The sequence below is a fragment of the Citrobacter freundii complex sp. CFNIH2 genome (genome assembly GCF_002880615.1).
GTDB lineage: Bacteria > Pseudomonadota > Gammaproteobacteria > Enterobacterales > Enterobacteriaceae > Citrobacter_A > Citrobacter_A amalonaticus_F.
The window spans coordinates 5,002,056-5,059,726 of sequence record NZ_CP025757.1; the positions used below are offsets into that span (position 1 = coordinate 5,002,056).

Annotated in this window: 56 protein-coding genes (1 of these 56 only partly in view); 26 read left to right on the forward strand and 30 right to left on the reverse strand. The window is 51.8% G+C overall.

The features are described from left to right. Together WM46_RS24530 and WM46_RS24535 are read left to right on the forward strand one after the other, a co-directional pair. A protein-coding gene (locus WM46_RS24530; RefSeq protein WP_102603892.1) for a fimbria/pilus outer membrane usher protein crosses the window boundary here: on the forward strand, positions 1-1,131 show its 3' end. It extends 1,371 nt beyond the left edge of the window; the window shows 1,131 of its 2,502 coding nt (coding positions 1,372-2,502); its start codon lies beyond the left edge, outside the window; the stop codon is at positions 1,129-1,131. 12 nt (positions 1,132-1,143) lie between these two features. Next, the gene (locus WM46_RS24535) at positions 1,144-2,157 is read left to right on the forward strand and encodes a fimbrial protein (RefSeq protein ID WP_102603618.1); all 1,014 of its coding nucleotides are present in this window, start codon (positions 1,144-1,146) and stop codon (positions 2,155-2,157) included. 151 nt (positions 2,158-2,308) lie between these two features. Here WM46_RS24535 and WM46_RS24540 read toward each other — a convergent pair whose 3' ends face one another. Both WM46_RS24540 and WM46_RS24545 read right to left on the reverse strand, forming a co-directional pair. Next, on the reverse strand, positions 2,309-3,607 hold the full coding sequence (locus WM46_RS24540; RefSeq protein WP_061075229.1) for an anaerobic C4-dicarboxylate transporter: 1,299 nt from the start codon (positions 3,605-3,607) through the stop codon (positions 2,309-2,311). 111 nt (positions 3,608-3,718) lie between these two features. Beyond that, the gene (locus WM46_RS24545) at positions 3,719-5,149 is read right to left on the reverse strand and encodes an aspartate ammonia-lyase (protein WP_102603619.1); all 1,431 of its coding nucleotides are present in this window, start codon (positions 5,147-5,149) and stop codon (positions 3,719-3,721) included. Positions 5,150-5,287: 138 nt separating this feature from the next. Here WM46_RS24545 and WM46_RS24550 point away from each other — a divergent pair, with 138 nt between their 5' ends. The 3 genes from WM46_RS24550 (at position 5,288) to WM46_RS24560 (ending at position 7,742) form a co-directional block, all read left to right on the forward strand. Next, on the forward strand, positions 5,288-6,223 hold the full coding sequence (locus WM46_RS24550) for a LysR family transcriptional regulator (RefSeq protein WP_102603620.1): 936 nt from the start codon (positions 5,288-5,290) through the stop codon (positions 6,221-6,223). Positions 6,224-6,311: 88 nt separating this feature from the next. Continuing rightward, a complete protein-coding gene (locus WM46_RS24555; protein WP_061075226.1) occupies positions 6,312-6,617 on the forward strand; it encodes an antibiotic biosynthesis monooxygenase family protein in 306 nt (101 codons plus the stop codon). Between the two features lie 489 nt (positions 6,618-7,106). Then, complete coding sequence (locus WM46_RS24560) at positions 7,107-7,742, forward strand: acyl-homoserine-lactone synthase (protein ID WP_061075225.1); 636 nt, start codon at positions 7,107-7,109, stop codon at positions 7,740-7,742. A 13-nt stretch (positions 7,743-7,755) separates the two neighbouring features. Here WM46_RS24560 and WM46_RS24565 read toward each other — a convergent pair whose 3' ends face one another. Continuing rightward, the gene (locus WM46_RS24565; protein WP_071887587.1) at positions 7,756-8,439 is read right to left on the reverse strand and encodes a helix-turn-helix transcriptional regulator; all 684 of its coding nucleotides are present in this window, start codon (positions 8,437-8,439) and stop codon (positions 7,756-7,758) included. Positions 8,440-8,958: 519 nt separating this feature from the next. Here WM46_RS24565 and WM46_RS24570 point away from each other — a divergent pair. From WM46_RS24570 to WM46_RS24580, 3 genes are all read left to right on the forward strand, one after another. Beyond that, complete coding sequence (locus WM46_RS24570; protein WP_102603621.1) at positions 8,959-10,377, forward strand: MFS transporter; 1,419 nt, start codon at positions 8,959-8,961, stop codon at positions 10,375-10,377. Between the two features lies 1 nt (position 10,378). Next, positions 10,379-12,142, forward strand: coding sequence for a sulfatase (locus tag WM46_RS24575; RefSeq protein WP_102603622.1), 1,764 nt, complete (start codon positions 10,379-10,381; stop codon positions 12,140-12,142). Positions 12,143-12,252: 110 nt separating this feature from the next. Then, complete coding sequence (locus tag WM46_RS24580) at positions 12,253-13,164, forward strand: LysR family transcriptional regulator (RefSeq protein WP_102603623.1); 912 nt, start codon at positions 12,253-12,255, stop codon at positions 13,162-13,164. On the opposite strand, the gene WM46_RS24585 is transcribed toward WM46_RS24580, so the two are convergent. The 10 genes from WM46_RS24585 to WM46_RS24630 form a co-directional block, all read right to left on the reverse strand. After that, positions 13,149-14,570, reverse strand: coding sequence for an EAL domain-containing protein (locus WM46_RS24585; protein ID WP_102603624.1), 1,422 nt, complete (start codon positions 14,568-14,570; stop codon positions 13,149-13,151). The two genes, WM46_RS24580 and WM46_RS24585, sit on opposite strands and share 16 nt — an antisense overlap. A 16-nt stretch (positions 14,571-14,586) precedes the next feature. Beyond that, the gene (locus tag WM46_RS24590) at positions 14,587-15,492 is read right to left on the reverse strand and encodes a fimbrial protein (protein ID WP_061077927.1); all 906 of its coding nucleotides are present in this window, start codon (positions 15,490-15,492) and stop codon (positions 14,587-14,589) included. Positions 15,493-15,508: 16 nt separating this feature from the next. Further along, on the reverse strand, positions 15,509-16,009 hold the full coding sequence (locus WM46_RS24595; protein WP_061075223.1) for a fimbrial protein: 501 nt from the start codon (positions 16,007-16,009) through the stop codon (positions 15,509-15,511). 12 nt (positions 16,010-16,021) lie between these two features. Continuing rightward, positions 16,022-16,549 carry a fimbrial protein gene (locus tag WM46_RS24600; protein WP_316245633.1) on the reverse strand — a complete coding sequence of 176 codons (528 nt, stop codon included), beginning with the start codon at positions 16,547-16,549 and terminating at the stop codon, positions 16,022-16,024. A 10-nt stretch (positions 16,550-16,559) separates the two neighbouring features. Further along, a complete protein-coding gene (locus tag WM46_RS24605) occupies positions 16,560-19,181 on the reverse strand; it encodes a fimbrial biogenesis usher protein (RefSeq protein WP_102603626.1) in 2,622 nt (873 codons plus the stop codon). Positions 19,182-19,253: 72 nt separating this feature from the next. After that, positions 19,254-19,958, reverse strand: coding sequence for a fimbria/pilus periplasmic chaperone (locus tag WM46_RS24610; RefSeq protein WP_410374618.1), 705 nt, complete (start codon positions 19,956-19,958; stop codon positions 19,254-19,256). Between the two features lie 56 nt (positions 19,959-20,014). Then, on the reverse strand, positions 20,015-20,554 hold the full coding sequence (locus WM46_RS24615; RefSeq protein ID WP_102603628.1) for a fimbrial protein: 540 nt from the start codon (positions 20,552-20,554) through the stop codon (positions 20,015-20,017). 68 nt (positions 20,555-20,622) lie between these two features. Next, positions 20,623-21,171 carry a type 1 fimbrial major subunit FimA gene (gene fimA, locus WM46_RS24620; RefSeq protein WP_042999433.1) on the reverse strand — a complete coding sequence of 183 codons (549 nt, stop codon included), beginning with the start codon at positions 21,169-21,171 and terminating at the stop codon, positions 20,623-20,625. Positions 21,172-21,665: 494 nt separating this feature from the next. Continuing rightward, positions 21,666-22,262: a tyrosine-type DNA invertase gene (locus WM46_RS24625; RefSeq protein ID WP_061075218.1), complete on the reverse strand. Its 597-nt coding sequence runs from the start codon at positions 22,260-22,262 to the stop codon at positions 21,666-21,668. 460 nt (positions 22,263-22,722) lie between these two features. After that, positions 22,723-23,328, reverse strand: a complete 606-nt coding sequence (locus WM46_RS24630) for a tyrosine-type DNA invertase (protein WP_102603893.1) — start codon at positions 23,326-23,328, stop codon at positions 22,723-22,725. Positions 23,329-24,172: 844 nt separating this feature from the next. On the opposite strand from WM46_RS24630, the gene WM46_RS24635 reads away from it, so the two are divergent. From WM46_RS24635 to WM46_RS24660, 6 genes are all read left to right on the forward strand, one after another. Beyond that, entirely contained in the window at positions 24,173-24,748 is a 576-nt protein-coding gene (locus WM46_RS24635) for a TIGR00730 family Rossman fold protein (protein ID WP_102603629.1), read from the forward strand. A 551-nt stretch (positions 24,749-25,299) separates the two neighbouring features. Further along, positions 25,300-25,842, forward strand: coding sequence for a fimbrial protein (locus tag WM46_RS24640; RefSeq protein ID WP_061075215.1), 543 nt, complete (start codon positions 25,300-25,302; stop codon positions 25,840-25,842). Positions 25,843-25,909: 67 nt separating this feature from the next. Continuing rightward, positions 25,910-26,575, forward strand: a complete 666-nt coding sequence (locus tag WM46_RS24645) for a molecular chaperone (protein ID WP_102603630.1) — start codon at positions 25,910-25,912, stop codon at positions 26,573-26,575. A 17-nt stretch (positions 26,576-26,592) separates the two neighbouring features. Further along, complete coding sequence (locus tag WM46_RS24650; protein WP_410374619.1) at positions 26,593-29,094, forward strand: fimbria/pilus outer membrane usher protein; 2,502 nt, start codon at positions 26,593-26,595, stop codon at positions 29,092-29,094. Positions 29,095-29,111: 17 nt separating this feature from the next. Further along, the gene (locus WM46_RS24655; RefSeq protein WP_102603894.1) at positions 29,112-30,203 is read left to right on the forward strand and encodes a fimbrial protein; all 1,092 of its coding nucleotides are present in this window, start codon (positions 29,112-29,114) and stop codon (positions 30,201-30,203) included. A gap of 139 nt (positions 30,204-30,342) precedes the next feature. Continuing rightward, positions 30,343-30,867 carry a hypothetical protein gene (locus tag WM46_RS24660; protein ID WP_061075212.1) on the forward strand — a complete coding sequence of 175 codons (525 nt, stop codon included), beginning with the start codon at positions 30,343-30,345 and terminating at the stop codon, positions 30,865-30,867. Here the strand turns inward: WM46_RS24660 and WM46_RS24665 are convergent. Continuing rightward, a complete protein-coding gene (locus tag WM46_RS24665; RefSeq protein ID WP_102603632.1) occupies positions 30,864-31,487 on the reverse strand; it encodes a DNA-binding protein in 624 nt (207 codons plus the stop codon). The genes WM46_RS24660 and WM46_RS24665 overlap by 4 nt on opposite strands. A gap of 277 nt (positions 31,488-31,764) precedes the next feature. On the opposite strand from WM46_RS24665, the gene WM46_RS24670 reads away from it, so the two are divergent. After that, a complete protein-coding gene (locus WM46_RS24670; RefSeq protein WP_102603633.1) occupies positions 31,765-32,316 on the forward strand; it encodes a hypothetical protein in 552 nt (183 codons plus the stop codon). Positions 32,317-32,360: 44 nt separating this feature from the next. On the opposite strand, the gene WM46_RS24675 is transcribed toward WM46_RS24670, so the two are convergent. Together WM46_RS24675 and WM46_RS24680 are read right to left on the reverse strand one after the other, a co-directional pair. Further along, positions 32,361-32,843, reverse strand: a complete 483-nt coding sequence (locus WM46_RS24675; protein ID WP_102603634.1) for a hypothetical protein — start codon at positions 32,841-32,843, stop codon at positions 32,361-32,363. Beyond that, complete coding sequence (locus WM46_RS24680; protein ID WP_102603635.1) at positions 32,836-33,684, reverse strand: transcriptional regulator; 849 nt, start codon at positions 33,682-33,684, stop codon at positions 32,836-32,838. Before WM46_RS24680 ends, WM46_RS24675 begins: the two co-directional genes overlap by 8 nt. 615 nt (positions 33,685-34,299) lie before the next feature. Here WM46_RS24680 and yjdI point away from each other — a divergent pair. Together yjdI and WM46_RS24690 are read left to right on the forward strand one after the other, a co-directional pair. Next, a complete protein-coding gene (gene yjdI / locus WM46_RS24685) occupies positions 34,300-34,530 on the forward strand; it encodes a 4Fe-4S mono-cluster protein YjdI (RefSeq protein ID WP_042999445.1) in 231 nt (76 codons plus the stop codon). An 11-nt stretch (positions 34,531-34,541) separates the two neighbouring features. Next, positions 34,542-34,814, forward strand: coding sequence for a GNAT family N-acetyltransferase (locus tag WM46_RS24690; RefSeq protein WP_061075207.1), 273 nt, complete (start codon positions 34,542-34,544; stop codon positions 34,812-34,814). Between the two features lie 32 nt (positions 34,815-34,846). Here WM46_RS24690 and WM46_RS24695 read toward each other — a convergent pair whose 3' ends face one another. From WM46_RS24695 to WM46_RS24720, 6 genes are all read right to left on the reverse strand, one after another. Beyond that, positions 34,847-35,572 carry a fimbria/pilus periplasmic chaperone gene (locus WM46_RS24695; protein ID WP_102603636.1) on the reverse strand — a complete coding sequence of 242 codons (726 nt, stop codon included), beginning with the start codon at positions 35,570-35,572 and terminating at the stop codon, positions 34,847-34,849. Then, positions 35,538-36,878 carry a fimbrial usher protein StbD gene (stbD, locus tag WM46_RS24700; protein WP_061075205.1) on the reverse strand — a complete coding sequence of 447 codons (1,341 nt, stop codon included), beginning with the start codon at positions 36,876-36,878 and terminating at the stop codon, positions 35,538-35,540. Before stbD ends, WM46_RS24695 begins: the two co-directional genes overlap by 35 nt. 6 nt (positions 36,879-36,884) lie before the next feature. Beyond that, the gene (locus tag WM46_RS24705; RefSeq protein WP_102603637.1) at positions 36,885-39,440 is read right to left on the reverse strand and encodes a fimbrial outer membrane usher protein; all 2,556 of its coding nucleotides are present in this window, start codon (positions 39,438-39,440) and stop codon (positions 36,885-36,887) included. Next, positions 39,421-40,173 (reverse strand): fimbria/pilus periplasmic chaperone, encoded by a 753-nt coding sequence (locus WM46_RS24710; protein WP_102603638.1) that lies wholly within the window; start codon positions 40,171-40,173, stop codon positions 39,421-39,423. The genes WM46_RS24705 and WM46_RS24710 overlap by 20 nt, the downstream gene beginning before the upstream one ends. A gap of 52 nt (positions 40,174-40,225) precedes the next feature. Beyond that, positions 40,226-40,759 carry a fimbrial protein gene (locus tag WM46_RS24715; RefSeq protein WP_061077924.1) on the reverse strand — a complete coding sequence of 178 codons (534 nt, stop codon included), beginning with the start codon at positions 40,757-40,759 and terminating at the stop codon, positions 40,226-40,228. Positions 40,760-41,595: 836 nt separating this feature from the next. Next, positions 41,596-42,501, reverse strand: coding sequence for a nickel/cobalt efflux protein RcnA (locus tag WM46_RS24720; RefSeq protein WP_102603639.1), 906 nt, complete (start codon positions 42,499-42,501; stop codon positions 41,596-41,598). A 120-nt stretch (positions 42,502-42,621) separates the two neighbouring features. Between WM46_RS24720 and rcnR the strand changes: the two genes are divergently transcribed. Beyond that, the gene (gene rcnR, locus WM46_RS24725) at positions 42,622-42,894 is read left to right on the forward strand and encodes a Ni(II)/Co(II)-binding transcriptional repressor RcnR (RefSeq protein ID WP_042999451.1); all 273 of its coding nucleotides are present in this window, start codon (positions 42,622-42,624) and stop codon (positions 42,892-42,894) included. Between the two features lie 27 nt (positions 42,895-42,921). Here rcnR and WM46_RS24730 read toward each other — a convergent pair whose 3' ends face one another. Both WM46_RS24730 and WM46_RS24735 read right to left on the reverse strand, forming a co-directional pair. Further along, on the reverse strand, positions 42,922-43,233 hold the full coding sequence (locus tag WM46_RS24730) for a hypothetical protein (protein WP_061075202.1): 312 nt from the start codon (positions 43,231-43,233) through the stop codon (positions 42,922-42,924). 20 nt (positions 43,234-43,253) lie between these two features. Next, complete coding sequence (locus WM46_RS24735) at positions 43,254-43,955, reverse strand: helix-turn-helix transcriptional regulator (protein ID WP_102603640.1); 702 nt, start codon at positions 43,953-43,955, stop codon at positions 43,254-43,256. 677 nt (positions 43,956-44,632) lie between these two features. Here WM46_RS24735 and WM46_RS24740 point away from each other — a divergent pair. Both WM46_RS24740 and WM46_RS24745 read left to right on the forward strand, forming a co-directional pair. Then, entirely contained in the window at positions 44,633-45,352 is a 720-nt protein-coding gene (locus WM46_RS24740) for a transcriptional regulator (RefSeq protein ID WP_187394427.1), read from the forward strand. Then, positions 45,339-45,809 carry a hypothetical protein gene (locus WM46_RS24745; RefSeq protein ID WP_102603642.1) on the forward strand — a complete coding sequence of 157 codons (471 nt, stop codon included), beginning with the start codon at positions 45,339-45,341 and terminating at the stop codon, positions 45,807-45,809. The genes WM46_RS24740 and WM46_RS24745 overlap by 14 nt, the downstream gene beginning before the upstream one ends. Positions 45,810-45,837: 28 nt before the next feature. Here WM46_RS24745 and WM46_RS24750 read toward each other — a convergent pair whose 3' ends face one another. Both WM46_RS24750 and WM46_RS24755 read right to left on the reverse strand, forming a co-directional pair. Further along, positions 45,838-47,067, reverse strand: a complete 1,230-nt coding sequence (locus tag WM46_RS24750) for an amino acid permease (RefSeq protein ID WP_061075198.1) — start codon at positions 47,065-47,067, stop codon at positions 45,838-45,840. A gap of 142 nt (positions 47,068-47,209) precedes the next feature. After that, complete coding sequence (locus WM46_RS24755) at positions 47,210-47,665, reverse strand: multidrug/biocide efflux PACE transporter (protein WP_102603643.1); 456 nt, start codon at positions 47,663-47,665, stop codon at positions 47,210-47,212. A gap of 101 nt (positions 47,666-47,766) precedes the next feature. On the opposite strand from WM46_RS24755, the gene WM46_RS24760 reads away from it, so the two are divergent. The 4 genes from WM46_RS24760 (at position 47,767) to kduD (ending at position 51,975) form a co-directional block, all read left to right on the forward strand. Continuing rightward, positions 47,767-48,642 carry a LysR family transcriptional regulator gene (locus WM46_RS24760; protein WP_061075196.1) on the forward strand — a complete coding sequence of 292 codons (876 nt, stop codon included), beginning with the start codon at positions 47,767-47,769 and terminating at the stop codon, positions 48,640-48,642. 111 nt (positions 48,643-48,753) lie between these two features. Then, positions 48,754-49,932, forward strand: coding sequence for an acetyl-CoA C-acetyltransferase (locus WM46_RS24765; protein ID WP_102603644.1), 1,179 nt, complete (start codon positions 48,754-48,756; stop codon positions 49,930-49,932). A 389-nt stretch (positions 49,933-50,321) separates the two neighbouring features. Further along, complete coding sequence (kduI, locus tag WM46_RS24770; protein ID WP_042288966.1) at positions 50,322-51,158, forward strand: 5-dehydro-4-deoxy-D-glucuronate isomerase; 837 nt, start codon at positions 50,322-50,324, stop codon at positions 51,156-51,158. Between the two features lie 55 nt (positions 51,159-51,213). Then, on the forward strand, positions 51,214-51,975 hold the full coding sequence (gene kduD / locus WM46_RS24775; protein ID WP_102603645.1) for a 2-dehydro-3-deoxy-D-gluconate 5-dehydrogenase KduD: 762 nt from the start codon (positions 51,214-51,216) through the stop codon (positions 51,973-51,975). Positions 51,976-52,031: 56 nt separating this feature from the next. Here the strand turns inward: kduD and WM46_RS24780 are convergent, their stop codons facing one another. Further along, entirely contained in the window at positions 52,032-52,358 is a 327-nt protein-coding gene (locus tag WM46_RS24780) for a cupin domain-containing protein (protein WP_061075194.1), read from the reverse strand. Positions 52,359-52,496: 138 nt separating this feature from the next. On the opposite strand from WM46_RS24780, the gene WM46_RS24785 reads away from it, so the two are divergent. Further along, a complete protein-coding gene (locus tag WM46_RS24785; RefSeq protein ID WP_102603646.1) occupies positions 52,497-53,189 on the forward strand; it encodes an aspartate/glutamate racemase in 693 nt (230 codons plus the stop codon). Here WM46_RS24785 and WM46_RS24790 read toward each other — a convergent pair. Further along, positions 53,176-54,111, reverse strand: coding sequence for a LysR family transcriptional regulator (locus WM46_RS24790; RefSeq protein WP_102603895.1), 936 nt, complete (start codon positions 54,109-54,111; stop codon positions 53,176-53,178). The two genes, WM46_RS24785 and WM46_RS24790, sit on opposite strands and share 14 nt — an antisense overlap. A 117-nt stretch (positions 54,112-54,228) precedes the next feature. Between WM46_RS24790 and lysA the strand changes: the two genes are divergently transcribed. Continuing rightward, positions 54,229-55,491, forward strand: coding sequence for a diaminopimelate decarboxylase (gene lysA / locus WM46_RS24795; protein ID WP_102603647.1), 1,263 nt, complete (start codon positions 54,229-54,231; stop codon positions 55,489-55,491). A 105-nt stretch (positions 55,492-55,596) separates the two neighbouring features. Here lysA and WM46_RS24800 read toward each other — a convergent pair whose 3' ends face one another. Beyond that, positions 55,597-56,610 (reverse strand): LacI family DNA-binding transcriptional regulator, encoded by a 1,014-nt coding sequence (locus WM46_RS24800; protein WP_061075191.1) that lies wholly within the window; start codon positions 56,608-56,610, stop codon positions 55,597-55,599. A gap of 13 nt (positions 56,611-56,623) precedes the next feature. Next, complete coding sequence (gene galR / locus WM46_RS24805; RefSeq protein ID WP_102603648.1) at positions 56,624-57,652, reverse strand: HTH-type transcriptional regulator GalR; 1,029 nt, start codon at positions 57,650-57,652, stop codon at positions 56,624-56,626. Positions 57,653-57,671 lie beyond the last annotated feature (19 nt).

Below are 57,671 nucleotides of genomic sequence, written 5' to 3' on the forward strand. Positions count from 1 at the left end.
TATCGGTATTCCTCTTCCGGCTTTCATGATTTTCAGGAAGCGAATGGTGATGTCAATAAATACCGGATGGCGAGCGATAACGTTCTGGAAGGCAATGACTGGCGTTATCAGCGTAACAAACGCAGTAAGGCACAGGTGACATTGAACCAGCAGCTTGGCGATTTCGGGAATATCAACCTTTCGGCCTGGCACCAGGACTATTGGGGCGGTGATACCGAGCGTAACGTCAGCCTGGGTTACAACACCAGTATTAACAATATTAATTATGGCCTGAACTATAGCTATTCCCGTGGTCCCTGGCACAACGACAACGATCATATCGTCTCTTTTACGATGCAGATTCCATTCTCACGTTTCTTGCCAAATAGCTGGATGACGCTATCGGCAAACGCGAATAAAAAAGGCGACGCCACTTCACAGGTTGGGCTGTCCGGTTCCGCGCTGGAAGACAGAAATCTGAGCTGGAACGTACAGCAGGGATACAACAGTAAGGGGTCAGATGTGACGGGCAGTGCGTCGGCGAATTATAAGGGCCGTCATGGTGAATATCAGCTTGGTTATAACTACTCTCGCGATAATCGTCAGGTCTCGGTTGGCGCAATGGGGGGACTGGTGGTTCATCCGTATGGCGTCTCCGCGACTCAACCTCTTGGCGAGACAATGGCGTTGGTGAAGGCCGAGAATGCCGCTGATGTGAAAGTGGCGAATAACAGCGGCATTTACACAGACAGTAAAGGTTTTGCCGTTGTGCCGTACGTTGCGCCATATCGACAGAACAGTCTGACGCTAAATACCGACAGGTTGAACAACAATACGGATGTGTTGAATGACACGCAGACCGTCGTACCAACAAAAGGCGCGCTGACGTTGGCCGATTTCCCGACCGTTACCGGCTACCGAATCCTGCTGCAATTGACGGGCAAAACGATTCCGTTTGGGGCGACGGCAACAATTAACCATCGCGACAATACGCCAGAAGGGATTGTTGACGATCGTCAGCGAGTCTGGTTTAGCGGCGCACCGGAAAAAGGCTCCGTGGTGGTGAACTGGGCTGGGGAAAGTTGTCTGGCAAATTATCAGATTGCGCAGGCTTCTGACAAAACGCATAACGTCACCGCGGAGTGCAGGTAAGTGGAGAGTAAGATGAATCGAATTATAGTGAGTTTATTGTGGGTGGCTCTGGGACTGTTTTCACGTACTGCGCTGGCGTGGGATTGTTCGACGGTCACGCCATCAACAACCTTATCGCCGCAGAATATCACTATCTCTAGGGATCTGCCGGTGGGGGCCGTTATTGGTACGCAGATAATGACGCCGACAGTGAATGCGTTCAGTTGTTTTGATTCAGCGGAAGGGGTCATTTCCAATCAAACGTTTGGCGTAAAGGCGATAGGTACCTTCGATTCAATGGTCAATGGGGTTCGGGTCTATAAAACCAACGTTGACGGTATTGGCTATGCGATTTCCGGCTCGACGGCAAAGTGCGCCGGAGGGAATGCCGCCGTGACAGGGGCGAATACGATTCGGGGCGATAGTAACACCGCCAGGCTTTGTCAAAATACCACGGGAATGATAAGCCCCGGATTGAATGGTTCCGTCACGGTGACGTTCTATAAAACGGCGACGGAGACCGGTTCTGGTACGATATCGGCAAGAACGGTGGGGTCGTTGATATTGCTGAATAACTCGCTGCTCTGGCAATCCCCAGAAGCCGCAGTCAATATCAATGCGTTCACGGTGACCACGCCAGCCTGCAAACTGACCACGGCATCCATCCCTGTCGATATGAAAGAGGTTGATAAAAATGCCTTTAATGGCAAAGGAACGACGCCGGGAGAGGCATATACCCAGTCATTCAATTTGCCGATGACCTGCAATGCCGGAACCGCCGTCAGCGTCAGGATGGAAGGCGATATTAATGACGCAACGAAAGGCGTCATCAATACGACCAGCGGGAGTAACGCCGCTACAGGAGTCGGGATCCAACTGCTTTATAACAACCAGCCGATGAGGTTGGGCTCCGATGTGGCGGTTGGGACATCGAGCACAGGGGGCGGGTTCACGGTACCGCTTAAGGCGCGTTACTACCAGACGGGCGATCATATCACCACAGGGGCGGCGAACGGCGTACTGTCTTTTACGATGACATACCAGTAGTTGCCGAATAACTCACATGTGGATGAACAGCAGAACAGGTTAACGTCAACCTGTTCTGCTGTTTATCACGACATATTTACTGCGGCTACGTTTGTGATGCCGTGAGGTGAAAGAGAAAGCCGTCAACGGCAGGTCTGTTCTGTCTTCGCCATTACAAAATCATCTGTGCCAGTAAAAAGCCAAATGGTACTGAGAAGATAATCGACAAACATCCCGGCAGGAAGAAGGGATGATTAACGATCTTTGAGCCATTCCAGCGGGAACTGAGAAATGAACCCGTGTCATCAGTGGCAATCGCAAACGCGGTTGTCGGATAAATATTGGTGATATAGAGTGCGCTGACCGCGACAAAACTGGCTAATATTGCCTCCGGGCTAATTCCGATGGAGGCGGCGATAGGCATCAGTAATGCGCTGGTTGCCCCCTGGCTAAACAGCATGGCGCTGGTACAGAAAAATACCGCCGCCAGTAAGAACGGCCAGGCGCGTAATATATCACTGGCTTCCATTTTGATCTCATCAATATGGGCACCGATCAGCGTGCTGCTCAGCCAGACAATCCCTAATACCACCACCAGTGATTCCGCGCCGGATTTAAATATCGGTGAGTTCTTCAGCTCTTTCATGTCCAGCTTGCAGGTAAAAATAATGATCGTGGACACGACAAACATCGTAATAATGATTAAGTCGCGGGAATTGATAGTATGCCCAATCAGGGATTTAAACAGCAACATACAGACTACGAAGACCACTCCCACCAGAAATATGGCGACCGAGGATTTTGCTCCGGCGGGAATAGGGCGGCTGGCATGTTTATTCAGCACAATTTTATTTTCCTGCATGATTTTTTGACACACAGGATCGTCGGCCAGTTTGGCGCCTTGTCTGCTGGCAATGAATGCCGCGATCAGCATGGCAAATAACGCCGTGGGCAGGATAATCAGCATTGCATCGCCGAAGCTCACGCCCATCACCTCAACGGTGCCGTACATAATCGCCGTGGCGGCAGAGATCGGGGAGGCGGTAATCCCGAGTTGCGAAGCCACAACCGCAGAGCTTAACGGCTGGCTGGGCCGGATACCGTTGTCTTTCGCCACTTCCTGAATCACGTTCATCACCGACATGGCGGTATAACCGGTACCGGACAGTACCGTCAGAATAAACGTTACGGTGGGGGCAAGAATATTAAGATAGCCTGGATTATGGCGCAGTAATTTTTCGGTCAAGGTGACGAGATAATCCATTCCGCCAGCCTGTTGCATGGCTGAGAGCGCCACAATGGTGGACAGAATAATGAGCATCACGTCGACAGGCGGAGAACCTGCCGGAACGCCAAAAATAAATACCGAAATCGCTAATCCGATCCCGCCGGCAAACCCGACGCCAATTCCACCCCAGCGGGCGGCAAGCATGATGGTTCCCAGCAATAAAACGACATGTAATATCACCATATAATTAACCTGCTCTTTGTTATATTTTATTTATCGGCAACGAGAGGGCGAGGTAATGAACAGGAAATATTCATTACCTGCAATTAACGCTTATTTCTCGATAACAGATGATTACGACATATTCATTTCTGTTTGATAGCGTTTAATCGCTGCCGTACTCTTTTGCGGGTCGGTCATGTTCATCGGATCAAGCAGATAATCCGCCTGTTCCGGCGTCAGCAATTTTTCTGCCAGCACGACCTGCCTTACGCTGCACTGCTGTTGGTACGCGGCTTTTGCAATTCGCGATCCCACCTGATAGCCAAACAGGGTTGCCACGACGGTGGCCAGCGCCGTACTTTCCTCTGCGTAGCGAGCACTCACTTCTTCATTTATCGCGATATCTTTCAGACATTTATCGATGAACAGCGGTATCCCCCGGCTCAGTAATGAACAGGATTCGAAGAGCGCCTTCAGCAGCACCGGTTCCCACACGTTCAGGTCAAGCTCGCCGCCCTCAACCGCCATGGTCACTGTGACGTCATTACCGATAACCTGATACGCAATTTGATTCATCAGTTCGGGCATGACCGGGTTAATTTTGCCCGGCATGATGGACGAACCCGGTTGCACGGCAGGAACAATAATTTCATTAAAACCGGCGCGCGGTCCTGAACCCTGAATACGAAAATCGGTCGCCATTTTAGAGAGAAAGGCGGCGATTTTCTTGAGCTGCGCGGAGAATTCAATGTAGAAATCACCGTGTTGCAGACCATCGAAGAAGTCCGCTTCCGGGCGATATTGCTCGCCAGTGAGGGTCTCCAGCCATTGATACACCGCCGGAAGATAACCCTCATGGGTGGACAACCCCGTGCCAATCGCCGTCGCCCCCAGCGGTAAGCACAGCGCCTCCTCGTTGACCTCGGCCAGTTTTTCCCTGAGCCGGTTGACCTGTGTGCGATAGGCGCCAAACTGTTGGCCAAACGTCATTGGCACCGCATCCTGTAAGCAGGTGCGGCCTAATTTCACTTTGTCGGCAAACAGATGGCTTTTATCCGCTAATACGGCTTCCAGTTTTTCCAGTTGCGCCAGCAAATGCTTGATATTCACGCGGCTGGTCATTTTCATCGCCGCAGGAATGACGTCGTTGGTCGACTGCCCCATATTGACGTGCGTATTTGGATGAATCGCATCATATCCCCGTACGCCAGTGAGCAGTTCATTCGCACGGTTAGCCACCACTTCATTCATGTTCATGTTGGTCGAGGTGCCGCCGCCGCCCTGAAAAATATCAATCGGGAAATGGGCGTCAAAATCGCCGTTCATCACCTCCTGCGATGCCGTCACGATGACGGCGGCTTTCTGCTGATCCAACGCGCCAATTTGGGCGTTGGCCTGAGCGGCCGCCTGTTTTATCGCGGCGATCGACCACAGAAAATGCGGAATATCCCCGGCCGTTTTTCCCGAAACTGAAAAGTTCAGTACCGCCCGTTGCGTTTGAATACCGTAGTAGGCTTCCTTCGGCACCATTAACGTTCCTAATAGATCCTTTTCTTCACGCATCGTTATGTCTCTTCCTGTATTAAGGTGTATCGCTACCTTAATTGGCTGGCAGTACGGATAATTTGAAGTGGCTCAAAGAAAAAAAAGCATTGAAAAGATAAATACTCATTATTAAAAAATGTAATAGTAGAGGCGGTAATGAAGGATATTAACTTCGATTTTAAGCAGTTACAGGCGTTTTTAGCGGTGATTGAGACAGGGTCATTTACCGCTGCGGCAAAGAAACTCAACCTGACTCAATCCTCGATTTCTCAGCAGATCGCGAATCTGGAAAATGGCTTAAAGACTGAAGTGATTAACCGCTCACAGCGACCCATTCAGATGACGATAGCCGGACAGGCGCTGTACCCGCTGGGAAAAAAGATTATCGATAGCGGTGTCTATCTGCAGGAACATATCAACGCGATCAGTCACGGGCATATTTCACATTTGAAAATCGGCTTTGTTGATTCGATCGGTAAATCTATCGGCCTGGATATTCTGACCTTCCTGCAACCGCAGGTGAAACATATTTTCCAGGTGACCGGTACAGCATCGGGGCTGCTTTCCGCACTGAATACGGGCAGCATTAACCTGGCCATCACGATGCTGCATACCGAGATGCCGCCTAATGTCAGAATGTACCCGCTGATTGAGGAGGAGTTTCTGTGCGTTTGCCCCAAAGCCTGGCCGGAAACGCGACTGGAAGAGTTGTGTAAAAACAGGGACTACATCGCCTATACCCGCAATACACCGACCGGCATCCAGACGCTCAACTGGCTGAAATGGAATAACTTGTCTCCGTCCATCCAGTTTGAAATGGATAATGCTGATGACATTCTGAAATTAATTTCCTGCGGCTACGGATGGACGCTGACCACGCCGCTGTTTATTACCACTCTTCCCGCCTTTACGGACTCGCTGAAGATCATCCGGATCAACAATCGCAAAGAACGCCGCAAAATTGTCCTGCTCTGTAAGGACGATGAACTGTCGGAGTTCTATAAAAACCTGGCGATTGAGGTCCAGTCGATACTGGAAACGAAACTGGAACAGGGGTTCTACAGTAAGCTCGATGCGGATGTGCCGTCATGATCCCCAACCATGCATTATTCGGTATTCAGCGAAGTATTGCCCGGTACTTACCGCTAAAGTGGCGGAAGTGCTAACCCAGGAGGTTGTTATGATAGCGGTGATTTTTGAAGCGGATGCGGTACCGACTCAGCAGGCGCGATATTTACAGCTTGCGGCTGAACTCAGGAACGAACTCGTTAATATTGAGGGCTTCATTTCGATTGAGCGTTTTAAAAGCCTGAGTACGGAAGGGAAGATTTTATCGCTTTCCTGGTGGGAGAGTGAAGACGCCGTCGCCGTGTGGAAGAGCAACATGAAACACCGGGCAGCGCAAAGGGAAGGACGTGAGTCGATATTCTCTTTTTACCGCATCCGCGTTGCGCGCGTTCTGCGAGATTATTCATCTGAAGGATAACATTCGTACGTCTTTAGGAAGCGTGACTTCCGGCGATCTCACGCCATCTCTGCAAACAGGACTATTCTCTTACAAGAGAGAAATAAGGACGGATGTAGAGGGGCAGAAAGAGAAAACGGCGCGTGATGTTAAAGGATGGGAGCGAGCGAGGTACAGCATTGAGCTTAATAGTTAACTCAACCTTAAATATTACCCCTTGAAAATACAAGGGGCAATATAATAAGGTGAAATATTTGATATTTGTCGTATTTTAATAGTTTTTTAGTGATTAAGTGCTTATTGCATTCTGTACCCGGGAGTTTAAATGTTAGATAATCTCGGGTGGATTTATCCCTGGTGTTACGTTGGTCTTTGACCGCCTGACTAGTATGTGCCGCGAGCGCTATTAGTCAGGTATTTTTTAAGTATAAGGAAGACCCGACCTGAAAAAAAGCTGTCCTAAAAGACAGGGGATAATAATTTCGGAATGTTATTATCAGGAATGAATAAATGAACTCTTTTGTTGAGTTTTTTTTGCTTGATCGCGATGAGTTGCCGTCAGGTTTTGCCACTGAACTCTACCGCCTGAGAAATCGAACATTTCGTGAGCGGCTCGACTGGAAAGTGGAATGTACTGATGGCCTGGAAAAGGATCAATTTGATAACGAAAACACGACTTATCTGTTAGGGATGCATGAGGGAGAAATCCTGTGTGGCGCCCGATTTATCGATGCCACGCAACCGACGATGATCAGCGAAATATTCCATGAGTACTTCGATAATATCACTCTCCCTACGGATATTCCCTGTTGCGAAGTGAGCCGCCTGTTTTTAGATAAAGCGAGACGTGATTCCGGAAACCTTCGCGGGATGCCCGCCAGTAAGGCACTGTTTCTGGCAATGATCGTCTATTGCATGAAGAAACAGTATCGGGGAATGTTCGCCGTTGCCAGTCGCGGTATGTATGCCATTTTCCGTCATGCGCACTGGAAAATTGACGTGATTCAGAAAGGTCTTTCTGAGAAAGGTGAAACTATCTACTATATTTTTATGCCGGCAACTGAAAGCGCAATTGAAAGCATCATCAGCAAAGATAAGTCCAGCCACTGGCTCCGTGAGATACTTCAACAACTTCGCCGTCTGTAATCCCGCACGGAGTTCAGTTATCCAGTAATCTGAGCTCCATTCCGAGTTTTACCGCATGTCTGGCGTTGTTCACGCCCAGCTTTTTCATTGCATTGCTCATATGAAATTTCACGGTGCGCTCTGCAATTGACAATATAACCGAGACTTCGGCATATGTTTTACCCGCACTGACCCACTTCAAAATTTGTCGTTCGCGCGGTGACAAAAACACGTTCTTTTTCTGATGCACTTTACTGTAGAGATTAAGGGTCTTCTGATGTAACTGAATGAGAAAATGCATGAAATGCGCGCGGCAGGCTTCCATCTCAATCCCCGAATCCTTCTGGCTGATGATGGACAATACGACAAGATTATTCAGATAGTCATGCAGGGGAAACGTCTGACCCTGATAAATATTGTGTTCAGAACTTTCACTGAAAATGCGCGTCAGATTATAACCGCTTGCCAGCAGCACCTTGTTCTCCCAGAAAAAATCTTCAACACTACTTAAAGCCCTAATAATGACAGGGTCAATAAACTGGTATTTTCTTTCAAGATAGATGTTAAACCACTCAGGATTATTATTGATAATCTGCATTTGCGAGGGATCTTTTTTGTTCATAATCGCATATGCGTAGATCGTATTTTTGTAGTCCTTAATGAACGCATTCAGTTCATTCTGGATTAACGCATTGATCCCTTCATCGTTGTAATACATATCCTTCACGCCAGTTGCTGCCTCTGAGATGAGTGTTTGAAAGAGTATAGCCTGCCTCGTTACCTGACAAAATGGACTTACCCCACAACAGTCGATATTTCCTGTCCTTATGACAAATTCTGTATCAAAACGCCAGGGCTGAGGTTTACGGGATGACCGTCAGGTTGGCCTCGAAGGTTCGTTGAACCTGGCGGCAACATCGGATGCCAGACATCACGAACAGAGGAGCGTAAAGACGGAGTGTGTGGGCAAATGTCAGGCCATTGCGTCGCCCGCACTGTCGGTGTCGGAAATTGAACCAGGGTCACAAATATGAATATTGTCCAGGGGCGCGTTGAATCAACGTCGGTTACGGCAGCGGAATAAAAACTGAATGTTTACAAAATATTATTTATCAACGCGATGTACAGGCGCGGGGGATTATAGGTTTTTACTATAGGTTCAGGATGCAAACAATTGTCGTCCTGAGTCACTCTTTTTTCACAATAGGGGGGCCATACAAAATACAAGGACAATAAAATGGAACGTCTGACGGTCTCTGACAAACTCTGCTACGCGATGGGAGGAGGGTTTGCCTCCAACCTCAGTTTTTACGCGATGCTGGTTTTCTTTATTACCTATGCTTCTGATGTCTATGGTGTGAATCCGGCCACGGTGGGCGCCATCACGCTTGCCGCACGGGGGATTGATGCATTTATCGATCCGGTGATGGGCGCGATTGGCGACAGAACCCGAACGCGACTGGGTAAATACCGCTTCTGGATAATCACATCAGCGCCGGTACTGGGTTTCACAACCTGGATGGTTTTCGAATCCCCGGATTTCTCTGCGACGGGCAGGGTGGTTTATATCGCCTGCGTTTATATGCTCTACTCCCTTGTCTCTACCGTGTCGAATATTCCGTATCACTCATTAACGGCCTACATTACAGATAAGGTCAATGAACGCAGTAATATTGTGTTATTCAAACAATTTACCGGAATTATCGCCCAGTTTATCGTCAGCGCGGGCGGCATTTATATCTTATCGGCATTCAGCCAGACCCGGGATGCAACGGGCAATGTGGTGGTTGATTTTCATAGCTATCACTACCTCGGCATTTTATTTGGGGTCGTGACCACGCTGGGATTCTGGATTTGCGCTTACGGCGCCCGTAGACAGGATAACTGGCAACGTATTCTGCAAGATGAAAAGGGATTACAGACCGACCCGGCGGGCGAACAGCAAAATATTGTAGTGGCCGTCTTCAAACAGCTGTCGCTGGCTTTTCGCAGTCGTTCACTGGGGTGTCTGGCGTTGGCCTCTTCGGCGAATACGCTTTCCTTAGCGATTACTGCCGGGGTGACCGTTCAGTTTTATACGTGGGTCCTACACAATACCAGGCTGGTTGCGACGGGAGCATTACTGAATATGCTGTTTGGCGCATCAATATATCTGCTGGTTAAGTGGTTAGTGTCTCGCTATGGAAATAAAACGGCATTTGTGATCATCTGTTTTATTGCCATGGTTCCCTCGCTGATACTCTGGCTCACCTTCTCGCCTGAAAATATCACCTGTACTCTGATACTACTCGCCTGCGTGATGGCGTTTTGTCAGGGCGGGTCGCTGATTACCTGGATGATGGTCACTGATTGCGCGGATGAATTACGCTGGAAAACGAAAAAGAATGCCGCCGGAATTGCCTCTTCCACATTAACGTTCTCCAACAAATTTGGTTCTGCGCTGGGTGCCTTTGTGCTGGGCGGCGTCCTTGATCTTATTGGTTATCTCCCCGGTGCCGAGGCGCAAACGGCGGGAACATTACATGGGCTGCTTATTTTGATGGTCCTGACGCCGGTTTGCGGGCAACTCCTGTCAGTGTTTTCGATGATTTTTTATACCCTGAACAAAAAAAATCATCAGGCGATCTGCATGAAACTGCTCGGGGATGGAGAGTAATATGAAAGTCGTAATGCTGATGTTTGATACCCTGCGTCGTAATAAGCTCCCGGCTTATCAGGCCGACGCATTTCCTCTGCCCAATTTTAAACGGCTGGAGGAGAAAACCGTCCGTTTTGATAATTTCTATGTTGGCTCAATGCCCTGCATGCCAGCCCGACGCGATTTGCATACCGGACGGCTGAATTTCCTGCATCGCAGTTGGGGGCCACTGGAGCCCTTTGATGACTCTATTTTTGAAATCATTAAAAAGCACGGCGTCTATTCCCATTTAATTACCGATCATCAGCACTACTGGGAAGATGGCGGGGCGACCTACCATAATCGCTACAGCAGTTATGAATTTATGCGCGGGCAGGAGGGGGATCTCTGGAAAGCAAAGATTGGCTTCGACGGAGCCCGTGAACTGGATTCATGGAAAAACGCCGAACCGCTGCGCCGTAATATGATCGAGCACGATCAGATTAACCGTAGCTATATTCGTGAAGAGAAAGATTTCCCGCAGGCGCGCTGTTATCAGGCCGGACTGGCCTTCCTGGCGGAAAACTATCAGCAGGATAACTGGTTATTACAAATAGAGAGTTTTGACCCGCATGAACCCTTTTACGTCCCGGATCGTTTCAAACGCATGGTCGATCCTGAACTGGTCAATAACCCTGACGACTGGCCGGAATACAGTTCGACAGAGAGGATCAATAATCCGCAGAAAGTAGTGAACGGTGAAAAGCATTATCAGGCGCTGATGTTGATGTGCGACGAATATCTTGGCCAGGTGCTGGACTTTTTCGACGCGCATCATCTGTGGCAGGACACGATGCTGATTGTGAATACTGACCACGGTTTTATGTTTGGTGAAAAAGAGTGGTCGGGGAAAAGCGTTATGCCGGTGTATAACGAGATTGCTCATGTCCCCTTCTTTATTTGGGATCCCAGAAGCCGACTGGCTGGCGAGTCGCGAACCCAACTGGCGCAGATGCACGATCTGGCGGTGACGTTGCTGGAGGCGTTTGGCATTGAGAAAACGTGCAATATGACGGGGAAGGCATTGTCTCCGGTCATAGCGCGACAAATGCCGATTAAATCAGAGGCTATTTTCGGCTATTTCGGCGCGCATGTGTCGATTACCGATGGTCGCTATGTGTATATGAGAGGGAGCCAAACGCCGGAAAATACCCCGCTATACGAGTACACGCTGATGCCGATGCGCATGCGCAGGATGTTTAATCTCGCTGAATTGCAGGAAGCCACTCTGCATCCTGGTTTTGTCTTCACCCGTCAGACGCCAGTGCTGAAAGTCCCTGGTTCCGCCGGTTTTTACAGTTCCTATGCGCACGGCAATCTGCTGTTCGATTTAGCCCACGATGCGAAGCAGGAGCATCCGCTCTGCGATCCTGAACGTGAAGCGTTGTTTATCCGTAAACTGTCGCAGGCAATGCGTGAGGCGCAGGCCCCGGAAGATGAATGGCGGCGTCTGGGGATCCCCGTCGACGAAGCGCGTATTGACGCGGAGTACGTGCGACAAGAACATGCAATGCGCCAACGGGTGATGCAGCAGTATTTAGGCCCTCTTGCCTGTCTTGATATGCATCCGGATACCCGGACATTGCTCCTGGAGATAGCGGCCTGTCCCGGAGGGGATAAATTCCTTCAGGATCTGGCAAAGGTCTCCGGGCAGCGCAGCATCACAAAGCAGGCGGTGAAAGCGCTGTATGACAGCGGTGATTATGAGGCGGCACTTTACGAGCTGTTCAATAAACCCTACTGAGTCTGCAAGCCTCACTCATCCGGGAGCCCGATTTTGCCGGGGGCTCCCGTCTATCTTCATCGCAACGTATCAGGCAGGAATCATCAATCCCGGAAACCGTGGTGAGGCTAATGTATTTACATAAATTAATTTTTCAATTCAAAGTGCTGGTGGATAAAAAGACCTTTACCTCTGCGGCGGAAAGCCTGTTTATCTCTCAACCGACCCTAACCCAAAATATGCAACGACTCGAATCGGAGCTTGGGATCCCTTTGTTGTTCCGTGAGGGGAAAAAAATTTCCTTAACGGTTTATGGCGAAAGTCTGTATCAGCATGCCTGCCTGTTGGATCGTAATTATCAGCAGGCTTTGCTCAGTATTGATGCGATAAAGCATAGCCACAGACAGCAACTGGTGATCGAATGTGGGCACGCGTGGAGTCATGGCGTCTTATTTCATCTGATGAAGGACTATGTGAGGCTGTATCCGCAAATCCGGATGGTGATCAAAAACAGTAATACAACACTGGGGCAGCAGCATTTACTGAAAGGCGAATGCGATCTTGCGTTAGGGGCGATACCCGCCGCGGAAAACAGAATTGCGGCAATAAATTACCTTCCTATCTTCACGACCCGTTTTGTTCTGTATTGCGCGAGCGATCATCCGCTTGCGCGCGTGACGCAGATCACCGAAGCGCAGCTTAATCAATGTGAGTGGGTCATTCTTAAGCATGAATCGGAAAACGAAGAGTTTAATGATCCTTTGCTTTGTCCTGTTCCGCCGGAAAAGGTCAGATTTGAAGTCTATTCGGTATCGAATGCCATTGCGCTGGCGAAACAGACGCAATGCATTCTGGCACTCTCCATACATCTGGAAGACGAGGCGCGTCACCGTGGGCTGTGTCACCTCAATCTGGCGAAGAACATTCCCTCCTTTGAGACCGGCATCATGTACATCGATGATGTGTTGAAGTATGACCATAAGAAAAAATTTATTGAGACCATCATTTCGTCAAAAAGTATGTTTGATCAGAATGATATGTAGCGGTCCATAAACCGTTCAAGCATATTCCCGCCTACCGGCGGGGAGATGAGATATCCCTGAAAGCGATCGATTCCTAATGCTTTCAATATCGTAAATTTTTCTTCACTGTCGACCCCTTCGGCAACGCAGCGACTGCCTGTCAGCATACAGTAATAGTTCAGGCTTTTTATCAGCGCCAGCGCGTGTGGATCGCGTTGCATCTCATTGATAATACACATATCCAGTTTATATTCGCTAAACTGGATCTGCCTGACCGGAAACATCACGCTGCCTTGGGAGAAGCAGTCATCGAGCATAATACGAAAGCCGAGCCGTTTTAATTTGTCGATGTTCGCGGCGGTTTTGCCTCTTTGGCTGAACTCGATGGTCTCAGCAAATTCCAGCACCAGTCTGTCCGTTTGCTGTGGCGATTCCAGTTGCTGTTTCGCCGCTTCCAGCATTCGTGGAAGGCATTCATGGCTGGCGATGGCGGCAGGGATATTCAGTGAGAAATAGAACTCTCCGGGGTGCTGGTTGATTTTCTGTATCGCTTCCTGCAAAACAAACGCGGTCAGTACCTGCCAGGCGTATTCAGCGCGTATTTGCGGCAAGAATGCGCCGGGTTGCAGGACCGTGCCCTCGCGCCGCCAGCGTGAGAGAATTTCCATTCCTTGTAAACGGTGTTTGCTGTCCACAATCGGTTGAAATACCGGAAAGAGTTGTCGACAATGGATGGCATGGACGAATTCACGCTCGAAGGCCGATAACGCATCACTACCGCTTCTGTTCAACCGGGTCTCTGGGTTGCCAGGAAAGTGTGTCGCCAGTTGCGGGAAATGTTCCGCCATCTTTTTAAGTCCTGAAGTTCTCTGATTATAAAGGGTCTTTTGGCTGATGCCTCGCTGTTTTGCCCGTTCCTGGATGGGGTATCCGTGCAGCAAATCCAGAATGGCGTTGAGCTCCGGTTTGCTGAGGCCGATTGTCGGCTTGCCATAGATCAACGCCTCGTTGTCTGCGCGTTGTCCCAGAGGCGGAATATCCTGCAACCCGTGCCCGCGCAATAGCGCGGCAATGCAGTGCGTCGGTAAATCCGAGGCGACGGCCCGGATTTCTGTCAGCAGACTGCCACGCGTCACAAGATGCCCCAGCGTGTGCCACAACCAACGGTCAGGACAGCGACTGAGGATCAGCATCGGCAGGGGAGCCGTGGCCTGTTCCAGCAGAAGCGCCGCCTGCTGCAACGTGGTGAGTAGCCAAAGGGGATCGTCAGGAAGAAACACCACAATCCGGCGTGCTGACGCCAGCACGGGAAGCGTTGAGATATCCAGCGACGGCGAGCTCAGCAGCACCAGAGGCTGGCGGTCTGGCGGCATCATCCTCGCAAGACCTTCGGCGGCACAGGGGCAGGGGGACAAAATGTAGTCCATCCCCGGCTTTCCCGCATCACTGATAAACAAACGTCACCCCAATGATTGACTGAACATTGCCTGCCGTCACCTGTCCGCTGGTTCGTGCGTAGTTAGCCGTTAAGCCGAGGCTTACGGCAGAGGTACCGACCGTGCCTAATGACACGGTGCTGTTGGCAGGGACAATGGTACCGTTGCGCGTGAGCTGAACACCGATGCCCTTCGCGGGCGAAGACGACGCGGTATTGGTGAAGATCGAATTGGCGGAATCTGCGGTGGTGCCGGAGAGGTAATACGTCAGATTTTGGCTCTGTGCGCAGTAGACCGTCAGCGGAACGGGTTCAGATCCGGGGTAGTCCGGCAGCGTTACCGTCACGTTGCGGGAGGAGACGTCGCAACCGCCAGTCGGAATGACCACGCTATTATTCGCATAAATGCTCCACACGAACTGAAAGTCATCGCTGTTTTTGTTGTTGGTCTGGCGGAGAATGAGTTTCGCGATAAGCGTTCCGGCACTTATTGCGACGCCGCCAGCAGAGCTGATTGGCGTCAGATACAGTACGGTCGGCCACGGTTTATCGACTTTTGAGTCATAGATCATCCGTGCGGTTTCGCTGGTGGTCGGAAACGGATAGCTGGAGCCGTTGTATCTTACGGAGCCGGAAAAACTCGATAACACGCCGCCGTAAGCGGACCCCTGCTGAAGGGTGACATAATCGGTTATGGTTTCGGGATAATCGTTATGACAAAAGATCTGCGTTGAGAGGTCAACCACCAGGTTTTGCCCGACGTTAACCGCAGGCGAGAGATCAACGTAGACGTTCGCGCTACCGCCGCCAATGGGAATGGTCGCGCCGCTGGCGGTTTTGCACGCAAAGGACCAGGCATTGATTGACCAGCCCATCAGCAACAGTGTCGTCAACAGGGTTACGACTCTTTTCATCAACATACTCTCCTGGTCATGCATAGGTATAGGTCACGTTAATCACCGCCTGGATCGTTCCCTGGGTTGCACCGCCGTTTACCGACAACGCTCTGACCTGCAAAGGAAAACGGGCGGATTGTGAGGCGTCATCCACCACCACTGATTTTGTCGCGCCAGTGTTCAGTCTGTTACCGCTGTCATCCTGGAGTTCAAGCTGGATATTTCCGGCGGTCCCCTGATTTTTGTAGTAGCCCGTGCTGTCGGCTGTCCCGCTGAAGCTGGCGGTGACACGCGAGGTGCCTACCGGGCAATTGCTTAGCTCAAGCGCCACGGTGTGCCACGCGGAGGAGGAACCGGCGGCGACCAGACTGAAGGTGTAGAGATCGCCCAGTTCGACAGTGGCATTGGTGGTCGACACCGTGCACGGTTTGGCGACCACTTTCCCGTTCACGGTAATGGTCACGTCGGCCGCCTGCACAACAGCAGAAGCGGCAAGGAATACCGCCAGTAGCCACCGGGGTTGAAACCATTTCATCAAAGCCTCCGCTTACTGAAATTCAAGAGTGAATGTCGCTGTTGCATTGACGTGTCCCGGCGTGACGGGGAGCTGCGTTGCCATCAGGCGGGCATAAAAGTTAAGCGTATTGGTCTGACCGGGCGTCAGGGTCGTCCACGGAAGGGTAGCGGACCCGGCATTCAGCGGCAGCGTCGTCTGCTGTCCGTTGAGGATCTCAATTCCCATCCCCGCCGCCGCCGATGTCCCGCTGTCGAGTTTCAATAAGTGGGTATTATCGTTGTCGGCAATACCGATAAAACCGACTTTTACCGCCGTGACCGACGTGCCGCAGGGAGAAAGCACAATACGAAACGGGACGACAGGCGTGGTGGCCCCGATACGGCTGAACTGTTTAGCGGCGTTATCCAGTAAATCGACGGTAAAATCTTTCGATTCGCCCGCCACGGCGCAGGCGTTATCCCTGACGTATCCGCTGATCGTGATCGTGCTGTCGGCGGCGAACGTACTGGCGCTGACCAGCGAGAAGACGGCGCCCAGCAGATAAAGACGTTTGTTCATCATCATGTCCTTAGCGGCATTCCGCCGTGAGCTGGCTGAGCAACGGTTGTTGGTTTTCTGCGGCTAAGCGGTAATCCGCCACACAGCTGGCGTTCGCGCCATCACCCCATTTCACCCGAACTTTGCCAGCCAGCGGCATACCGCTCAGATAGACCTGACCGTTATCGGCGACGATGCTGCTGCTTTGGCTGCTGTCGGCGGTGACCATCGCACCGAACGGTACCGGCTTGCCGTTGTGGATGAGCGTCATCAGCAGTTTCGTCCCGACGTGGGCGTTGAATTCCGCCCGGACGATCGCGCCGTGCGTGGGGACGACGTTGACCACTGCTTCATCCAGATCAACGTTATCGGCGAGCGTATTGGTATCCAGCGCCACCCGGTTTTCCCGGTACTCGGTGGCGTAAGGCAGCACCGCATAACCACGCCAGTCAGTGCGTACTCCGGTCTGGTTTTCCACTTTCGCGCCTTCTGCGCCGGGCGCTTTAATCAGCACGACCGTGTCATTGAGTGGTTGACTCAGCGTGACGCCGTTGGCATGCGCCAGCACGCCGCCGCTCATCCCGTAATAGAACTGTTTGAGTCCGTCGCTACGGCTGTAACCGACGTTGGCATTGCCAGAACCGCCGCGGTAGTTCAGCGTGGCATAGCCAGTGCTGCTGCTGTTGCCTTCACCGCCGCCCGTATAGCCGGTTTGCACGCTGTAGCTGAGGTTATTGTCTTCCAGCACGGTGCCATACAGCCCCGCCAGGTTAGTCATTCGGCCGTTGAGGTCATTCGACATGCTGTAGCTGGCGCTGGCGTGTCGCCAGACGGACTGACTGTCCGAGCGCAGCCAGTGGCTGAACGGAATATTGACGTTAATAGCCAGCATCTGGTCGCGGCCCTCCTGCCAGGCGTTTTTGGTCAGGCTGTAGCTCAGCGTCCAGTTGATATCGCCGATGGCGGTATTCAGACCGGCCTGCAATTGTTCATCGGCGCTGTCGGTACCCCAGTAAGTCTGGTGGCTTCCGCTCAGATAGAGCGTGGCGGTACGGCCTAACTGCTGGGTCAGGCTCACCTGCACCTTGCCGCGCTTGTTATAGGCGAGGTTGTAGTAGTCCGTGAATTTCGGCTGAACCTGAATAACGCCATCCTGCGTTTCGACGTCATAGCCGCTCATTCGACGGTAAGTGGTATCGGCAAAACTAAAATATCCGCGTGTGGAGTAGCGATAGCCCACCAGTTGGATATTCGTGCCAACGTCGCTCAGTGATTTGTTATAAAGGAAACGCACCGACTGTCCCTGATGTTTGCTGTCATCGGGCAGAGTGGCATTGGCCTGAGTGACGTCCACCGACAGCGCTCCCAGCACCCCCATGTTTTTCCCCACCCCCAGATTGAAGGCGCGGTAGCGGTCTGCCAGTTGCGTACCGCCGTACAGGGTCCAGCCAGCCGGGAGGCCGTGGAGTAAGGTGCTCTGAAAAAAGGTCGGCTCTTCCTGCTGATCGTTACCGCTACGGTACTCTCCGGCGGTGACGGCATAGCGGGTATGGCCTTCACGTTGCAGCACCGGGACCGAGGAGTAAGGAACGGTGAAGTTCTGGCTGCTCCCGTCGGCTTCCTTGATGGTAACCTGCAGATCGCCGCCGTTACCCGCGGCATAGAGGTCGCTGATGCTGAAGGGGCCTGGTGGTACCGTGCTGTGATAGATCTCATAGCCATTCTGTTTGATGGAGACCTGCGCCGTCCCGCGCGCAATCCCGTGGATCACCGGGGCAAAGCCTTTCTGGCTGTCCGGCAGCATATTGTCATCAGAAGCGAGTTGCGCGCCGCGGAAGTTAATGCCGTCAAAGACATCGCCGTTGGTATAGCTGTCGCCGAGCGTCAGGCGTGAGCGCAACGGCGTGATGTCCCTTTCCAGCCAGGTATTAACGTGCTGCCATTTGTTTTCGTTGCTCGAAGAACTCCCGCCGCTACTGTAGCTCCAGGTGGTATTGTCGCGCAGGCGCCACGCGCCCAGGTTAAGGCCACTTTGCAGGTTTAAATAGGCGTAGTTGCTGCTGCCGCCGACGTCGTTCTGGACATTGTTGCCGGTGAAGTTGTAATTCAGTAGGCCAGCGGTAATCCCGTGATCCCAGCGTTCCGGCGGGATATAACCGCGAGCCTGATTTCCCATAAAGGCCTGAGGAATTGTCAGATGCAACCGCTGCTGACCCACGTCTAAACGGGTGGTGGCGTCAGGGATCATTTCCGTTAACGGGACACAGGCATCCGCTGCCAGCACGTTCATTCCACTAACGGCGGCGGTGTTCAGTCCCATTGCGGCGAGCTGTTCACGCGTCAGGCACGGGACCAGCTCGCGGCTGTTGTCGCTGGCATGAAAAGTGACATCGCGGGTGGTCATGAACCCCTCGTTCAGGTAAATATCGACGCGATACGTGCCGGGGGGGAGCTCATGTCCCTTTTCAAAACCGGAAAGATCCGCGACGGCAGCCGGATCGTCCGCCAGAAAGCGCGGGTTAAAATAGAGTTCTGCCTGCGCGGAAAATGTGTGTGAGGCAAGCAAAAAGGCAAAGGGGATCTGCGCCATTGCGCCTGACAAAAGTGGTGCATAATGCCGCCTACGGACGAGTCCAGGTTTCAGATATGACATAGTCCCTCCGGTTCAAAATCGCCCGGCTGTCAGTTCTTTTTTTATTCAGGGATCACGCGGATTCCCTGTTCGTTATCGCAGTGCGCCTTTCATGCGCGGCGTCAGTGCGCCATAGTCATTAATGGTTTTATAGGTAATCTCGCTACCCGCATCGGCTGGCAACTTCACGCGGGCTTCGCCCAGGGGAGGCACGAGGGCATTTTCCAGTACCCGGGTGCCGGCATTGAGTTCGGTCACCGTCAGGTAGTACGGCGTTGGGTTGATCAATGTGAGCGTGCCTGCGCTGCGGCGGAAAGTGAGTTTTTCCGCGGCCTGATCTGGCGGCAGCGCGAGTCCGGCTGGACGGTAGTACAGCTTGATACGGCTGATAATAGCCAGTTGCAGGGTGTTATCGCTGAGCTTCGATTTGTCCATCGACGGAATGGCTTTGACGTTCATCCAGAACAGACTTTCGCGGTCCTGTGGTAACTGGTTATTGGTTGCATCAAGAATGCGTAAGGTGTTCTCCTTTTTTCCCTGCATGGCAAACAGCGGCGGTGTTACCACAAAACGCCCGTCTTTGACGCCTTCGGCATTTTCCACCCATGACTGGATCAGATACGTGCTGTTGTCATCATTGTTGGTGACGGCCAGTTGCACCTGTTTTTGACCCGCCGGATAAATCACCCGGGTCGCCCCCAGCGCAACGCCTGCTTCAGCCTGTGTGAACAATCCCATGGCGGCAATCATCAGCATTCCGCCTAGCAGGCGGCGCATCATGGTGCGTGTTTTTTTCATGTTTATCCTTGCTGTACTCACCGTCTTTTCCTGTATTTGCTATTTCTGCGGGGGTATTACTGGTAGGTCAAAGAGAACCAGGCTTGTGCATTCGCGACCCCACCGGTGACCTGACGTCCGGTAGAACGGTATTTCGCAACGAAATGCAGTGTGGTTGGCCCGGAATAAAGCCGTGTCCAGCTAGCCGGTGGGCCGTTAAGTGGGAGCTGGCTGCCTTCTTTATCAAATAACGCTATCCCGATACCGCTGGCGATCCCCGGTCCTTCTCCCACGGAGAGAACGTCAGGGTTTTTACCATCCGCGACGCCATGAAATGCCACGCCGACGCGTTGACTTACGGCGGTACTGCACTCCTGGAGATGAATATCGAAAGAGACAGGGTTGATATCCTCCCCTGGCGCATGAAATCGATTGCTGCTGATCTGCCCCATTTGCACGGTCATCTGGCGATCGCCAGCTTCAACGCGGCAAGATTCGGCAATAATGACTCCCTGGAAACGCATGTTTCCGCCGGGTAACGTCACGTTCCACTTGTTGCCGGCCAGCGCGCAGGCGGGAAGTAAAAGCATCAGCAGACCTGATTTCATCCTTTGCATCGTTATCACCTCAGTCCCATTGCGGATAACGGGCCCTCCTGGCCCCTGGTGCGTCCTTGCGTGATGAATTACTCGTATTGAACTTTGAAGGTGGCGTCTGCGTTAGCGGTACCGGCAGTTGCGGCGCCCGTGGCGTAGTAACGCGCCTGGAACGGGATGATGTTAGTGCCATCGTTCAGGGTTGTTGCGGCGCTAAAGGTTGCGCCATCCAGCGCCAGTGGGGTGCCTTTGTTGTCGAGGATCTGGACGCCAACGTTAGTGGCGCTACCGGCAGCAGAGCCCTGCAGTGCCAGTACGGTGTTGTTGGTGGTATCAACGGCCGTGCCAGAGAACGCGACAGAGGCTTTGGTTGATACGCTGGTATCACAATCATCAAGCTGAATGTTGAAACCGACCGCGGAACTGGTGCTGCCCGCAGTCGCCAGTTTTGCCGAACGAACCTGGCCAAGCTGAACGGTTTGTTCGACTGAACCGGCGTCGACGGCGCAGGCTGCGTTAACGACTTCTCCTTTAAAATGCACTGTACCGCCGTTTACCGTGGTGGTATCGGCCAGAGCCGCCGCGGAGGTCAGGGACAGGGCTGACATAGCAACGATAGCCAGTGTTTTAATTTTCATGCTGTTTTCCTTTAAACAATGTCGATATCACGAACCGAAATGGCCAGTCGTTTTGCCTTCCAGGCATTCCATATTTCAGCCGAATGGGGCGACGGCCGGTTCTGCACAGTTTTTACCCAATTAATGAGTCAATTGGGGCCATTTTGACTCGTTGGGATAAACGTCTTGAAATGGCGATTTTTTTCTTTTTACTTGGTTTTTTATTTCTGTAAATTTTTATTTTTTGATATAAAAAACTACAAAATAGTTTTATACAAATGACTGATATCGTGCAGGAGTCAGGTGGAGAAATGTTGAAAGCGCGTAAGTGGCGGAGGTGAGAGTGAAAAAATGCTGTGGATAATGCTATTCTAATCAATGAGATAAATAGTATTTATCGATAATTCCTAACTTGTTAGTTGCAAAGCTTTACTAATTCTTTTTATGATATAAACAGTTTGGCCCCAATTGACCTGTTCAGGTAAATACTTTCCCTTTTATATCAATGCGTTACCCTATTTCTTTTTCTCCTGCGAAATGACCTCTAACAGGCTGCTTCTCTCCCATAATCCGGCGAAACGTGCGGCGTTGCTGGCAGTATAACGGACGGTATGGCGAATATTTCGGTGGCCAAGATAATCCTGAATCAGTCGCGTATCGGCCCCTCTTTCGGCAAGTTCATAACCGCAGGCGTGACGGAGCATATGGGGGTGAGTATGGGTAACGGTTCCAGCATCAACCCCCGCCGCCCGAATAATGCGATATGCCTGCTGGCGAGAAAGCGGTGTCCCCCGACGGGAGATAAACACGGCGTCAGTACGGCCTGCGCCCCTCCAGCCTGCGCGCTCCTGACTCCAGCGTTCAACGGCCTCACGCTCATCAAAACGCAGTGGATGAATGGTGGAAAAACCGTTTTTCAGTCGACGGACATTGATTCGTCCCTCGTTGAGATCGAGGTCGCGGTAATGCAAATCGAGGAGTTCACTGATACGCATGCCGTGACGGAATGCCAGCAAAATAAGACAATAATCTCGCTCTCCGGTCGCGCCATGTCGGGCGGCCAGCATCATGGCTTGTACTTCTTTGCCAGTAAGATAACGACGTCGGTTCACAATGCATTACTCCTGAAATATGTTTCTGTTAATGGACACCTGTAGAAAACATCATGCGATTAAAAAATAATCCGCGATGTTAAAGGCATATTATATTTGGGGGATTAATCACCGTCTGTGATTACATCACTTTTACATACGCAGCTATTATTGCTACGTGATAAGTCTTATTTTTATTGATTTTATCAGGTGCGACAATAGCGTCTGTTGTAGACAAAGTCAGGTGTATAAATTTAAACGAAAAATAGTTACAGATGGTGAGGGTTCAGTGAAGGTTGGTTTGACGAAAAGGTCATGTTGAAAAAAGGTATCCTGATTAATTACAAGGATATAATAAAACTGTTTAATTATGATGCGAATAAGGATGAAGGTGAACAATAAGCATAATAAATATATGGTTAAATATTATTAATGCTTTGTTCATCGCGTTTTTTTAACACCATCCATGGTGTTGTATGTGTCACAGTGAAATAGCGTTATGTTGTTTGAGTTTAGCGTCATCCCAGATACCGTAAAATCGACCTGCATTACTGGCGGTGTACCAGACGGTATGGCGAATGTTACGGTGTCCCAGGTAATCCTGGATGAGACGGGTGTCGATCCCCATATTGGCTAACGCAAAACCGCATGAGTGACGAAGCATATGCGGATGAATTTCAAGCGGGAGTCCAGCGTGATCGCCCGAGGCTGAAATGATTTGATAAAACTGTTGGCGAGAAAGAGGGTTTCCTTTTCTCGATAAAAATAACCATTCACTGTTGGCATGAGGATAAGCGGCACGAATAGCCAGCCAGTTCTTTAACGCCTGAATTTCTTCACTTAATAATGGATGTGTTGTCGAAAAACCTTTTTTCAGGCGGTGAATATAAATACAGCGCGATTTGATATCAATATCTGAAATTTGCAGGCGACAGATTTCACTGGCACGAAATCCATGAATAAAACACAATAAGGTCAGACAGTAATTGCGGGCAGCGTGTGGTCCAGTGTTTGCTGCTTTGAGAAGCGACTCTATTTCATTTTGAGTCAGGAAATTCCTCTTCTTATTATCGACGTTGTTTTTCATTAGGTTCCCTTTTGATTGCAGGTGCGCAAGCGTTCTGCTGATTTCCATTAATCCAATGGTCTTATCTGGTTTTAACTCATTATTTATTTGCACTGCACGGTAGGCGCTAATCGTATGCAACGCTGCTTCGCCACAGAAGGACTTGAGCGGATAATGAAAATGGCTGTATGTTGTTTCGTCATAACGTCGTGACATTATCGACTGGGCGCCTCCTCTGGTCTTGTGTTCTTGCTTATCTTGCTGAATCAATAAACGTTATTGCTGTTCTAAGATCGTGCCCATTCCGGAACATCCCGAATGATGAACAAAAGGCTTCGCTAAGGGCGAAAAACGACATGGCAACCTCGCTAGCATTCACTGTAGAACTACAACAATGAGTAAACAATACTGCAAAAAACACGGTGAGAATAGCTATAATAAGTCATGTGACCGCTTTAGAGGATTTGTCAGGTATTTAGCCGGAAGCCGCATGATTCCCGTTAACTCGCAGAAATTGCAATAGTACGGGTATATTTGCGGATGCGCACGTGTGTCTGAAATTAGCATGTCTTTATCTGATGAAATGTTTTGCGACAAATAAAATGCGAGCGAGGGAATAATAACGCCTGAAACTACCTTTATTGTATAAGGGCATTTATGCCTGTCGTGCTGCAAAGGCCGTGGGGTTTTCTGATATCGACATGCGGCGGGTATGACATCTCATTTTTGGTAATTACTGGAACTCACATGGTCAGTACTTTCAGCTGTCCAGTCTTACATAGTGTATTGAGCCTCTTTGCATTATGCTGTTTCGACATTGAGTGAATGAAGACTTACGGATTGAGTAATTCCTGAAGGAAATTATATGAAGTCTATCGGTATTTTTTGCGGTTCATCTGAAGGCCATTCTTCTGTTTATATGCAGGCCGCGCGCGAAGCCGGAACCTATCTGGCTCAGGCCGGGCTGGGCATTGTTTATGGCGGTGGCCGGGTCGGATTGATGGGGGCCGTGGCGGATTCAGCCCTGCAACACGGCGGGCACGTGACGGGAGTGATGCCCGTGTCTTTGGTTGAACGTGAAATTGCGCATACCGGGCTGACGGATTTGCAGGTCGTTGAGAATATGCACCAGCGTAAAGACCGCATGGCGGCGCTGTCTTCTGCTTTCATCGCCTTACCCGGCGGGGCAGGCACGCTGGAAGAGATTTTTGAGCAGTGGACGTGGGGACAATTAGGCATCCACCACAAACCCTGCGCGTTTTATAACATGAACAACTTTTATCAACCGCTGCAGGTCATGGTGCAGAAAATGGCCGATGAAGGTTTTATGAAGCAGAGCTACGTGGATATGCTGTTTTTCTCCGACTCGTTGCCGGAAATTGTTGAGTATTTTTCGGCCTATACGCCGCCGACTTCCAAGTGGACCGCGACCCAGAAATAAGGCGACTCACGGGGTTCCTTAAGAGCAGAGGGTGACTGCCTGTCACTGACATGCCCCGCCGGGGGCATTTTTACGCCAGATTCACATCGATGGCAGAAAAGGCGGTCCTCCCTCCAGGAATATTCTTAATTTCGCTTAGGCCAGACGCCTGCCAGGCAAAAAAAAGCCCAGAAAATGATCTCTTTTCTCTCTATATGTTGCCATGATGTTTATTTCAGCCGTCGCAGTGGGGTGTGTTGATACAGTTAATAAAAAACTGGCCGCGAATATTAATGTAGACTTTTATCTTCCTGTATTGCAGAAAATTCAGTGGTATTGCAATTTGTAACGTAGAAAAATATCATTTTAATCACGGTTAACATGGCAGCGGTGAACGTCTTTATTAAAAGGCCATGTTTTATCTTTGCCACATTACCACAGCAAGTAAAGCCTCGTATTATCACGACGGGATTGTGAATATTATCAGCTGGAGCATACGAAGGGAGAAGCGCCAGAACAATTTTTGTATTGGCGAAAGTAAACATTAATAATGCGTTTAAATGAGCGAAATAATGAAGAGTCAAATTCGTATAGCCGCGTTCCTGGTCAGCGCAATGGCATCTGGCGCCGCGCTGTCTGCGGTTTCTGGGGTGCAGGGAACCGGTGGCACAGTGGAGTTTTCCGGCGAGATTGTTGATAGCTCCTGTAATGTCACTACGGGATCAAAAAATCCCGCCGTGGATTTAGGTCGATGGGCAAAAACCTTTTTTACCGGTACCGGGGTGGAAACCACGAAAACGCCTTTTACCATCAGCGTGGATAATTGTCCGGCGTCGGTGAAAACGGTGGCCGTGTTATTTACGGGGGTGACAGATGCGAATAATCCCGCATTGCTGGCATTGAATTCAAACTCTGTTGCAACGGGTGTCGGCATCAAATTATATAATGCAGGTAGCACGCCGACGCCAATTACCCTGGGTTCAGTGTCTGCCGCTGAGAATGTGGTATCAAATAAAGCCGATCTGAAATTTATGGCCGATTATGTTTCCACTACCACGAATGTGACGGCGGGCAGCGCTAACGGCTCTGCTGACTTCCTGATGGTATACAACTGATAGACATTCTGAGCAGGCTTCCGGTCTGCTCAACTCTTTTTTCTTCTTTTCCTGATGGTCACATCTCATGAAACAGTTTATCGCCGCAATGACGGCATCGTTCGTTCTGCTGAGCGCTACCGCGCAGGCAGGCATTGTCATGGGTGGAACCCGTGTTGTTTATCAGGAAGGGAAGCGCGAAGCCACCATGACGGTGACGAATGCCGACATGCAGACGCCGTATCTGGTGCAATCGTGGGTGGATAACGCGAGCGCAGAGGATAAGCGTCCGGTGCCGTTCGTGGTCACTCCGCCGCTGTTTCGTCTTGAGCCGGAACAGCAAAACGTCCTGCGTATTACGTTTACGGGAGGCGCATTGCCTGCCGATCGGGAGTCCATGTTCTGGCTGAACATTAAAAGTATCGCTCCGACGCAAAAAGAGGACGCCAATAAACTGCAGATTAACGTGAAATCCCGCTTCAAACTTTTTTATCGTCCGCAGGGGCTGAAAGGCGAGGCAAAAGACGCCTGGATGCACTTGACCTTTAGCGTGCAGGGAAACCAACTGGTGGCGAACAACCCGACGCCGTATCACATCTCCTTATTCTCCCTGACCGTTGGCGGCAAAGCGCTTGCCGAGCCGGGGATGATCGCCCCGCTGAGCACGCGTCGCTGGACGATCAACGGCAGCGGCCCGGTGAAATGGCGGGCGATCAATGATTTTGGCGGCGTGACCGATTCCGCGCAACAGTGATGTCAGGCAACCTTCCCGTGAAAAAGAGAACCGTCCTGTTATCGGCGAACAGCGCGACGCTGCTGCTGGCGACCATCCCTGGCGTTTTACTGCTGTTTTGCGATCAGCGTCAGGCGTGGGCAGATGACTATTTTGATCCTGCTGCGCTGGAATTACGCGATCCGCAACAGAAACTGGCGGACCTGCACTATTTTGCCAACGCGGGCGGACAGCAACCCGGAACGTACCCGGTCAGTATCTGGCTCAACGAACAAGAGGTCGCACAGCAGAATGTGACGTTTGTAGAGGATAATGGGCAACTGAAACCGGTGCTTACCCCTTCGCAACTGGCGGAATACGGGGTCAACGTCAGCGCGTTTACCGCCTTCAGCCAACTGCCGGAAGGGGGATCCTTTACTGATATCGGGCGCTACATACCCGATGCCCGCAGCCAGTTTGATTTCTCGACCCAGCGTCTGAATCTGAGCATTCCGCAGGCGGCGATGAATGTGCAGAGTCACGGCTACGTCGATCCTTCGCGTTGGGATAACGGCATTCCGGCCGCCTTCGTCGATTACACTTTTTCCGGCTCGCAGACCCGGCAGTCAACGGATGACGGACGTTCCAGTTACCTGAACCTGCGCAGTGGCGTTAACCTCGGCGCGTGGCGACTGCGTAACATCTCGTCGATGCAGTACGATAAAACCCGACGCTGGGACTCGCAAAGTACTTACCTGCAACGCGACATCGTCTCGCTTAAAAGTCAGCTGCGAATGGGGGATACCTACACCCGTGGCGACGTTTTTGACAGCGTGCAATTTCGCGGCGTACAGCTGATGTCTGATGACGAAATGCAACCCGACAGCATGAACGGCTTTGCTCCGATTGTGCGCGGCGTGGCGCACAGTAATGCGAAAGTAACCATCACGCAGCATGGCTATGTGATTTATGAAACCTACGTGTCACCGGGGGCATTTGCCATTCAGGATCTCTATCCCACCGCCCAGAGCGGCGACCTGGAGGTCACCGTTAAAGAGAGCGATGGTTCTGAGCGGCGCTGGACACAGCCGTTTGCTGCGGTGCCATTTATGCTGCGTGAAGGACGCGCCAAATTCAGCCTGAGCGCCGGGCGCTATCACTCAACCTCACAACGCAGTCGTTCGCCGACGTTTATGCAGGGAACGCTTTTTTATGGCCTGCCCGCTGAGTTCACCTTCTATGGCGGTTCGCAACTGGCCGACGATTATCATGCCGTAGCGGCAGGGCTGGGGCGTGGTTTTGGCCTGCTGGGCGCGCTGGGGTTGGATACAACCTGGGCGGCGACCACGACGCCTTCGGGTAAGCGTTACACCGGACATTCGCTGCGCGCGCAGTACCAGAAAAGCGTTGCGCAAACGGGGACTTCATTCAGTCTGGCCAGCTATCGTTACTCTTCCAGCGGATATTATGATTTTAGCGAAGCCGCGATGCTGGAAAGCCGCCACGGTCAGACGTGGAGCAAGCGCAGTCGCGAAGAGATTTCCGTTAATCAGGCGCTGGGAGAGGTGGGCACACTTTCGCTGTCAGCGTATTCGCAGGACTACTGGCATAACGCGGATCGCGATCAAACCCTGCACGCCGGATTTTACAGTACCTGGAAGCGTGTCTCCTGGAGCGTAGGCTATTTCTACACCAAAACGACAAGACACAGCGCGCCGGATCGCTCGTGGTCATTTAACGTCACGCTGCCGCTGGGCGGCGCGTGGTCAGACAGCACCGTAAGCTACAACACCTCTTCCGATAATCACGGCTACACCTCGCAACAGGTGGGAATATACGGTGCGCTGCCGCAGAATCAAAACCTCTACTATTCGGTACAGCAGGGGGTTGCGAATCAGGGGCAGGGCAGCAATAGCAGCGCATCGCTGGACTATCACGGGGGTTACGGGACGACGCAGTTGGGGTATCGCCGCGATCGCGACAGCAGCCAGATGACCTGGGGGGCGTCAGGCGCGCTGGTGGTGCATCCGCACGGCATCACGCTCGGACAGAATGTCGGTGACAGTTTCGCCATTGTTCGCGCGCCGGGCGCAGCGAACGTCGCGATTCAGAACGGTAATAATGTTCATACTGACTGGCGTGGTTATGCCGTGGTGCCCACGCTTACGCCCTATCACAAAAACGTGATCGCGCTGGATGCACAGACGTTACCGGATGATGCGGATGTCGAGTTGCAGGGGGCGACGGTGATCCCTGGCGGCGGTGCGGTGGTGGAAGCACATTACCAGACGCATATCGGCAACCGCGTACTGTTCACGCTTCGCCACGGCCAGGATGTGGTGCCTTTTGGTGCCAGCGTCCGGCTGGTGGGTGATGACGGTACAGCAAGCGCGATGGTGGCCGAACGCGGGCAGGTCTACCTGAGCGGGGTGCCTACGGCAGGTACTCTTGAGGCGAAATGGGACGACGCGGGCGTGAGCCGGCAATGCGTACTGCATTTCCGGATGGCGGATGCACAAGACCGGAACCCGGTGAAAGAGGTGGCGGGACAATGTTTATGAATCATGAGGAACTGGCGATGTCAGGGATTTTTCGTCTCATTTGCGGGTTAATGCTGCTGTTAGCGAGCCTGTTTAGTCAGTACGTTCAGGCCGAAACCTGTCAGGGCAATACCGGACAAATGACCCTGAACTTTCAAAACATTAAGTATCTGCCGACGCTGCGGGTCAATACTCAGATGAGCAGTATTATGCCGGTGAACGGTGGGGGGATTCGCTTTACCTGCGATCGGCAAGGGACGACATCGTCGTGGAAAAAAATCGTCTATCAGCAGATGAATACTCAGGGCGGGCAGATGATTGACGGACATGCGGTGTTCAATTCGGCCTTGCCAGGGATCGGCTACTCACTCAGTTTCCAGTGCGACGGGGGGCCGATCCATTTCCTGGAGTCGGTGGGCAGTCGGTCGGTTACGGTTTGCGACAGCACAGAGAGCCCGTCGATGCTGACGCAACGGGAAGTGGAGGTGAAAGCGTGGGTAACCTTCTATAAAACCGCTGACATTCGACTGGTGAGTAATAACCATGCTTTCGCCAACGCGCTGGCAAATGTCGGGAACCTGTCGATGGTGTACCCGAACGCGGTGGGAAATGGCGATCAGGTCAGCAGGCCGGTGATCCTCGATCTTGCGGCGATGAATGTGGACATCGGCAGCAGCGGTAGCTGTAGCGTCACTCGCGCCAGTATTTTTGTCGATCTGGGCAAAGCGAACCGGAGCGATTTCAAAGGTCCGGGTACCACTGGCGGTTCGGCAGTGCCGTTTAGCATCCCGGTGTATTGCGCGACACCCACGGATATCCGCATTGGCTTCTTCGCGACGCCGGCAACAACCGGGGTGACGGATACGCTGGATATTACGCACTTTCCCGGTGGCGCGGACGGCGTTGGGATCCGGATCCGCTATGGCGATAATGGCGGTAACGGACCGATGAAGGGAACATCGGTCACGCTGAATGAGCCCGCAAATCTGCCGGTGGTGCAGAAAGTACCTGCTTCCAGCGCCGCAACGGCGGTGCCGATCAATTTTCTGGCGCAGATGGTACAGACAGGATCGACGGTCACCGCGGGACGGGCAAATGGCACCGCCACCTTTGTGCTGGAATATAACTGAAAACCGATAAAAGCGATCGTTCTGAAAAGCGTGCGCTGAGGGGTGAAATATATTTACGGGGTGAATATAAAAACGTAGTTTCTTTATAACTACCCAGGCGCCCGACGTGGGCAAGAACGGCAAGGAAGCAGGAGATCGGATGAAATTTATCGCCACCTTTACCGGGCAACACATTGATTACAGCGATGTTCGACCGGAGCATATCGTGATTGAAGATATCGCGGTCGCCCTTTCGCACCTCTGTCGCTTTGCCGGGCATGTGCCTGAATTTTACAGTGTCGCCCAACATGGGGTTCTGTGCAGTCAGTTAACGCCACCTGAGTTCGCGCTTGAAGCGCTGCTGCACGATGCCGCTGAGGCCTATTGTCTGGATCTTCCCTCACCGCTAAAGCGCTTGCTTCCCGCGTACAAAGAGATAGAAGGACGGCTGGATAACGCCATTCGTCAGCGTTTCGATCTTCCTCTCACACCGAGCAAAGTGATTAAGCAAGTGGACCTGATGATGCTGGCGACCGAGCGGCGCGATCTCAATCTGGATCCCGGTAGTGACTGGCCGATGCTGGCTGGAATCTCGCCCACGACGCGGTTGACCGTCACCCCGCTGATGCCACGAGAGGCGCGCGCGCTTTTTTTATCCCGCTTTCAGGAACTGACAACCGGTTAAAGATGGTATGCCGTCACGGTTCGGCGCGTGCCGGTGAGTGAATCGAACACCTCGACATCTGAGGCCAGAACCGGCATGCCTGACGCGCGGAGTCGCTGAATATCGGCGGCAATACGCTGAATTCCCAACCAGAACAGCCCATCCAGGGCGTTAACCTGCAAACCGCTCTCCAGCGCCAGGCGAAGCCGCTCTTCGGGGTGTTTAGTTAGACTGGCAACCTGCTGATAGGGGGCCGTGGTGATGGTTTTCTCATCCATACGGCGGATACGTGACGACAGGCGATAACGAAAGGCATCGGGGACACGGCTGAGATCGGCGCTGATACTGTAAACCTGCCCACGGCGTTTATCATTAATCAGGACATTTTTCTGGGTGAGGGCAAATTCTTTCCGCAGTTTATCGATCAATTGCGGGGTGCGGGTGAGCAGTAAGCGAAAAGGCAGTTCAAAACTGGTCACGTAATCGACATTAAGCAGCGCGATACGCAGTCGTTCTTCAACGCCGGCATTCTCTTGTTGGCACTCCGCCAGAACCTCTTTCCATTGGCTGGTAATGCGCGGCGACTCGTTGATTTCAGTGAAATGATATTTCTCAATCAGGTAATCGATACGCCTGGTCATTGCTTTCCCATCCCATCCGCCCGTTCGCTAATGGCACAACATAACATAGAGAAAGAGACAGAATACAGAGAGAAGCGAATAATTGTCTACTTAAGGGCGTTTAAGAACTTTAATTAAAATTCAAGTTATCAATAAGTTATAGATCTCACACCAGTTAAGACTATTTAATTGCATTATTCGTAAACTTATCAATATAATTTTTGCATGTCTCGCTAAAGCTGGATATAGAAGAACGGAAATCACCCGTGAGTTGAATTATTAATACGGAAATAAAGCGATGGCGATATATATTATAAGCAATGATAACTATTTGCAGGAGGGTATTGTCTTATTGGCAAAAGAGGCCAACCTGGAAATCGTGAAAGAAACCATGCCCCATTTGCCAGTTGAAAGACTCACATTCGACGATACCGTGATTTTGCATCTTAATCTGTTCAACAAATGTTGTGCTAAAGAAATCTCCAGACTCAACAAAAAATGTAAGCTGTTGGTGATACTGAACTCTGAGCGAAGCGCATTGGTCTTTGATGCCGATATGATTGTCAGTGCACAACAGTCTCTACTCTCGCTGATGATGATTATTACGCGTCTGGTGGGAATGGAAAAACGCCAGGCTATCAGGAATCATGTTCTCAATTGTGTTGAAAAAAGGATTATTTGTGAATCGCTGTTGGGTAAAGATATTAACCTGATTGCCGAATCATTGGCATTACCGCCGAAACGGGTATACACCTATCGTAATCTTGCGTGTAAGAAATTAGGTGGGCACCGGGTTCACGATCTGCTGCTAATCAAAGAGAATTTACTGGAAGAGAGTCTGTTTCTTTAAAACGCGTCAGCCCTGTTGGCACAGCGCTGACGGTGTTCTCCCGTTTAGCGGGCGCAGTAGAGCAGGGGACGTTTTCCGATGGTGAACAGGAACCCGTGAACGCCCTGATTGAGAATGGAGTAACTCACATCTTTATCGGGGTAGACGTAAAAATCAGGCAGAATATTGGCTAACAGATCGTCCGGCAACGTTTCGATAATGTCGAACTTGTTGATTCTGCTTGAGTGTAAGTGATACGAATCCTGATTTTCTGTCCAGTTATAGGCGACATCCCGTCGGATGCGCCCTTTCAGTTTGTTATCTTCAATATAGGTTCCGCTGACGGCCACGATGCCGTTCTGGTTTTTCAGCGAATACATGTAGTTCAGCGTGATATTTGCGCGGGCGTTTTTATGAAACACCACCAGCGACATCGAACATTCCTGTTTATCGTAATGTTTAGACATTAAAAAATTGTATAACGCGCCGATGAGCACACCCGCGAGTAAAAATACTGCACTCATCATTAAGATTGTTCTTTTACTCACTTCCTACTCCGCGAAAAGAGAGTGTAATACAACCTGGAACGGCTGATTTCAGGTAGTTCTGGCGGCAGACAAGAACCGCTAAGCCAGGCGACGTTTGTGATAGCGGGAAGTACACCCAGGGATACTTTTCGCAATCGAGTCCAGACCCCAGAATCAGCGCCTTAAAGCGTGCAAAACTGTTTTTGCTATCGTGGCTGTCATCCGTGGTATAGAAACGACAGCCTTTATCCTGCTCGACGAAGGTGTAGTCAGCGAAGAATGGCTTCGTATCGCTAAAGTGCCAGAAAGCGTTTATGCCGATAGCGCCAATGAAAAATGCCGCTACCATGGCGAGGATGCCCACGAAGAGCGGCAATCTGCTGCTCTGACGTACCGTCGCCGTACGGGCCGGTGGGGCTATTTCTTCTGGCGTAAGAGCCGGGTCCGCCTCTGTGTGGTACTCCACATCCAGTTCATCTTCACCTTGCAGAGAATCAGGGGCCACATCAGCTTCCTGAACCGCCGCAACGCGGGTAATTTTAACGCTTTTGTCGATTTGGAACCCTTTGCGCGGTACCGTGGCGACAAGGATTCGGTCAGTCTCGCCAACGGCGCGTAAGCCACGACGGACAATAGAAATATTCTGGTAAAGGGTATTGGCCGGCACCAGCATGCCTTCATCTTCCCATACCTTTTTGAAAAACTCCTGCTGAGTGACGACGTCCGGTGAAGCGTCAAGCAGCAAAAGCAGACAACGGCTGGCAGGCGTTGTCAAAACCACGTTAATTTCTGGATTAGTGACAGAAATTAACTTTTTACTGTCTGGTCTGAATTCAATATTATCGTTAATAATCCAGTACATATGGGTTCACGGTGTTCGAAAGTTATAGACAGTAGAGACTTGTTGTAGAAAATTCTGAACCTACTATTACGTATAGTATAAATGAATTCAGTAAGTCGTTTGATTTATGAAACTAATGTTTTTGTTCTGTGGTTTTACATAAGTACATATAAAATAAAGCAATTAATTAACAAAACTGGTGATTTCTGCCGCTATGAATAATCAGTTACCGTAATCATTTAAAAATCCCAATGCCTCATTCCGGAGAAATTATGGTCTGATTATCAACAAAGTGGCGTTGAAATTTGTTTCAATACCGTGATTTAAGATTCGGTATCAGACCGGCTTACCTTCCTGTAAATCACTCTTTTTAATTAGTATTCTTGAATAAAAACTGGTTTTTTAAATGACTTTTTTGAAAGATTTATTATGACGACCTGATGAGAAATAGTCAATTAGAGCGAATAACCTTAAATGTCATTAAATGCATAATATAAAATCTTAAGCATACCTGTAATTGGTTTTTTATGCTTAACCATAAGGAACAGATGAGTATTTACTCATCTAACATTAAAGTGGTGGTGGGTGACATTCACGCGCTATGCTTAAGAGATAAACAAAAAATGAGGCAATGTCATGGATAAGCAACTTGAGGATGCGGGTTATCGCGTCTATACCGGTGAGAAAATCGATGTCTACTTCAATACGGCAATTTGTCAGCATTCTGGGAATTGTGTACGCGGTAGCGCCAGACTTTTCAATCTGAAGCGTAAGCCGTGGATTATGCCTGATGAAGTGGATGTATCAACGGTGATCAACGTTATCGATACCTGCCCAAGCGGGGCGCTGCAATATCGTCGTAAATAAGCGAGGGGAAAATGGAAATACTGGAAGGTCACAATAAATTCTATGTCAATAATGATCAGGGGAATCAGGTCGCTGAAATTGTTTTTGTTCCAACCGGTGAGCATTTAAGTATTATTGAGCATACCGATGTCGATGCCAGCCTGAAAGGCCAGGGGGTTGGAAAACAGCTGGTGGCGAAAGTGGTGGAGAAAATGCGCCGCGAGAATCGCAAAGTTATCCCTCTTTGCCCGTTTGCCAAACATGAGTTTGATAAAACTCGCGAGTATGACGATATTCGGGCCTGAAACGATGCCGGGCAAGGCGCGTAAGCCGTCCGCTAAGGTAGACGTGATACGGCTTTTTCATATTGCCAGAGGGTGCCGTGATCGTTGATCGCTTCATAGCGGACCGACGAACACGACGCGCCACGCCCCTGCAGCGGGACCGACACAGTGGCAAGCGGCGCAATCATGATGCCGCTTGTACTGCCTGCCTCACAGCTTATCGCGGCCAGCGTGATATGCCACGGGGTGGGGTTGGTTATCTGCAACTGATTTTGCGCCCCGGCGTATGTCACGCGCAGCGTCTCTGCATCGCTTTCCTTAAGTGCACCGACACCTTTCGGGCGAATGAATACCTTCATACGGATGCGTAACGGCAGTACCACTTTCTGCGTCACCTGGGCATCGGTCTGCGTCATGGGCGGGATCTGATACACGTTCAGCCAGTACAGCGCTTCGCGATCGCGCGGCAGGGCTGAGGTGTCGGTCAGTTGCAGCGTAATGCTGCGCAGTTCGCCGGGCTGCATTTTAAATACCGGCGGCAGTGCGATGACGGGCGTCGTCTCCTCGTTGGGTTGGCTCGCCGGATTACCCGTATCGGTCCAGACCTGAACCAGGGCCGGCTGCTGTGGGGAATTGATCAGCGCCAGCGAAGCGCTTTTGTCCCCGGCATTAAAAATTACCCGGATCACTTCGCTATTCACCACCGCGTGAGCAGAGGACGGGAGAACGTTCAACAGCAACGCGCTACTGAAAGCTAACCACCACCTGAAGTTGTGCATAAACCGATCCTGCTGTTATGGCTTCGCCGGGAATGGCTTCCAGCGAGGCGGTGAATTCACCGTTATAAAATTCGGTCGAACCGCTTGTTGAGGTTTTACTGGTTAAATCGGCATAGCCGTACCATCCCCCGGCGTTACCCGTGGCGGTGGACGTCAGATTTGGCAGCAGGTTGATGGCGCTACCGCCCAGTTTTTCGCTGTAAATACGAATGCCCACGCCGGACGCCACGCCGCTGACGCCATAATGGTTATCGAGCAGCCAGGTCCAGGCCCCCGATCCGGTCTTAAGCCCTAACTGGTTTGCTGCATTCGCCGCCGTCTGGTTATTCACCAGAAACCCCATTGCCACGTTCGCTTTGCTGGTTGTCGAGACCGCGGTGCTGGAGATCGCACCGGTTTCGCATTCGACGGTAATGTTAAACGGGGTCTGCGCTGTGCCGCCGCCGCTCAGTTCACCGACGCTGATCGGCGGCAGACGGACAATGGCGGGATAATCATCAATTCGACAGGCGGCTCCGCGCACAAAGTAACTCTGGCTGGTGAGCGTCCAGCCGCCAGGCCACTGCATGGCGCCCCAGCCGTCGTAGTTGGTTCGGCTGTCAGCGCCGTCAAACAACCCGGAGCTCATGCCGCCGCCGTGAAAGGCGATATAGCCAGCCGGTCCCGCGTAGGTATAACCATAACGATTTGAACCGTTTGCCCCTTTCGACGCGTCATCAACCCGAAACAGCTCAACGAAAACATCGCTGAAGGCGCTGCCCGGGATATAAATGTAGGTCCCGTCATTGAACATCTCGCTTTCAGGGATGAGGCGTGTTTGCCAGTAGCGCGAATAGTATTGCCCGGTTTTCAGGTTTGTCAGTCTGAGCGCCACGTTTTTGACGTAGGTATAGTAAGCGCCTTCAATCCCGGCAACTGCTTCTCTGCCGCCCCATGCGTCGTCGCCGTTGGTGGCGTAATACTCATACACTTTGCCGATTTCGGCGACGTCGCAGCGGAAATAGATCTGATTGGCGTTGACGCCCTGGGTGCGGCCGTTAGGCACAAAGCTGGCCGTCGAACTGGCGAGCAGCGTGCCTTCCGTTTGAAAGCCGGTGCCGCTGCTTAAGGTGATAACGCCGGGCAGCCCCAGTTTGCCTTTGACTTCGCTATCGCCAACGCCCCCCCAACTGGCGCCGATGTAACCGGCATCTTTCGCCGTCTGAGACAGATCGTTGGCAGAGGTTACCCTTTTACAGGCAGACCATGCCGGCTGTGCCAGTACGACGCCGACCAACAGCAGCGGGAGAAAAGAGGATAATTTCATAAGCCATCACTCCTGGCGGCAAGGTAGCGTAAGTTGATACAGCGGCGCGTCGCGCGTTGTCGGCAATTGATACCAGACCTGGCACTGCTGGGCGGCGTTCTTACCCCACTTAACGAACAGCACGCCGGACTGTGCGGCGATTCGGGCGTAGATTTGCCCGCCCTGGCCCATGATGCCCACAGCTTCGCCATCGCTGTCCGTGACGTCCGCGCCCATCGGTGGCTGGCTGCCGTCAGGCAGCGTGGTGTTAATCAACGTTGCTTTCCCGTGTGTGCTCTTGAACGTGACGCGGGAAATCGCGCCCGCATAGGGGACCAGCCGCTTGCTGCCGCCCTGAAGTTCGACGTCATCGGCCATATTCCGGCTGTCGAGACTAATGGTGTTATAGCGGTAGGGCGTTAATGACGGGAGGATCGCGTAGCCGAAACGGTCCACCGTCGCGCCCTGCCCATTACGAATCTCGGCTCCGCGTGCCCCGGGGGCTTCCACCAGTGCGAAGGTGTCGCTGGTATACGGACCGACGGTAATCCCACCGCGATGGGCGACCAGCGTACCGGACATCCCCAGTCCATACTGCTGATAACTGTCGCCCCGGGAGGCATAAGCGCGGAAGGCGCCGACGGAGGTGCGATGTTCAATATTTCCGCCCCAGGTCGAGCTGTCGCCAGTGTCGTTGTTGTGCTCGATGCCGCTGTAGAGCGCCCACGAGGTAGAACTCTTTTCGCCCGTCGTCCCGCTCATCCCGACCGTGGCCGTCCGGCTGTCGCGACTGCGGTTCATGTCGAGGTTGATTTGCGAGCGGCTGGAGCCAAAGTCGAATGGAATCGAAATCCCCAGCGATACGGTGTTTTCCGTGTATTTGCGCTGGTTTTCATTATCAAAATCGCGATCGTTGACGCTGCTGAAGTAGCGGCTGGAGTAGGTACTCCGCTGGCGTGCGGCGCTGATATTGAAGCTGATGTCACGCCAGCTATTGCTGTAACCGAGCTGCAACTGGGTGATGCGTGAAGCGTTGTTATAGTAATCCGAGGTGCTGCCGGTAAAGCTCAACATGCCCCAGTCGCCCATCGGCTGGCTGAGCGTCGCCGAGAAGTTGTTCCGCTGATTGAGCGTGTCGGAGTAGTAGAGGGTGCCGTTTTTCTCCTGGCGACGTACGCCGAGTACGTCCTGCAGATCGCGATAGCCGCTGGTGGAATAGCGATAGGCCGCGAGGACCAGGTTGGTTCCGGTGGTGAAGGTTTTACTGTAGCTTGCCTCGACGCGCCAGCCTTGTTGTTTCTCGTTATTTTCCACATGAGCGCTGGAAAAAACCGTGTTCAAACCGAATGCGCCGACGGAGGTTGCCAGCACGCCGCCGGCGAGGAAGGCCTGATAATTATCCGCCAGTCGTGAACCCATGTTGGCTGTCAGCACGTTGCTCATCCCGCGCTGCAGTACACCTTCAACAAACTTATTTTCTACGCTGTAGTACTGACGAACGTAGCCCATCGCCAGTTCGTAATTCCAGTTACCAGGACGAATCGAGTCCGGTACGGCGGAATAGGGGACGGTGAAGCGCGAAACTTGTCCGTTTGCCTCAACGACATCCACAGTCAGATCGCCCTGGCCGCGGGTGTTGTACAGATCGTTAATCACGAAGGCACCGGGCGCGACGGTCGTTTCGTAAATGACTTTTCCCTGCTGGCGAACAACCACATGGGCCGTCGTGGTGGCGACGCCGCGCACTTCCGGGGCATAGCCTCGTTTGCCCTGCGGCCACATGCGTTGGTCAGTGCTGAGCTTGACGCCATTGAATGACAGATTGCCAAACAGACTGCTGTTGGTGTAGTTGTCGCCGAAAGCAATGATGCTGTCCAGTTGCGGCAAAGGTCGTTGTACCGAGGTGGCGACCGCATTGTATTTGTAGTGTCCCCCCGTCTGATTGTCATCGGCGTAGCGCAGGTTGCCCTGATGGCGAACCTGCCACAGGCCAAGGTTGAGCCCACCATTGATGTTGCTCCACAGATAGTCATAGCGCAGATGGCTGTTCGTGTTTTCGGTGTGGTAAAAGTTGGTGTTGTGGCGCAGAAACAGTGCGGTCTCCCCGGCGTCCCATTCGGAAACCGGGATGAATCCTCGCGGTGAATGTAACAGCCCCGCCTGGGGAACCACCATGTTCAGGCGCAGCGAGCTTAAATCCACCTCCCAGTTGATTTTCGGGCCCAGGCTATCGATCGGCAGACAGAGGTTAGGGGTTACATTTTGCGTTGTACGTATGGCGCTGACGGCAATCAGTTCCGGTGACAGGCAGGGTTGTATCTCTGTCTTGTCGCCTTCCGGTTTAACCAGGGCGATCGATGCCTGGCGGCGAATCAACTGGTTGTTAAGATATACGTCGAGCACATAGTCGCCCGCCGGAAGGGCGTTGTCCCGCTGATTAAAGCGATCCAGATCCAGTGACTTACCAAAATCGGAACCCTGCAAAAGCGCCGGGTCAAAGTAGTATTCCGCGCACGCCGTCGCCGGAACTAACGCCAGGCCGAGCAGGGGCGCGACGACGGTGTTACAGCGGATAGTCGGCACTGATGCGTGCTCCCTGATCGTTGATCAAGGTAATGCGTACGCGCTGGGCGTCAGCGGTTCGCGGAAAGTGAAACGTTTCGCTGGCAAAAGGCGAAATCATGTCATTTTTGGGGTGCTGGATTTGCGATGAACCGCCGGGTTGCAGGGCCGCGACCGTGACGAAATAAGGCTGATTGTTCTTAATACTTATTGCCAGTTCTTTATTTCCGCTAATCCGTTTGACCTGCAGATTCTCCAGCATTTTTTGCGGATCGCCGACCAGTCCTGCCGGGCGATAAAAAAGTTTGACCCGATTGCGCAGCATAATCAGCAGGCTGTTTTGTTTTTCGGTTTGGCTCACTGATTGTCCGGCATTGGCGGGCGGAATCTGCATGAAATTAAAATAGACCAGTGACTCCCGGTCCTGCGGTAATGTTTTTCCCTGAGTGTAAACAATACGAATGATTTGTCCTTCGCCAGGCTGAATGCGAAATGCCGGGGGCGTGGCAATAAACGGAACCTGCGCAGACTTTTCCGGGCCATCGGCCATATTACCGTTATCGAACCAGCTCTGAACAACATAAGGAATGGCATCTTTATTTTTCAGATGCACATCAGTCGATTTCGTCGCGCCATTATAAATAATACGCGTTCCTGTCATCGTAATACTGGCGCTGACGTGGCTACAGCATGCGGCTAAAAAAAGAAACAGGCAGCCTGAAATAAGCGTGCGATGATGATGAGAGGTTCGCATAGTATTTTCCCTGAATGTGGATGGCGGGAGTACATTCCCGCCAGAACGACGTTTACTGATAGGAAACGGCGTATTGCAGTGAAGCCAGTACCGTACCGGTGGTGGCCGCGCCGCCACTGTAATACTGGGCTTTATAGGTCGCGCTCGCTGAGGTCTGGTCAGCGGCGAGAGAGAGGTCGCCGGTGCCGGTAAAGGCGCTGCGGAAATCAATTTCGTCATCGCTGGTGTCGAGAATTTGGATCTCTACATCTGTCGCAGAACCGGTGCTGCCAAGGTTTCCGGTAGCAGAACTGATGTTGTTGCCAACGAAGACCGTTGAGATCTGCACGCCAGTAGACGAGCCGGTACAGTTGCTCACACCGACATCAAATGTCGTCGCGCCAGCCACCTGATTGGCATTCAGTTCGGTAGCCGTTACGGTCGGCAGCAATACCACCGGAGAGGCATCAGAACCGTTTACCGATATTGAACAGGTCTCGTCACTCACTTCGCCCATAAACGTAATGGTATTGTCAGAGGCCAGTGCATTCGTGGAAAAGAGCGCAGAAGCCATCAGCGCCGAAAGGAAGGCACGATTTAAGGTCATAATATAAAACTCCATTTTTTATCAGTCGTGTTGATTTACCCTGTGAGTCAGGGTTCTTCCATGCGCAGGGACATTTATCGCGATGGCTCTGTGCGGGAATGAAGACAAAATAAAATTATTGGTAATTTTCTTAAGGGTGAGTTTTTTTTGCGTTGAGAATATCTTCATAACCATGACTTTATTCTCGCAGCGAGATTCATTTCACCCGAATGAATAAATTAATTTGTCTTTGTGGATATTATCCGGAATGTTCCTGGAGAGGAAAATCGTTTAAAACGAACAGATAGAATACTGGTGATAGGTTGAGTCTATTGAAATCTGGAAATAGATCGGTGGTAACTTTTTTAGGAATTTTCTATTATTAGATGATTAATATTGAAGTATTGAACCGAACGTAAAACGTATTTCTCCTTAATTGATTGTCTGGTTAAGATAATTCACATTTAATGTATAAGAAAAAATGAATAGTTAGCCATGCTAACCATTTTTATGATGCTATGCCGGGATAAGAATTTTATGTGATTACTTATCTTCTTTTGGAAACTAAGTGATGTGGGTTCCAGTAATTGCAGGGTGTTTGACATCAAAAAACGGAAAAAAAATATTTACTCTGTAATTGATATTGAGATGCTTTCATCATTTTCATCGCAATAAACAGGAAGAACCTGCCCTGAAAATGGCAACTGACGATTGTTTTTCAGCCCAACGCGGTGTGCTTTATGGCGATATCAGATGGTATTTAGCGAGCAAATAGTTGCGCTTGCAGCGAAATGGGTGGATTTTTCTGGAAAGATAAGTGAGCACAGCGGCAGGCGCTGTGCCTCAGAAATGTGCGTTCAGGAGGTGTGAATAATCCCCATGTAGCCATGAATGCCCATATACAGACCGACCAGACCGATCAGTAGGCTGGAAAAATAGGGCGCTTTTCTTGCCAGTGCATTGAATCCACTCCAGCGCTTAGCGACCTGATGGACGCTGACTGCTGCGCCCACGCCGACGGTCACCAGCGTAATCGCCAGCCCCAGGCTAAAGCAGAGCACCATTGTTGCGCCGAGCGTGAAGGCCTTTAACTGGATACAAATCAGCAGCACGGTAATTGCCGCCGGACAGGGAATCAGTCCGCCGGTCAGACCGAACAGCAGGATTTGCCCATTGGTCACCTCTTTGCCGTGAAAACGGCGTTGAATATCGCTGGCATGCGCACGCTCATGGGCATCCTGATAAGCTTTCGACCCTTCCGCCAGTCCTGCCAGGTCACTGTGGTCGTGATGATGCTCATGATCGTGGTGTTCGTGGTGGTCATGATGCTCGTGCTCGTGCTCGTGATCGTGATGTTCGTGAGCATGATGATCGTGATGGGCATGATGATGATCATCATGTTGCATATCGGTGAGCCAGTTTCGCTCACCCTGCCATGTCCGCCAGAACATCCAGGTTGCAGTGCCCAGAATAATAAACGCGGAAATCAGTTGCAGCCAGGGCTCCACGGACTCTGCGGTAAACGCCCGACTGATATACATGCCGCCGAGGGCGATCAGCCAGACCACGGCGGTATGGGAGAGCGTTGCCGCCAGTCCCAGCATCACCGCCTGCTTAATGGTCCCTTTAATGGCGATGATAAATGCCGCCATCATCGTTTTCGAGTGACCGGGCTCCAGTCCATGCAGCACGCCGAGAAGAATCGCGCTGGGAATGAAAAACCACGCGTTACCTTGCTGAAGAAGTGTTGAAAATTCACCCATGATAATGATTCTTAGTTGCTTGTTTTCGCCAGATTCTACTCCCCCCCAGTACCAAATACTACCCCCCAGTAGATTCGTAATGCTATAATTCACCTAGTTTTATGTTAATGAGGTGTTGCGATGTCACACACAATCCGGGATAAACAGAAGCTTAAAGCCCGAACCAGCAAAATTCAGGGGCAGGTGGTTGCGCTGAAGAAAATGCTCGATGAACCCCATGAGTGCGCCGCCGTGTTGCAGCAGATTGCCGCGATACGCGGAGCCGTGAATGGTTTAATGCGGGAAGTGATTAAAGGGCATCTGACCGAGCATATCGTCCATCAGAGTGATGAAGAGAAGCGGGAAGAAGATCTGGACGTGGTACTGAAAGTTCTGGACTCCTATATAAAATAGTCGGGAACGCTGTCCCGACTCGGTGTCTTAGCAATACACGACCGCCTGATTCCGTTGGGCAATATAGCGCTCAACGTGCTTATAGCCGCTGATGGATTCCAGCGCATGCAGCAGGCAGCAAACTGCCCGGGCATTCGTCCGATCGGCTTCGTCTTCACTATGACTTTGCAATGCCTCTTCACACAACCTGCGCACGGCAGGCGGGAAGGCGAGTTTTTGCAGAGAGCACTCCAGCTCACCGAAAGCTATCTCCGCACGGGCCGTAAACAGCGATAACAGTACCGCACTCAGCGCGCGCGTTTCTTCCTCGTAGTATTCCACTTTATAATCCTTGTCCATTTCGTTCCCTGTTGTCGGACTCATCTGCGTCTTTGCAAATGCACTGCTGAACCATCCGTCTCTTTGATCAACAGCGGGTAAGATAACTTATCGCCTGAGATCGGATGAGAGTGAATAAACAACGAATTGATTCGTCCACCCATTCTTTTTTCAATTCTTTGCTTGTAGGCGTAGATGCTGCGGATATCCATCTCCAACAACTGAGCGATCTGGTGCGGGTTACTGCCTGCAACCATGTGGCCCAGAATGGTGAACTCCATCTGCGTCAACGTATTGCCTTTGGTAAACGACAAATGTCGCCCGATAAACACCTGCCTGATCTTCTCATTGGCGACATCCAGTCCGTCATCATGGTAAATGATGGCAGAAATCGCAGGATGCTTTTTGCGCCAGTAGTTGGCGAGCGACTGCATGTTGCGATCGCTGATCAGAATAATCCCCATGCGTGTACTTGCGAGATATTCTATCCACTCTTTATCCAGAAACAGGCGTAAGAAGCTGATAGAAAAATCCACAAAAATATAACCACTAAGTCTGGCGTTGTGATTGTTATTTAAAATGCCTTCAATGACCCCTTTATTAAAATAAATGCTTTCTTCTGGCCACATGCAAAAACAGGCATTGGCGCAATACTGTAAGCGGGGTGATTTTTCGGGCATTATTTTACAATGCAAAGTACAACTGCTGCATGTCAAATTCTTTAATTTAACGTCCAGCCCCATATTGAGCGCCTCCCTATCCGTAGATGATTTCATAATTTCATCCGTTTTAAAACATGTCAATACTCTACAAAATGCAACTTTGATAGAGAGGAAATCCGAAAATATGTTTATTGCTATTATTCTTAATCCCAGCTTTTTTAGGGGTATTATCTCTGTATCAATTCAGGTTTCTGACGGGGTCATTACTTAACTGGCGAAGTATAAAAAATCGCCTCCAGGAATTTTGTAACAACCACCAGGAAAATCTATATTGCAAAAATGTTTAAGTTTTATCGCTAAATGGCATTAATGGCAAAAAGTTGATCTTATGTTAAATTGCCTGAAACATTTGTAACAATGCTTTTGTCCTTTATTCAGTAATGCTATTTATCTGTTTGTCCGTTTTTTAAACGTGAAACAATAATAATGAGTGCTGAATGATAAAGCATCTAAAATGGTCTTAATTAAGATTACATGATCCTTTTCAGGTATAAGTGTATTGATTTATAAGATTTTTTATTTTTTGCTTATGATCGAAATGGCATATCTATTATATATTTGGTGATCTCTGTATAAGATTTTTGTAGCATGACATTCATCATGTAAATGCGAGAATGCACACAGTGCCAGAGAAGTACACACATACAACATTATACACAATTAATAACCTGGTTGACTTTCACCCGGGTGACAGAACGTTGACGAATAAGAATACGCAAAAAGCGGTCATTCTTCAAAACCCTGCGAGTTTCATTCTCTTATATCTCCTTACACATTGTGGGGTTGTTATTTCACAAAGCCAGCTCGTAAAGATTGGTTGGGGAGAAAAAAACAACATCACTTCCGTCAATACGTTATACCAGACGGCCCTCATGCTCAGGAATGCATTAACGGAAGTCGGGTTGCCGCGCGATCTGATCAGAACCGTCGCCCGGCGCGGTATGATGATGACGGCGGATATTCAACGGACGGAGATAGAATCGGTTGATCATGCGAGAGAAGAGGAGACTGAGGAGGAGCCAACAGTACCTGCGATGACGGCGGCACCGCGTAAACAGCGGCCTTCAAGGACCACGCTGATGATGGGGGCTATTTTGCTGTCACTATTGTTGGTCGGCGTAAGCGTCTCTTTGGGGGTGTTTTATCCGCCAGCCGAATCGCTGTTCTCTTCCTATGCCATTATTGATACCACCTCCTTTTCATCCTGTACCTTATTATTGAAAGGCAAAAGTACATTAAACACTCGCTATGCGGTATTCCTGACGAGACACCCGGATATCTGTCAGAATCATAACTATGTGTATCTCTCGGGAATGAATAGTGCGAAGAATATTGCGGCCGTCGCCTGCCAGTTGGATATAAGAGAACACCCGCAGACAAAATGTACGACCTGGTACTCGATTAATGATGAAAATTAAATTGATAGTATCCGTTTTGCTGATTGTCGTCGTGATATTGGCAGGCGTGGGCTACTGGTATTTACATAAAGAAAAAAATAACATTGACTGCCAGGGGCGGGTGGTATGGGAAATTAATAATGAGGAGTTCCGGGGGGATGTCGCCTACCAGATGCAAAATAATCAGGGGATCGTCACAATCACTGGTGAATTGACTACGCCGGAAGCGAAAAATTATAAAGTCAGCCGGATTATTTATTTCACCTATTACAAGTTGCGGGACAACTATATTATTAACACCAATAATCTTGTGCGGTTTCCGAGTGATGATTTAGAGGCGAAAAAAGGGCTCCGATCGCTGCCCACGATCTACCTCTCTGAGCGAGCCTCTTTCTCGTTATTGATTAAACGTTATCGGGAGGGGTGGGCCTTCACGACGGTAGGCTCCCCCTCGCTGTTATGTCGCAATAGTGAGTAAACGGCCCGGACGAACCGTTTACGCCAGGTTAGCCGAGGAACATCACGGACACGCACAGCAGGCCGACAATCAGGGTGATCAGATTGCCGAGCGAGCGGTGCGGTTTTAACGCCGGGATCAGGTATGTCGACAGGGTCGGCATAATGAACAAAATCATGGCAATGAGCGGCCCACTGATGGCGTAAATCATCGAGATCGCATTCGGATTGATGCAGCAGACAATAAAGGTGATGGCCGATACCAGCATAATAGACAGGGCGCGGTTAAAGGCCCGACTTTTCTTCACCCCAACCTGTTGCAGACCGGTTTTGACCACCTCGGTTGCCCCTTCGATGACGCCAAAGTAGGTGCCGAGAAAGGATTTCGACATCGCCACCACGGCGACGATGATACCTGAAATCGAGAGCCACGCCGGGGCGGCAGGCATCATGGATAAGGCCGAAAGTATGGTGACGCCTTCATTTTTAGCGGCTTCGATGTACGATGGCGGAATCGACAGCAGGCAGCTAAAGACGAAGAACAGCACGCTTAAGCAGATGATCAGATAGGCGACCTTCATGATTTTTTTGCATTTACCCATGGCCAGCTCACCATATTTCTCACGTCTGTCGATAGCAAACGTGGAGATAATAGGCGTATGGCTAAAAGCAAAAACCATCACCGGAATCGAGATCCATACCTGATGCAGCGTGTGCTGATCGAACGCCATTTGTCCGGTGAGCAACGAGGGTTGCCAACTGCCGGTCAGGTACAGCGAGAGAAATAAAAAGTAAGCGATCAGCGGGAATACCAAAAAGCCCATCACCCGAATGGTCGCATGACGGCCCATCAGGAAAATCAGGTTCAGGATTAATACCACGCCAAGACTGACTCCCATGCGGATGCCGAGGCTAATCTCAAGATAGCGGGCGAGCTGCTCTGTCAGGGAGTTGGTGATGGCGACGGCATAAATCAGGACCACCACGAAAAAGGCAATAAAGTACAGCGTGGTAATGAGGCTGCCGATCTTCTTACCGTAATAGTGCGTCACGGCACCGGTGATCCCTTCTCCCGCAGAGGTTTTCGACGAGAGAATGAACTGACATAACGCTTTATGCGGCCAGTATGTGAGAGGCCAGGCAACCAGAGCGGTGACAAACAGTACAATCGCGCCCGCGGAGCCAAGCTGGATGGGGAGAAACAGGGTTCCTGCGCCCACGGCAGTCCCATATAACGCAAAGCTCCAGAGCGTCTCTTCTTTTGACCAAATTTTCGACATTTCTTGAACGTATCAACTATAAAATAAACAAAAAGAAGCGCAATTTACCATAAATGAGCGGGTGGGCGTGAGGGCTGAACAGGAGAAGGGGTGGCAACGGGTCTTGCCGGAACCGCGTGGATTCCGGCAAACGTGTGAGTTATCAGGCAGTCACGCGCTGTTCGCGACGCTTCACGACGCGTACGCGCAATGTGTCATACGCCCAGTTGTAGAACATGGTGTAGGGCAGGAAGAACAGGAAGAAGCCGATCTCCAGCGTAAAGGCCTGTATCAGGCTGACGTTCAGCACATACGCCACGATACTCACGCCGATGACGATAAAGCCGCTTTCAAACCCCAGCGCGTGAAACGCACGCACTTTCGCCGTTCGTTTCACCAGATGTGAAGGCCAGAAACGGTCAAACAGCGCGTTGTAGATGATGTTCCAGATCATCGCCGTGGTCGCCAGCAGGATCGTCAGTCCGCCCATTTCCAGCACCGATCGTTGCATCAACCAGGCCGTGGTGGGTGCCAGGATCGCCGTGGCAATCCCTTCAAAACAGACAGCGTGAAAAACACGCTCCAGTAATGAACGACGTTGAACCGCATTGTGTTGCATAACTTACCTTTCTTGAAAACGCCCGGATAACGGAATAGGGGGAATTTTATCGTTTTATGTGATATCTAAAAGATAGTATCCATCGATAAAGTAGATAGTTCATGCGTTACTCACCTGAAGCCTTAACCGCATTTGTCGAGACCGTTTCCTGTGGCTCATTCTCGGCGGCGGCACGCAGACTGCGGAAAAGTCAGTCCACGATCAGCACGGCGATCGCTCACCTTGAGGCCGATCTTGGTGTCCAACTGTTTGATCGCTCCTCCCGCCAGCCGGTGCTGACGGAAGAAGGAAAGAAAGTGCTTGGTTACGTGCAGGCGATTCTGTCGGCCAGCGATCGACTCGATGAGGTGGCGCTTTCGCTGACCGGTGAGACCGAAGCGCGTCTGACGTTTGTGCTCTCCGACACCTTACACCCCGACGTGCTGGAGGAACTGATGGTGCAGTTTGATCGCCAGTTTCCGTATACCGAGTTTGAATGTCTGATTGGTGAGGATGTGGACGTTATCGATCTGCTGCAAAAAGAGCGGGCGCAGGTTGGTTTGATTGAAGCCAGAGACCACTATCCCACCGATATCGGTGCGACGCGCTTGCCGATGCAAACGTGGATGGGACTTTACGTTGCCGCTTCCCATCCGTTGGCGAAAGAGAAGAAACTACAGTGGGATCAACTGCATACCTGGCGTGAGTTGCGCCTTAACACCTATATCGATCATGGCGCCCAGCTTGCCCGCGGCCCGGTCTGGTCCGCGCCGAACTATTTGCTGTTGCTGAGTATGGCGGTACAGGGGTTTGGCTGGTGCGCGCTTCCGTGTGCGTTGGTGGAGGAGTTTGCGGCGGAAAAACCGCTGGTGCAACTGGATGTCCCGGGATGGCCGAAAGCTATCGCGATCGATCTGCTCTGGAACAAAAAATCTCCGCCCGGTGTGGCGGGGAGTTGGCTGAGATACCATTTACAGCAAGGCAGTGTCCCGGGCTGAGAGGCGTGATAACGATTTCCTTTGTGATAAAACTCACTTTTCTTAAACAATCAAGATAACTATTTTTAACAATCCTCTACTATTGCGGTGTTATTTTGCGCTGAGGTCGTAATGAAAGAGGTGGTGATCGTCGGGGCGTTGCGTACGCCAATTGGTTGTTTTCAGGGAACGCTGGCGCGTCATTCTGCCGTTGAACTGGGCAGTATGGTGGTCAAAGCGTTGATTGAAGGCAGCGGCGTGAATGCGCATGCCGTTGATGAAGTGATCCTCGGACAGGTGCTGACGGCGGGGGCGGGGCAAAACCCGGCGCGTCAGTCAGCGATCAAAGGAGGATTACCGAACACCGTTTCTGCCATCACCATCAACGACGTCTGCGGCTCGGGGCTGAAAGCGCTGCATCTTGCCACGCAGGCGATTCAGTGCGGTGAAGCGGATATCGTAATTGCCGGCGGGCAAGAAAACATGAGCCGTGCGCCACATGTGCTCACCGACAGTCGAACCGGCGCACAGCTGGGCAACAGCCAGCTCGTCGACAGCCTGGTACACGACGGCCTGTGGGATGCCTTCAATGATTACCACATGGGCGTGACTGCAGAGAATCTGGCGCGTGAATATGGCATCAGTCGGGAACTGCAGGATGCGTATGCGCTCAGTTCACAGCAAAAGGCACGCGCGGCCATTGATGCTGGTCGCTTTAAAGCGGAAATCGTCCCGGTCGCCACCCAGCGTAATGGGCAAACCGTGATGATTGATACCGATGAGCAACCACGTACGGATGCCAGTGCAGAAGGCCTGGCGCGTCTGGATCCGGCTTTTGAACTGCTGGGGTCGGTGACCGCTGGCAATGCCTCTTCAATAAATGATGGGGCGGCAGCGGTAATGATGATGAGCGAGTCCAAAGCGCTGGAGCTGAACCTGCCTGTGCTGGCGCGCATCCGCGCATTTGCCAGCGTCGGCGTGGATCCTGCGTTAATGGGGATCGCCCCCGTGTATGCCACTCGCCGCTGCCTGGAGCGGGTCGGCTGGCAGCTGGCCGATGTGGATCTCATTGAAGCAAATGAGGCGTTTGCCGCTCAGGCGCTTTCGGTTGGCAAAATGCTGGAATGGGACGAGCGCCGGGTGAACGTCAACGGCGGCGCGATTGCCCTTGGGCACCCGATTGGCGCTTCCGGCTGTCGTATTCTGGTTTCTCTGGTTCACGAAATGGTCAAACGTAATGCCCGTAAAGGTCTGGCAACGCTGTGCATTGGCGGCGGGCAAGGCGTGGCGTTAGCCATTGAGCGCGATTAACGCCTCTTTTTTCTCCTCTTCACTCCCTCCGTTATGCTGCTCGATAATCGTGGCGGCATGACTGCGTTTTGTTTCGCCTTCCCTCTGATTTTCGCGTTAAGCGAATGAACTGACAGCCGTTTGCTGGCAAGTCCGGGCGTCGCAAACTCAAAGGTAAATCCTATTTCCTTGTTTTTCTATACCATTTTCCTCCTGCTCTTAATCACGAAATGAATCGATCGTGATCGGAATTACACTTTTGATAATAAGATGCAGAAAAAGTGAAACGATGTTTTATTTGTAATTGAAAACCGATCCCCGGAAGACTATCATGGGCGCATAACGTAAAACGGAACAGCGTTTCGCTCTCCGTTGAGGGATTCCCGCTCAGTACATCACTGGAGGTAAATGTGGACGTAAGACAAAGTATTCACAGCGCGCACGCCAAAACACTGGATACCCAGGGGCTACGCAAGGAGTTTTTGGTTGAGAAAGTGTTCGTGGCTGACGAATACACGATGGTTTACAGCCACATTGACCGCATCATCGTCGGCGGCATTATGCCGGTGGCAAAAACGGTCTCCGTCGGCGGTGAAGTCGGTAAACAGCTTGGCGTAACCTATTTCCTGGAACGTCGCGAATTGGGTGTGATCAACATCGGCGGCGCGGGCACTATCACCGTTGACGGTCAGTGCTATGAGATCGGCCATCGCGATGCGCTGTATGTCGGCAAAGGGGCAAAAGAGGTGGTTTTCGCCAGCGTCGATAGCGCAACGCCAGCCAAGTTCTACTATAACTGCGCACCGGCGCATACCACGTATCCAACCAAAAAAGTGACGCCTGCTGATGTTGCGCCTGTGACATTAGGTGACAACCTCACCAGCAACCGTCGCACCATCAATAAATATTTCGTGCCGGATGTGCTGGAAACCTGCCAACTGAGCATGGGCCTTACCGAACTGGCGCCGGGCAACCTGTGGAACACCATGCCGTGCCATACCCATGAACGCCGTATGGAAGTGTACTTCTATTTCAATATGGAAGAAGACACCTGCGTCTTCCATATGATGGGGCAGCCTCAGGAAACACGTCATATCGTGATGCATAACGAGCAGGCAGTTATTTCGCCAAGCTGGTCGATCCATTCCGGGGTGGGCACCAAAGCCTATACCTTCATCTGGGGCATGGTCGGTGAAAACCAGGTCTTTGATGATATGGACCACGTTGCGGTGAAAGATCTGCGCTAGTCGCGGGCGCTTATAACGCCTGTCCGTGACAGGTATGAAAAACTAAGGATTTACAATGATTTTGAATGCATTCTCTCTCGAAGGTAAAGTCGCTGTCGTGACCGGTTGCGATACCGGTCTGGGCCAGGGCATGGCGCTCGGTCTGGCGGAAGCGGGCTGCGATATCGTCGGGATTAACATCGTTGAACCGACTGAAACCATCGAGCGTGTGACTGCTCTGGGTCGTCGCTTTTTAAGCCTGACCGCCGATCTGCGTCAGATCGACGGGATCCCGGCACTGCTGGAGCGTGCGGTTGCTGAGTTCGGCCATATCGATATTCTGGTCAACAACGCGGGTCTGATCCGTCGTGAAGACGCGATCGATTTCAGCGAAAAAGACTGGGATGACGTGATGAACCTGAACATCAAGAGCGTGTTCTTCATGTCTCAGGCGGTGGCTAAACACTTCATCGCACAGGGTAACGGCGGCAAAATCATCAATATCGCCTCCATGCTCTCCTTCCAGGGTGGTATCCGCGTCCCGTCTTACACCGCTTCCAAAAGCGGCGTAATGGGTGTGACCCGTCTGATGGCGAACGAGTGGGCGAAGCACAACATTAACGTCAACGCGATTGCACCAGGTTACATGGCGACCAACAATACCCAACAACTGCGTGCCGATGAGCAGCGTAGCGCTGAAATCCTCGACCGTATCCCGGCAGGACGTTGGGGTCTGCCGAGCGATCTGATGGGTCCGGTGGTCTTCCTGGCCTCCAGCGCATCTGATTACATCAACGGCTACACCGTGGCGGTTGATGGTGGCTGGCTGGCACGTTAATTCGCGCCGCTTGCTGACAAAACCCTGCCTTCGCGCAGGGTTTTTTATTGCTGAAATCAGACGTTGAGAAAATCTTCGCGAACCGGCGTAAAGGTATCCAGCAGCGTTCCCGGCTTCAGGCAGACACAGCCGTGCACAATATTCGGCTGCTTATACAACGTGTCGCCCGCACGTACCACCTGCTTCTCGTCACCGATAGTAAATTCAAATTCACCAGATAACACGTAGGTCAGTTGTTCATGCGGATGGTGATGCAGCGGGCCAATTGCCCCTTGTTCAAAGTTAACCTCGACAGCCATCATTTTGCCGTTATGCGCGAGGATGCGGCGGGTGACGCCATTGCCCAGATCTTCAAGCGTCGTCTCGTTATGGAAAACAAACATGCGGGATCCTATTGTTTGAAACATTGTTTCATTAAAGCTAACTCAGGCGCATGACAAAGAAAATGGGAGATCAAATGAACTGGAAACTTGATCACAAGTTTGCTTCACTGCAGTAAATCACTGATGAAGGAGCAGGTAATGAAGACGATCGGCTTGTTAGGCGGGATGAGTTGGGAATCGACAATTCCGTACTACCGGTTAATTAACGAAGGGATCAAACAACAACTGGGTGGGCTTCATTCTGCGAGCCTGCTGCTGCACAGCGTTGACTTCCATGAGATCGAAGCGTGCCAGAGTCGCGGCGAATGGGATAAAGCCGGGGACATTCTTGCGCAGGCCGCGATCGGGCTGCAACAGGCGGGGGCAGAAGGGATCGTCTTATGTACCAACACGATGCACAAAGTGGCGGAGGCCATTGAATCGCGCTGCTCGCTGCCTTTTTTACATATTGCCGATGCGACCGGGCGCGTCATCTCCGCGCAGGGAATGCGCCGGGTTGCGCTGCTGGGAACGCGTTACACCATGGATCAGGATTTTTATCGCGGCCGTCTGGAACAGCAGTTTGCCATTGAGTGTCTGATACCCGATGCGGATGCGCGGGCGAAGATCAACCAGGTCATCTTTGATGAGCTTTGCCTCGGACACTTTACCGAGACCTCGCGTCAGTACTATGTAGAGGTGATTGAAAATCTGGCGGCGCAAGGCGCAGAGGGTGTCATTTTTGGCTGCACGGAGATTGGTCTGCTGGTACCGGTGGAGCGTAGCCCGATTCCGGTGTTTGACACCGCCGCGATCCATGCCGCAGACGCCGTGACGTTCATGCTGTCGTAACTGGCCCGAGGATCTGCTCCAGCGCCGTCACCAGGAGGTGATGGCGGGTTTGCAGATGATGGCTGAAGGCCTCGACCAGCGCGGAAGCGGGTCGGTGGATGGGGCGCACCAGGCTGACGGTAAACGGCACGGAAATACTGAAACGGCGCACCACTACGCCGCTCGCCGCATAATCCAGCGCGGTGAACGGGTTTACCACCGAAAGACCGGCTCCGGCGCGTACCATCGCGCACACTGACGCCGCGCTGTGAGTCTCCACAACCATCCGCCGTTTCACGTCGTGCTCATTAAACAGGGTATCCAGCAGCTGCCGGTAACTGTCCATGCGCGACAGGCTGATGTAGTTCTCCCCCTGAAAATCCTGCGGCGTCAATACTGACTTTTCCGCCAGCGGATGTCCCGGCGGCAGCACGCAGACCTCATCAAGCGAGAAGAGCTCCGTGCGTTCCGTACCGGCAGGCGTGTGCAGTGTTTCCGTCAACCCCAGATCGTGACGCTGGGCAGAAAGCCACTCTTCAAGCAGCGGTGACTCCTGCGGCACAATGTTCAGGCTGACGTCCGGATAGCGGGCGAGAAACGGCTGAATCAATGCGGGCAGCAGCGACTGTGAAAAGACCGGCAGGCAGACTATTGACAGTTCCCCCTGGCGAAACTCCCGCAGGCTTTCCGCTGCGCTGACGATCCTGTCCAGCCCGTACCAGGATCGCTGAACCTCTTCGAACAGACGTAACCCCTGAACCGTCGGATGCAGGCGACCGCGCGTACGTTCGAACAGCGTTAATCCCAGCACTTTTTCAAAGCGCGCCAGTTCACGACTGACGGTGGGCTGCGACGTATGCAGCAATCGCGCGGCTTCGGTCAGGTTTCCGGCGGTCATGACCGCATGAAAGATTTCAATATGACGTAAGTTAACGGCAGCCATAATCACCTCGCTGGATAAAAACCATATCATTTTTGCATAGAGTCGGTATAAAACGATATTTTTTATTCTCTTCGCAATGTGGCGTAATCATAAAAAACATCATGTCCGGAGTCTGTTATGCCTCATTCACTGTATTGCACCGATACCGATCTCACCGCAGAAAACCTGCTCAGGCTGCCAGCCGAATTTGGTTGCCCGGTCTGGGTTTACGACGCGCAGATCGTTCGTCGCCAGATTGCGGCACTGCAACAGTTTGATGTGGTGCGCTTCGCGCAGAAGGCCTGCTCCAATATTCATATTCTGCGCTTAATGCGTGAACAGGGCGTCAAGGTGGACTCCGTGTCGTTAGGCGAAATCGAGCGTGCGCTGGCGGCGGGATACGATCCGCAAACGCATCCGGATGACATTGTGTTTACCGCCGATGTGATTGATAACGCCACCCTGGTCCGCGTCAGCGAATTACACATTCCGGTCAACGCCGGTTCTGTCGATATGCTCGATCAGCTTGGGCAGGTCTCGCCGGGTCATCGCGTCTGGCTGCGCGTCAATCCGGGCTTTGGTCACGGCCACAGCCAGAAAACCAATACCGGCGGCGAAAACAGCAAACATGGTATCTGGCATACCGATTTGCCGCAGGCGCTGGCGGTGATGCAACGTCATCAACTGAAGCTGGCTGGTATCCACATGCACATTGGTTCAGGCGTTGACTACGGACATCTGGAGCATGTGTGCGGTGCAATGGTGCGTCAGGTGGTGGATTTTGGTCAGGATCTGGAGGCGATCTCCGCCGGCGGCGGCCTGTCGATCCCTTATCACGACGATGAAGAGGCGGTGGATACCCGGCATTACTTTGGCTTGTGGAATGCCGCGCGCGAGCAGATCGCCCGTCATCTGGGGCATCACGTTAAGCTGGAAATTGAGCCAGGACGTTTTCTCGTCGCTCAGTCAGGCGTGCTGGTCACTCAGGTCCGCAGCGTGAAGCAGATGGGCAGTCGTCATTTTGTGCTGGTGGATGCGGGTTTTAACGATCTGATGCGCCCGGCAATGTATGGCAGCTATCACCATATTACCGCGCTGGCGGCGGATGGTCGTTCACTGGAGAACGCGCCGCGGGTCGACACGGTCGTCGCAGGACCGCTGTGTGAATCCGGCGACGTCTTTACCCAGCAGGAAGGCGGCAAGGTGGAAACCCGCGCGCTGCCAGCGGTGGCGCCGGGAGATTATCTGGTGCTGCATGATACCGGCGCATACGGCGCCTCAATGTCGTCAAACTACAACAGCCGTCCGCTGCTGCCGGAAGTGTTATTTGACAACGGTCAGGCGCGGCTGATTCGCCGTCGCCAGACCATCGAAGAGCTGTTAGCGCTGGAAGTGTTTTGATTTCTTGTCGGGCGACAGCTTATCCGGCCTGCGGCGTTACCGTCCTTTGTAGGCCTGATAAGCGAAGCGCCATCAGGCCTTGCGTCGCGCAGATAGCATTACGCCTTATACGTTAAAATACGGCCCGGTGGTCACCGAATCACGCAATACCAGCGTGCCGGTAAAGGGCGGGATCGGTTCGACCTCTTCGCCATTGACCATGCGGATCGCCTGGTCGATGGCTGTGGTGATCATCGTGTCGATGGGGAGATAAACCGTCGACAATCCCGGTTCAAGCCATTTTGCACTCGGCGCATCGTCAAACCCAAACAGCGACACATCCTGCGGAATGTTAAGTCCGGCCTGGTGCAGGGCTTTCGACGCCCCCAGCGCCATATCGTCGTTACAGGCAAACAGGGCGCTGAACGTCACCCCTTCCTGCAGCAGTTCATTACAGGCGTCATAGCCGCGCGTCATGCTGGAATCACCATATTTCACCTTTGCCGGATCCCAGGCGATGCCGTTTTTTTCCAGCGCCTTGCGATAGCCCATCAGACGCGACTTCCCGGTTGGGGTGTGTCCCGGTACGGTAATACAGGCTATCTCGCGATGTCCCTGCGAAATCAGGTAATCCACCGCCTGAAATGCCGCGTCTTCCTGTTCAAAAAAGATGGCGCGTTCGCGGGCCAGGCTGACATCGCGGTTAATGATAATCAACGGCATCGTGATCGAATCCGCCAGCGCGAGGATCGCTTTTTCGCTCATGTAACGGGTGTAGAGAATGATGGCGTCGCACTGCCGATCGGCCAGCATCTGCACCGCTTCCTGTTCGCGCTCCGGTGTATCGTGACCATCGGTCACAATCAACTGCTTGCCGTGAGATTCAGTCTGCCGCGAGGCCTGCTGTAGCAGGCGGCCAAAGTAGAAACCATCGAAGGTCGACACGACCAGCCCAATGCTGTTGCTGGTTCGGTTCGCCAGCGAGCGAGCCAGAAAGTTCGGACGATAATCCAGCGCCTGCATCGCCTTAAACACTTTCTGACGCGTACTTTCTTTGACCTGACCGGTGCCGTTCAGCACGCGAGAAACGGTGGCTTTCGAGACACCGGCACGACGGGAAACATCCAGCATTGTTATCATGACGCGATCCTGATTACTCGTTTGATGACGCATTGCCCGGGTCCGCTGGCGGCGTCACGGAATGGCGACGGACCAGAGTAGGGCTGAAAACATGGGTGACATCCGGCAGCGGGCGCTTTTCCGCCAGCGCAAGCGCCAGTTCTGCGGCCTGTGTCGCCATCGTCACGATAGGATAACGCACGGTGGTCAGGCGCGGACGAACGTAGCGCGAAACCAGCACGTCATCAAAGCCTATCAGCGAGATTTCAGCCGGGACGTCAACGCCGTTATCATTCAGCACGCCCATCGCGCCAGCGGCCATGGAGTCGTTATAACAGGCCACCGCGGTGAAGTTTCTGCCGCGGCCTAACAGTTCGGTCATCGCCTGCTCACCGCCGCTTTCGTCCGGTTCGCCAAACGTCACAAGGCGATCGTTGACCGGGAGATGGCTCTCTTCCAGGGCATCGTAATAGCCTTTGAGACGATCTTCCGCATCCGAAATAGAGTGATTCGAGCAGAGATAGCCAATGCGCGTGTGGCCCTGTTGGATCAGATGACGGGTCGCCAGCCAGGCGCCGTAGCGGTCATCCAGCGCCACACAGCGCTGTTCGAAACCGGGAAGGATCCGGTTGATCAGCACCATGCCGGGAATTTGCTTCATTAATGATGCCAGGTCGGCATCCGGGATCATCTTGGCGTGAACGACGAGCGCCGCGCAGCGGTGACGAATAAGCTGCTCGATTGCCTGACGCTCTTTTTGTTCATTATGGTAGCCGTTGCCAATCAGTAAAAAATTGCCGGTGTTATAGGAGACCTGCTCAACGGCTTTCACCATCGCGCCGAAAAAAGGGTCAGAAACATCGCCAACCACCATACCTATCGTTTCGGTGGACTGCTGCGCGAGCGCGCGCGCGTTAGCATTGGGATGGTAGCTGAGCGACTCCATCGCACTGGTCACCGCCAGGCGTGACGCCTCGCTGGCTTTGGGGGAATCATTAATGACGCGGGAAACGGTGGCGACTGATACACCAGCCAGTCGGGCTACATCCTTTATGGTCGCCATGACAGCACCTATTGTGGGT

Coding starts and splice junctions, on each gene's coding strand:
- WM46_RS24535 (WP_102603618.1), top strand. CDS start 1,144: ATGAATCGAATTATAGTGAGTTTATTGTGGGTGGCTCTGGGACTGTTT.
- WM46_RS24540 (WP_061075229.1), bottom strand. CDS start 3,607: ATGGTGATATTACATGTCGTTTTATTGCTGGGAACCATCATGCTTGCC.
- WM46_RS24545 (WP_102603619.1), bottom strand. CDS start 5,149: ATGCGTGAAGAAAAGGATCTATTAGGAACGTTAATGGTGCCGAAGGAA.
- WM46_RS24550 (WP_102603620.1), top strand. CDS start 5,288: ATGAAGGATATTAACTTCGATTTTAAGCAGTTACAGGCGTTTTTAGCG.
- WM46_RS24555 (WP_061075226.1), top strand. CDS start 6,312: ATGATAGCGGTGATTTTTGAAGCGGATGCGGTACCGACTCAGCAGGCG.
- WM46_RS24560 (WP_061075225.1), top strand. CDS start 7,107: ATGAACTCTTTTGTTGAGTTTTTTTTGCTTGATCGCGATGAGTTGCCG.
- WM46_RS24565 (WP_071887587.1), bottom strand. CDS start 8,439: ATGTATTACAACGATGAAGGGATCAATGCGTTAATCCAGAATGAACTG.
- WM46_RS24570 (WP_102603621.1), top strand. CDS start 8,959: ATGGAACGTCTGACGGTCTCTGACAAACTCTGCTACGCGATGGGAGGA.
- WM46_RS24575 (WP_102603622.1), top strand. CDS start 10,379: ATGAAAGTCGTAATGCTGATGTTTGATACCCTGCGTCGTAATAAGCTC.
- WM46_RS24580 (WP_102603623.1), top strand. CDS start 12,253: ATGTATTTACATAAATTAATTTTTCAATTCAAAGTGCTGGTGGATAAA.
- WM46_RS24585 (WP_102603624.1), bottom strand. CDS start 14,570: ATGGACTACATTTTGTCCCCCTGCCCCTGTGCCGCCGAAGGTCTTGCG.
- WM46_RS24590 (WP_061077927.1), bottom strand. CDS start 15,492: ATGAAAAGAGTCGTAACCCTGTTGACGACACTGTTGCTGATGGGCTGG.
- WM46_RS24595 (WP_061075223.1), bottom strand. CDS start 16,009: ATGAAATGGTTTCAACCCCGGTGGCTACTGGCGGTATTCCTTGCCGCT.
- WM46_RS24600 (WP_316245633.1), bottom strand. CDS start 16,549: ATGAACAAACGTCTTTATCTGCTGGGCGCCGTCTTCTCGCTGGTCAGC.
- WM46_RS24605 (WP_102603626.1), bottom strand. CDS start 19,181: ATGTCATATCTGAAACCTGGACTCGTCCGTAGGCGGCATTATGCACCA.
- WM46_RS24610 (WP_410374618.1), bottom strand. CDS start 19,958: ATGAAAAAAACACGCACCATGATGCGCCGCCTGCTAGGCGGAATGCTG.
- WM46_RS24615 (WP_102603628.1), bottom strand. CDS start 20,554: ATGCAAAGGATGAAATCAGGTCTGCTGATGCTTTTACTTCCCGCCTGC.
- fimA (WP_042999433.1), bottom strand. CDS start 21,171: ATGAAAATTAAAACACTGGCTATCGTTGCTATGTCAGCCCTGTCCCTG.
- WM46_RS24630 (WP_102603893.1), bottom strand. CDS start 23,328: ATGAAAAACAACGTCGATAATAAGAAGAGGAATTTCCTGACTCAAAAT.
- WM46_RS24635 (WP_102603629.1), top strand. CDS start 24,173: ATGAAGTCTATCGGTATTTTTTGCGGTTCATCTGAAGGCCATTCTTCT.
- WM46_RS24640 (WP_061075215.1), top strand. CDS start 25,300: ATGAAGAGTCAAATTCGTATAGCCGCGTTCCTGGTCAGCGCAATGGCA.
- WM46_RS24645 (WP_102603630.1), top strand. CDS start 25,910: ATGAAACAGTTTATCGCCGCAATGACGGCATCGTTCGTTCTGCTGAGC.
- WM46_RS24655 (WP_102603894.1), top strand. CDS start 29,112: ATGTCAGGGATTTTTCGTCTCATTTGCGGGTTAATGCTGCTGTTAGCG.
- WM46_RS24660 (WP_061075212.1), top strand. CDS start 30,343: ATGAAATTTATCGCCACCTTTACCGGGCAACACATTGATTACAGCGAT.
- WM46_RS24665 (WP_102603632.1), bottom strand. CDS start 31,487: ATGACCAGGCGTATCGATTACCTGATTGAGAAATATCATTTCACTGAA.
- WM46_RS24670 (WP_102603633.1), top strand. CDS start 31,765: ATGGCGATATATATTATAAGCAATGATAACTATTTGCAGGAGGGTATT.
- WM46_RS24680 (WP_102603635.1), bottom strand. CDS start 33,684: ATGTACTGGATTATTAACGATAATATTGAATTCAGACCAGACAGTAAA.
- yjdI (WP_042999445.1), top strand. CDS start 34,300: ATGGATAAGCAACTTGAGGATGCGGGTTATCGCGTCTATACCGGTGAG.
- WM46_RS24690 (WP_061075207.1), top strand. CDS start 34,542: ATGGAAATACTGGAAGGTCACAATAAATTCTATGTCAATAATGATCAG.
- WM46_RS24695 (WP_102603636.1), bottom strand. CDS start 35,572: ATGCACAACTTCAGGTGGTGGTTAGCTTTCAGTAGCGCGTTGCTGTTG.
- stbD (WP_061075205.1), bottom strand. CDS start 36,878: ATGAAATTATCCTCTTTTCTCCCGCTGCTGTTGGTCGGCGTCGTACTG.
- WM46_RS24710 (WP_102603638.1), bottom strand. CDS start 40,173: ATGCGAACCTCTCATCATCATCGCACGCTTATTTCAGGCTGCCTGTTT.
- WM46_RS24715 (WP_061077924.1), bottom strand. CDS start 40,759: ATGACCTTAAATCGTGCCTTCCTTTCGGCGCTGATGGCTTCTGCGCTC.
- WM46_RS24720 (WP_102603639.1), bottom strand. CDS start 42,501: ATGGGTGAATTTTCAACACTTCTTCAGCAAGGTAACGCGTGGTTTTTC.
- rcnR (WP_042999451.1), top strand. CDS start 42,622: ATGTCACACACAATCCGGGATAAACAGAAGCTTAAAGCCCGAACCAGC.
- WM46_RS24730 (WP_061075202.1), bottom strand. CDS start 43,233: ATGGACAAGGATTATAAAGTGGAATACTACGAGGAAGAAACGCGCGCG.
- WM46_RS24735 (WP_102603640.1), bottom strand. CDS start 43,955: ATGGGGCTGGACGTTAAATTAAAGAATTTGACATGCAGCAGTTGTACT.
- WM46_RS24745 (WP_102603642.1), top strand. CDS start 45,339: ATGATGAAAATTAAATTGATAGTATCCGTTTTGCTGATTGTCGTCGTG.
- WM46_RS24750 (WP_061075198.1), bottom strand. CDS start 47,067: ATGTCGAAAATTTGGTCAAAAGAAGAGACGCTCTGGAGCTTTGCGTTA.
- WM46_RS24755 (WP_102603643.1), bottom strand. CDS start 47,665: ATGCAACACAATGCGGTTCAACGTCGTTCATTACTGGAGCGTGTTTTT.
- WM46_RS24760 (WP_061075196.1), top strand. CDS start 47,767: ATGCGTTACTCACCTGAAGCCTTAACCGCATTTGTCGAGACCGTTTCC.
- WM46_RS24765 (WP_102603644.1), top strand. CDS start 48,754: ATGAAAGAGGTGGTGATCGTCGGGGCGTTGCGTACGCCAATTGGTTGT.
- kduD (WP_102603645.1), top strand. CDS start 51,214: ATGATTTTGAATGCATTCTCTCTCGAAGGTAAAGTCGCTGTCGTGACC.
- WM46_RS24780 (WP_061075194.1), bottom strand. CDS start 52,358: ATGTTTGTTTTCCATAACGAGACGACGCTTGAAGATCTGGGCAATGGC.
- WM46_RS24785 (WP_102603646.1), top strand. CDS start 52,497: ATGAAGACGATCGGCTTGTTAGGCGGGATGAGTTGGGAATCGACAATT.
- WM46_RS24790 (WP_102603895.1), bottom strand. CDS start 54,111: ATGGCTGCCGTTAACTTACGTCATATTGAAATCTTTCATGCGGTCATG.
- lysA (WP_102603647.1), top strand. CDS start 54,229: ATGCCTCATTCACTGTATTGCACCGATACCGATCTCACCGCAGAAAAC.
- WM46_RS24800 (WP_061075191.1), bottom strand. CDS start 56,610: ATGATAACAATGCTGGATGTTTCCCGTCGTGCCGGTGTCTCGAAAGCC.
- galR (WP_102603648.1), bottom strand. CDS start 57,652: ATGGCGACCATAAAGGATGTAGCCCGACTGGCTGGTGTATCAGTCGCC.